The sequence below is a fragment of the Okeania sp. SIO2C2 genome (assembly GCF_010692625.1).
GTDB classification, from domain to species: domain Bacteria; phylum Cyanobacteriota; class Cyanobacteriia; order Cyanobacteriales; family Microcoleaceae; genus Okeania; species Okeania hirsuta.
In genome coordinates this window covers 25,790-83,460 of sequence record NZ_JAAHGM010000028.1, presented here as the reverse complement: position 1 = coordinate 83,460, position 57,671 = coordinate 25,790, and the positions used below count along the sequence as shown (strand labels likewise).

Sequence of the window (57,671 nt, the reverse complement as noted above, 5' to 3'; positions counted from 1 at the left end):
TATTTTTTGATTATTTACCTCATCGTCCTTTCCAGGAACGCGATCGCTGGCACAATGCTAGAGTTTATCCAAGTGGCTTACTCAATATTCTGATTTGTGGACAGAACTATCATTTAATTCATCATTTATGGCCTTCTATACCTTGGTATAATTACAAACCTGCTTATGAAGTTATGAAACCATTATTAGATGTTAAGGGTTCCCCTCAATCTTTAGGATTATTGCAAGGCAAAAATTTTTGGAGCTTTCTGTATGATGTTTTTTTAGGAATTAGGTTTCATAAGCACCAGCAAGTTCAACCCCAGAAAAAAGGGTAAATTAACATTAGAAAAAATTGAGTCTCATCAATAATTTTTTTGCAACTAATTGAATAATATTTTTGTTAGTTACTTTGATTAATTTTACCCATATTTATTTCCTTTGTTTTAGCAAATAAATTTTTAGATAGCTAGCATTTTTTTGATGATTACTTGTGGCTTCTAAATACCAGTTGGTATGGAAGCCAATCATCAAGAATAGAGAAAAATTTGAAAATCAAATAATATCTTTATAAATAAATATTATCAGAAGAATACTATAGCATTACCAGTTTTTTGATGGGCATTTAGCTGCTAGAAAAATAATTTTATCCACATCAAAATCCTTCTATTTTTCGAGGAAATATAATGAATAAAAATGTAATTATCAGATTATTTATTTTATTAATTTTCTTAGCTGGAATATTTATAGGATTATGGTTGATACTGCAAAATAGATTGCCTTCTGAACAAGCAAAAATATTAGAAGCAGTCTATAAAAAAGGTAATTATATTGAAGCAGGAATTTGGTTCATTTTTTCAGGTTCTTTTGCTATATCAGCGATTAAAAATAGCGCTATAATTAGATTACATAGAATAGTAGCAACATTCACATTTTTGCTGTTTGGCTTCTCCGATATTGTGGAAGTACAAACTGGAGCTTGGTGGCATCCTTGGTGGTTATTTGTTTGGAAAAGTTTATGTGTTTTATCTATGTTTTGTTTGCTGATATTTTTTTTAAAAATTGAATATAAATAACTGTATAGATAGAGGCGATCTGATAATTTAGGATAATTAGGAACAAAGAAGAAAAGTGATAAATTTAAGTGGAAAAATTATTTTAATTACAGGTGCATCCACTGGTATTGCTGCTACAACAGCGCAAACTCTAGCTAAGGCAGGAGCTAATGTTATTTTACATTCAGGAAGCAGATAGCGATCGCCACTCAAATTGGTCAAGATAAATGCTATATCATGTCCGGTTGAACATTTATAAATAAACGACGGAGGAGTCAGGAGTCAACTCACCCCTAACCCCTGCGGTGGATGGTAAGTCAGTAGTCAGGAGGGAAAAAAGGAGAAGATAAGGAAAAATTTTTTTTATCACTAATTATCCGGACATGATATTTTTTATTAAAAGCAGACTTAGCAGAAAAAAATGCTGCGGTAAAATTGTGGGTTTAGGCGATCGCATGGCAAGGTCGTAAGATTTTTCCATCTTCCCTTTTGCAATATATTATGTCCGTTAGAAAAAAATTTAGCAGTTCTCAGTTAAGTTGCTCGTCAGTAAATATTGAGCATTAAAAAACTAAAAACCGCTATTTATTTATTAGAGTTGTTGGGAAATAAGGTAAAATGATTCTAAACAGAAATTGGCCAGAAAAATGCTAAATATTGAACGAGCCTTAAAACAAGACAGGTTACTCAGAGCATTAACAGGATTAAACCGTAAAGCCTTTGAATCGTTGTTAAAGGCTTTTAGCCAAATGTATGAGCAAACATTGCTCTTGAAACCTCGTAGCTCGCTCTCTTGGAGGAGGCCGAAAGGCTCGTTTACTCACCACTCAACACAAATTATTTTACATTCTCTTCTATTTTAAATGTTACCCAACCTTTGACGCAGGCTGGCATCTTGTTCGATATTGACCGTAGCCAGGCACATCATTGGGCTCATCGTTTACAACCAATTTTAGAAGCTGCTCTAGGAGAAAAAAAGGCGCTACCAGAGCGTCAAATTAACAGTGTCCAAGCATTTATAGAGCGTTTCCCTGGAGTAGAACGAGTGGTAATGGATGGCACAGAACGGCCAGTCAAACGGCCTACTGACTCAGAAATACAAAAACTGAATTATTCGGGAAAAAAAAAGCGTCATACCCGTAAACATCTAGCAGCAGTGAACCAAAACAAACAAGTGCTGGTATTAAGCCAAGCAAGAGAAGGAAAGTTACATGACAAGAAATTCCATTCCCCTTGAAAAGTTGATCGGAAATATACCTGGGGAGATACCAATTGAAGTAGATACTGGCTTTCAAGGTATTCAACACCAGTATGAAAATATCCGCATACCCCATAAAAAACCAAAGGGGGGAGAATTAACTCAACAGCAAAAGATGGAAAATCGGACATTGAGTCAATCTAGAGTGATATGTGAAAATGCCTTCGCGGGTGTCAAGCGCTATGGGGCTGTCAATCAGATTTACCGTAATCATAAGGATAATTTTGATGACAAATTAATGTTAACAGCAACTGGACTATGAAACTTGTACCTGATGGCAGCATAAGTAATAAAATCACTAACCAAATTAATTAGTTTGAGTTTTCATTTTTCCCTCACCTCAGTTATTTCCCAACAACTCTATTATTAAAATATTAAATTGGGTAGATAAAAATTAATTTAATTATTAGCTTTCTCTATAGCATAGAGCGCGATCGCTAAACTCAATCGTGCTTGTTCAACTTCTGACAAATCATACCAAGAAGTCGATTGAATTGTTGCTAAAGTATTTTCTACTACATCATTATGACTACCACGCATAGAATAAGCTAGGGGACGCGCCATTACTTCCAAATCTTCCAAATCCCAGCCTGGTAAAACTTCGCTGACACAATGTACCAATTGGTCTGAAAGAGATAGAATAGACACTCTACTATTAACCTGATCGACAATACTAACAGCAATCTTGCCTAACTTGTTGAGTAAATTCTTAGGAGCAAGACCTGAAAACTTCTCGGATAAAGAATTCTGGATATCGATCGCAGAGAACAGTCTATCGGTTTGACTATAAAATTGTTTGGAGGCGGAAGTCATTTCCAGATCGGTTAGTAAATCAGACAATGGTAGTTCCTCTTCAAGAGAATCAAAATAAGTATCTGATTCTGCTGTTTCTGGATTCCAAGGATAGGCAATATCATCAAGAACTATCGAATTTAATAAATCCAATTCTACTTGGGTAGAATTGTTAGCAGAAAACTGAGAGCGGGAAGGCTGATTATTCATAATTTTATTCCTTAGTAAAAATAATTCATCTTCTATTAAAATAGAAGTAGGTAATTAGCAATATTGTTATTTCCTACTTAATCAGCTACAAAAGCAATCTAGCTAGTTCCGCAATTCTAACTTAGATTAACTAGCTAAAATCTTTTGTTGTTTCAATCACAAACTCAAAAGCTTGACCTTGAGAACTGCCAAATTTTACCAGTGTTCCGGATGTTATGGCAACCTGATCACGATGGATTCTTTGCCAATCACCAGACTGATAAATTAAAGTACCAAAACGAGAAATATCTTTTAAGAAATAAGTAGATGTAACCTGTTCCCCCGGAAAACAACGAGAAAAAATTTCAGCGTGTTTTTGGGAAACCCACCGCTCAAAGATCACCACATCATTTTCCTGAGAACGTCCAACCGCGATCGTACCAGGCCAAATAGGCCAAACCTGACTATTGTTGTCTTGAGAACGTAAAAAAGCTCTAGAAGTTGAGCTACTGAACCAAGTCGGAGAGTTAGTGGGTAGTTGAGTTACCAACTCATCGAAGACTTGAATTAATTGACCATTGAACTCTGGGTGCATATATAATACTGGTAAAGTCCAAGCTGGTTGATTAAATCTATAGAGAGTTAATAACTGTTGCCTAGCCACAGCTACTGCTTGATCTATCAACATTCCCTCTGTCAAACATTGCGCAAAAACTTGAATAAAACTCAAAGCTTCTCCATCGGCAATTTCATCTCGCATCCCTAAAACTGCTGGTACTCCATGATGAATTAATACTTCTGCTAGACTACTGCGTGGTATTGCCTGTACTTGACCAGAAGATATATCTGTAGCTGGTTGCGCTCCCCAACAAGCATTGAATACTGCCAAGGTTACTCCATTGCGAACCAGAACTTGTGCTAACTCAGTACCATTGAGAGTAGTCTCAGGTGCCAAAAATAACCAACCCCCATCTGGGCCTGGTTTACCATGACCAGCATAAAAAAATACGTTATAAATTTTTTTATCTAGATAGGAAATTAATTCTTCTGGGGTCGGTTGAATTAATGTATCGACTCTGCAAGGAACAATAGAATTAACGCTGTGTGAATTTTGGTTTTTAATCTCGCGGGGTTTCAACACCTCAGTTAGTCGAACTGCTTCTTCTTCTAGTTCTAATTTGGACAAAGTAGAAGATTGTCCTTGAAGGGCACTTTCCCCAATCACCAGCAGAATATTCAAATATGGGGAAGGTGGGAGAGGAGGTAAGGAATGAACGTCACTGGTAGTACGACTAAACAAAATTTCCCTACTTAGAGAAAAGGCAGGTAAAGAAATTCCTGGTTGCATGATTTCCCAGGGTAGGGCAATTAATTCGGGTGCGCGAATATCCAATCTTACCTGTAAGGGTACTTCTTGGCCAATAGCAATACCTTCACTTTGGTGGAGACTTTGAGCAATTTCTCCTTGAAATAGCCACTGCCATAGGCTAATACCCAAATTTTGCATCAGGCGACTGGTACGATTAATTCTGACATTGGAAGCAGTGGCAGGATAAATATTTGGAGTTGATGCTAAGACTGGTTGAGGTGTACCGATGGGAATAGCAGGAAAACTTTGGGGAGAGAATACTTCTAACCAAGCCTTCCAAGCTTGTGACAAAGTTTCTGGCCAAATTTGGTCGTTGTGGACATATCCACGGTGGATAGGAGCCTGCATCACCCAGGTAGCAAAATGATTAGCTTCTGGGATATTCAGGCGAGCGATCGCTATATTTAGGCAAGGACTTTCTGGTGGGAAAGGCATTCAATTTTTTCTAAACAACTATATATTAATGTACTTAAAGAAATCTATGCTAATTTACCTATATTATTTTACGCCTTGAGCCTTCATTCCATAACGAGACATCCATAATTTATTCATACGGAAAATCTGTTTTTTCAATGAACATCTTCAAGAATAAAAAATAAAATCAATTTTCATAGATAAATCATCAAGTTTTTCTCTCTACTCCCTACTCCCTACTCCCTACTCCCTACTCCCTCTTTTCCGGAGAAGTCTAATTAATTGTGAGAATTTCCACCCCTTCTTCTGTGACAGTCACAGTATGTTCAAATTGAGCTGAAAGTTTTTTGTCTTTGGTAATTACAGTCCAGCGATCGCCTAAAGTCTTAATATTGTGAGTCCCTTCATTCAGCATAGGTTCAACAGTAAAAACCATGCCAGGGCGTAATTTTAAACCTCGACCTCGTTGGCCATAGTGAGGAATTTGTGGCTCTGCATGAAACTGCCTACCAACTCCATGACCGACCATTTCTCGTACAACAGAAAATCCATTAGCTTCGGCATATTCCTGAATTGCTGCCCCAATATCTCCAACTTTTGCCCCTGGTTTTATTTCAGCAATCCCTCGCATCATACACTCTTGGGTTACTTTGACCAATTTTCTAGCTGAGGCTGATGGGTTCCCTACTAAAAATGTTCTGGAAGTATCGCCGTGGTAACCATCGAGAATGGGGGTAACGTCTATATTGATAATATCTCCGTCTTTGAGAATCTGTTTTGAGCTAGGAATACCATGACAAACTACTTCATTGATACTGGTACAGATAGAACCGGTAAATGGAGGATGGCCGGGAGGGGCATAACCAAGTTGGGCACTGATGGCTCCCTGTGCCTGAGTCCAATTTTCGGCTTCATCATTTAATTGTTGAGTACTAACTCCTGGTTGTACCATTGGCTCAAGATAATTGAGTAAATTTGCTGCTAATTTCCCCACTCGGCGCATTTTTTCTAATTCTCTGGTGGAAAGCAAAACAATTCCAGATGTTTTTACAGGAGCTTCACGAAATGTTTGATTGATAATGGTTAAGTTTTTCCGATTCATGGCCAGATGTGAAGATGTATTTGCTAGACTTTGCTAGCATATAGTATTGTGGGAAAGCATAGCACAACACAAATTAGTCAATTATTTGTATGCTTAATATCAGAAAAATAAGTATTAGGTGTTGAAAATGGGCGGAAAAACAGATTTAGATAGAGTTGTAGCTTATATTCCTCCAGAGTGGAAAAAAGAGTTAGAGGAATGGGCAAAAGAGGATGAACGTTCTATGTCTTGGTTGGTGGGCAAGTTAATTGAGCGAGGTTTACAAGAACATCGAAACCATCAAAATTCTGCAAAAGTAGTTAATATCCATTAGAAATCTCTGAGAAGCTAATACGTATTTAAAATGCGTATTGGCAAGTCAGAAGTCAGAAGAAATACTGGTCTACCAATATCAAGCAATATAGTTATCCTAGTTCAAATTGCTAATAAATAAAGTTCTAAAGCTAATGCTGCTGATGGGTCAAAGCCATTATAGGCATCAGTAACAACTATGTGAGTATCTGGGGGATAATGCTCTGGAATATCATCAATTGCCACCCATGAATCTCCTAAACCATTGTTATTTCTTAAAAATTTAACTACTTCTTGATGTCGAAGATATTCAAACTGATGGATAATTTCTGGGTCTAAAAAAGGCGTAAACCCAACTACTTTCTCCCTAAAGTCTGGAGAAAATAAAGACCGAACAAATTCAAAGGAAAATAATTCTCTCCATGAAGATGAGATGACAACTAATACTCCTGGATATAGTTGTACAATATCTTCAAATAGACTTAAACAAATTGGATCAAATTGAAGATAATTTTCTTTGTATATTGGAGAATCAAAGTTTTTTTCAGGAACTAGAACACCATCAATATCTAGAAATATCCACATCTTAGAAAAATACTCTTTGCTTAAAAATCATTACTTTTTTAGCATCTAAAGTCTTTTAATCGCACTTATTATTCATAACATTATTTTTTCAAATTGGCATTAGATATTTTCCTGACAAAAACACTATATGTACCATAGTGCTATAGTTTTTATCTAGTATATATAGTACATTAACCTAAGTCCTGTTAAAATTGGTATAACCAGCTTATAGACAAAAAGAGTAATGTTTTAGAGTTAGTATATTGATTCATTATTCTTTTTCCTGCAACAAATGTGGCATCTCAAAAAATATAGTTGGCATTTTTTTCTATCCCTATTCACTTTTATAATTCTCGGTTTATTCATTACTAGAGGATACACTTTTCCTGTGGGAAATCATTACACCCATGTTCCTCAAATTAAATCAATGTTGAATCCTGAACTATATACTAATGATTACTATGTTCAGGAAATGTTGAAATTTACCCCCAGATATTACTATCAATATTTAGTTTATTTTTTCAGCAAAGTTACTGGTAGTATTTCCCTCACATATTTTATTTATTATCTAATTTCCTTTATTAGTTTTATCTGGGGTTTATCTGCAATTAGTAAAATCTTTACTCCTTCCAAACTATCCGCAGCAATTTTAATTTTTTTAAGTTTAACAGCTTACACTTTAGTTGGATATTTAGAACTTTTTCCCAAAACTCCTATACCTGCAACTTTTGCTATGAGTTTAACAGTATGGGGGATTTATTTCTGTTTTCGGCAAAGATGGATAATTGGTTATTTATTTTTCGGTATCGCTTCAATATTACAGTTTTTAGTTGGTGTTTTGCCGGGAATAATGATGATACCTATTATGTTTATTGAGGCGATAAAAAGTCGGCAGTTGAAGCAAGTAATTTTGCCGTTAATTATTTTATTTGGGTTTGCAAGTTTAGTTTATTTGCCAATGGTATTAACTGGTACGACTAGCACTGATAAATTGAGTAATGAAGAATTTGTTTTCATCTACGGTTGGGTAAGAAATCCTCATCATATTATTCCTGCTTATTGGAATTGGAAAATTAGGCTGGATTTTATTTGTTTTATTTTGGGTGGATGTTTGTGTATTCACAAAGTTGATGTTGCTAAATCAGAAGATTTTTTGCATAAGTCGGAAATAGGGAAAATATTCTTCTTCAGAGCTTCTGGGAAAGGGGGGGAAGTAGGTAAGATAAAAGAGATAACAGCAAGGAAAAAAGATTTAATTTTTACTAATGTAAGATGTCTAGAGAAATGGAAGTTGTACCTAATTATTGCAGAGTCAATTTTTGCTTTGTTTTTGGGTTATATTTTTGTGGAAATTTACCCACTGGCTTTATTTGCTAAGTTGCAGTTAGCGCGAACTGTTCCTTTTGCTCAATTGATGATATTTATTGCTGTAGGTATTTTGGTCAACCAGTTATATAAACAGGGTAATTTAGGGTTTGGTTTACTATTGATAATATCTCTAATCCTGCCTGTGCCATATCAAGGAATTTGCTTTTTTATCTTATCGTTGGGATTGTTTTTTTTGGAGAAATGGAGTTACAAATTAGTAGTCTGGTTAATAGTTTTAACTGAATTGATATTTTACCTATGGCAGTCACAGACAGATTCAAGTTTTCATCATTTATTGGCAAAACTTAGTTTACTTTTGGTGTTAATATTTCCGTTTATTTTGGATGAGGTTGATTTAGCGATCGCTAGTCAATATTTGGCCGTTTATAGTTTGGCTGGAGTCACAACTTTAGTATTCATTTTGGGATTATTTGAGGCATTGCCAGGAAAATTTTTAGAGGTATTTCAACAACAGGTAAAATTCAACATAATTCCTCAAGATGAAGTGACAAAGTTAGCTTTAAGATTTAGACAAATTAGCGATAAAGACGACATAATTTTAATTCCTCCATTTGTGTCAAATTTTCAGTTTTTTTCTGAGAGGGCAGTTATTGTTGACTTTAAACATTTTCCTCAAACAGATAGCGGAATTAGGGAGTGGAAAAATCGGATGGAAGATGTTTTTGGCGTAGATTTGAATGATAAATTAGCAGTGGGTGCGATGGAAATTTTGTTTCCACAACAGACGGGAAAAGAATTAGTTAATGTGGGGAAAAAATATGGAGCTGAATATATTTTGACTAGGGTTGAATGGCATGGGGATATTGAGGGAAATATTTTAGCTAGAGAGGGAGAATGGGTGATTTTTAGAATAAATTTTCAGCAGTAGATGTGAATTTAGCAAATAATATCATGTTCGGTAGAATAGTTATAATTAGGTTCATAGTTGAGCTTGAGTAATAAGACAAGTATTTAAAGGCTAGAACAAAACTACAAACAAAAATTTTATGATAACTAATTATCCGCTTTATTCAGTAGGGGAGTAGGCGAGTAGGGGAGTGGGGGAGAAGTAAAAATAAGAATAATTAACATTAAACTGAGCTGCTAATTAGCAAAAAAGTTATTAGATCTGTGTTAATTACTTAGGGCTTGCTGATTAAATCTAAAAGCATTGACATATAAAGACTAAAGAATTTTTGGAGTCGAATTGCAGTGCAAATTTTTCACCTCTTTATGCTCATGCATGGAGCGTATTTTAGGCGCATAGTTGGGCAGAAAAATCATTCTTACAAAACGCCTGCTCCTACCTCCTATAAATTCCAATTTCTCCTGTCTTCCCCTCCTGGGAGGGGGAGGGGCGAGGGGTGGGTTGTCTCCTGTCTCCTGTCTCCTACCCCTACCACTCATACTTTTTCAGCAAACCCTACTTAATAACTGAAGTTGTCCCCAAGTATAGCGTTAATGGGTGGGAATTGCTATTAGATGTAAATTCAAGAAGAAACGCTGGAGTTAGCAGAAATGTGGGATATTTCTTCAACATTGAGAGGATAAAATTTTTATTATACTTAATCATCCGGACATGGAATAATTTATTAGTTTTAATCCAGATAACTTTTTCAGTATATTTAGGGTGAGTAAAAAGCGCGAAATTTATGATTACTCCAGATGATTTATACTAAGTTCCCTATTCCCTAAATTCAAAGATATTTTTACCTGGAACTGAAATAGGATTGTAATATTAAGGAGAAACGGTCTCAAAATTTCCCACCTTAATAGTCGCTGTCTACTATAATTTAATATGGTTTCCTACGGAATGCTGTGCAAACAGATAAGACCAACACTCATAATATATGGAACTATTAGATGAGGTTTTCAGATGATAGAACGGCAAAAAAAATCCTTCACTGAACCGTATGATACTAAATCATATTTTAAAAATTAGTATTATTACTTGGAATCAAGGTAATTTTCCCTAACCAAACCAAACCAAATATTAGCTATAATCAAATCACAGAATAAATTGTTAATTGAGATGAAAAATATATGTCAAATCTCACAGTCAAAGACTTAGAAATATTGCAAGGTAATCTTAATCAAGCAGGTTTAGATTATCAATTAGAATTAGACGAAGGAAAAATATTAGTTATAGGTCCATCAGATATTGTTTCTAGTGAAGTTGGGGTTCGCTATCATAGCTTCTCTTTATGCTTGGGTTAACCCACGCTGTCTCGGACGTTTGTTTGATTCTAGTGCTGGTTTTATTATTTCAGATTCTAATTTAAAAGTACCTGATGTTTCCTTTGTTCGTGCCCAATCTCTGAAAAAAAGCGTTCGTTAAAAACCTACGTGATGTGGGGTTTTAAATCTCTTTAAAGTTTGGACTTTCTTCCTTTCAATAAACTAAACAACCTCAAAACCGAGAAATATTCAACTGCCGTAACATCGAATTTTTCTTCTGGTGATGCGCCTGCATCCGGTGCAACACATCACACAAAAATTGCATCGCCTTATCAATATACGGCCCCTTATTCAACATCACAGATTCTGCCCGACTACCCATCGCTGCATCCGTAACCTCTGGGCGAGAAGCCATACCACCCTTTGCCAACGACTCCAAAACCTGAGTTGCCCAAATCACAGGCACATGGGCAGCCTCGCAAAACCATAATATTTCCTCCTGTACTTCTGACAAACGTTCAAACCCAACTTCCACGCCTAAGTCACCCCGTGCCACCATCACTCCTACCCGTGGATAACGTAAAGCAGTTAACAATAATCTTGGTAGTTGGTTAAAAGCCTTTTGAGTCTCAATTTTCAGAATAATCCCCAACTCGCCAGCCTTCATTTTTTCCAACTTCCCAATTAACTCCTCAATATCAGTAGGGCGCTGTACAAATGAAATCGCTACCAGATCCCCATATTCGGCAACAAATTCTAAATCTTGTAAATCCTTTTCTGTCAATGCTGGCAAGTTGAGGTCTGTATCTGGCAGGTTGATACCTTTTTCACTCTTGAGTTTGGCTTTACCTTTCTTTGCCAAAGTAATTTCAACCAGAAATTGACCGCTCTCTACATTACGAATCACTCCACCAATAACACCATCATCAAAGAAAATTCTGTCTCCGACTCGTACATCTCGGAAAATTTCCGGCACATCACACCCCACCATTGCAGGTTCATTTTCAGTGGATGGTTTACCGAGAATGTCGCCCTGTTTCACAACTAAAGTGTCTCCTAGGGAAAGGTGGAAATGTTTGCCTTTAATTTTGCCAGTTCTTAATTTTGGGCCGGCCAAGTCGAAAGAAACGCGACATGACTTTCCTAGGTCTGTTTCTGCTTGTCGCAAATTTTGAATCATTTTTATCCATGCTTCACGGTGGTCATGGGCGCAATTGATCCGCATGATGTTCATATCTTTGGCTAATAATTCGTGAATTATCTTGGGGTCATCAGCAGCTTCACTGGGCATTGTCACCATGATGCGAGCGTTTCTGAATTGTGGTTGGGGCCCCAATAGGTTAAGAGTATGTTCTGTTAAGATGGCATTTCCGAGTTCGTGGGTTATGGATGTTTCGGTTTGTAATTCTGGTGGCATAGAACGATTATCTATTTTATGGAGTGCATCTAAGACAGCACGCAAGGAGGCCATAACATGGGCTTCCATACGCCCGAGGGAACTTAGCCCCAAGATACTCAGGTCATATTGTAAGTCTCGAATGTCGTGACGTCGTACTGCTAGATAATGAATTAGGTTTTGGGCACTTTTGCGATTGCCAGGATAGATTTTTTTTAGGTTTTCGGCTTCTTGTAGTTCTAGGGCGATCGCTTGTGACCATAGTTGTTTTAATGCTTGGAGCGATCGCTCTATTCTTTCTCTATGAATAGTAGAGGCATCCTGTTGAGGTATTTGTAATTTCATTTTTATCTATATTAAATTCTCTATACCTTCGTTATATCAAAATTTGCCCCTGAGATTTTATCCACAAAGTTAAGTTTGTTTTAGATTAATTAGATTAAATAGATATATAGTTTACCAACCCACTCACTCAAAATGCCATCCCCATTTCCCGGAATGGACCCCTATCTAGAGGGTTATCTTTGGCCTGATCTCCACAATGCTCTGGCGAACAAGATTCGACAGCGACTCACTCCTCAATTACGTCCTCGCTACGCTGCACGACTAGAAGTCTACGTTGTTGAGGATAGCTTTCCAGAAAGCGAAGTGGGCATTCTCTATCCAGATATAGAAATTATGCAACTTCGACAACCAAAAATAACAAATATTCCTCTCGGTACATCTGGAGCAACTGCACTTACTCCATCTCTATCCTTACCTATTTTTCAATCTGTTCCGGTTCGCTTGAGTAATGTGGAGATTTGAGATACTGCTCAAAATGTTTTGGTGACTTGCATTGAAGTCCTTTCCCCAGTCAACAAGCGCGAACCTGGTCTAACAAATTATCGCCAGAAACGAAGACGACTTTATGAAGCGGGGGTACATCTGGTGGAAATAGATTTTTTGCGTCGAGGTACTCGCCCTTTTTATCATCCTCAAATGCCATATGTTGCTTATGGTGTTGCTTTGACTCGTTCCCACGCTAAATTTCTAGATATTTGGCCTTTAACTTTGCAAGATTTATTGCCAACTATTTCTATTCCATTGCGATCGCCCGATCCAGATGTTGTCCTCAACTTATCTGCTGCTTTTAATCAGATTTATGATGAGGCAGCTTATGATTTATCTATAAACTACAGCGAAGCACTACCCCCACCTATTTTGTCTAAGCTAGAAAAGCAGTGGATTGAAAATTTGCTCTATGGTAATTGATATAACCTTCCATCCCTTGATAATTCCTCTAAAATCTTAAAACCCCAACGTTGGAGATGAATAAATAGTCAATTAACTGCAAATTTATATTTGTTGGGTTGATCCTATGGATAAGCTGGCGCTAACGGTTCCTCAACCCAACCTACAATAGTTCAACATTTTCTGGGGGTGGAGCGATCGCCTAATAATTCCTCTAAAATCTCAAAACCCCAACGTTGGAGATGAATAAATAGTCAATTAACTGCAAATTTATATTTGTTGGGTTTCTTGACTCAACCCAACCTAAAAGAGTTCAACATTTTCCTCTCTCTGTTCTACAACTTCACAAATCTGTTTATCCACATAATCATCATCCACATTTTTAGTAATTAATTCTGCCAAAATTCCTAAAGATATTAACTGTACAGACAGAATAATACACAAAATTCCAAATAAAAATAAAGGGCGAGTACCTATAGGTCGAATTTCCATCAACCAAAGTATAACTAAATAACCTAAAGATGTCATTCCTATAGCACCGAATAATAATCCTAAACTCCCAAATAAATGACCAGGTTTATGTAAATAATGAGTAGTTGCTAAAACAGTTAATAAATCAAGAAATCCACGGGTATAACGTTCTAAACCATATTTAGATTTTCCCTGTTTCCGTCGATGATGCCGCACTGTTACTTCAGAAATTTTAAATCCCAAACTATGGGCTAACACTGGAATATATCGATGTAATTCTCCATAAACTTTTATGCAGTCTAAGACTTCTTTTTTATAAGCTTTTAAGCCACAATTAAAATCGTGTAATTTTACTCCAGTTAAAATTGATGTTACTCCATTAAATAATTTTGATGGTAATGTTTTGGAAAAAGGGTCGTTACGATGTTTTCGCCATCCAGAAACTAGATCGTATCCTGACTCTAACTTTTCCAAAAATTTAGGTACTTCTGATGGGTCATCTTGTAAGTCTGCGTCTAGAGTAAAGATAATATTTCCTGTAGCTTTTTTAAATCCAGCAGATAAGGCGGAAGATTTACCAAAGTTTCTTCTTAATCTAATTCCTTTGATTTTATGGGGATGTTTTTTGATTAATTTATTAATTTCTATCCAAGACGAGTCGTTACTACCATCATCCACAAAAATTATTTCATAACTATTAATTTCAGCTAAATTCATTACATCCAAAATTCGCTCAAACAAGGGTTTGATTGTGGCTTTTTCGTTATAAACTGGAATGACAAAACTGAGGTATTTACTATTCAAGGTTAAATTTTAATTCTCAAAACTATATTGATTGGTTAGATCTACCGAATCTAGGCAATTTTTTAATTTAACATAAGTTGTTAAAGGGTAAGCATTCATGGAAGTTAAAAGTCAAAAGCGAGTGTGTAATTCTGAGGTCTCCTCAGAATGTAAGACACACTCAAGACAGTCAAAAGTCAAAAGTAAGATTTTATCGGCTTAAAACTTTGGTTATACAGTAATTTTAGGCAGTTATTTCGCATCTCAAGTTGCTTAAAGCTATCCCATATTGACGATTTTTTAATTTTACATAAGCTGTTAAAACATTGTTGATTAAGCATTGGATATTTTGTTGATTTTCTTGAGTTTTCAATGGGTAAATTTTGATTTTAATATATGCTTTCGAGGAAGATAATTCATATTCAGCTCCTCATAATTTTGCTACATCGGCAGGAGGAAAGTTTGATATTCCAAAACCTTTGACAACATTTTGTTGATTGAGAATAGCAAGACATTTCATTTAATTCCCAGAATCACAAAATTGAGGTATTTAATATTCTCAGCTCCTCATAATTTTGCTACATCAGCAGTAGGAAAATTTGACATTGCAAAACCTTTGACCACATTTTGTTGATTGAGAATAGCAATACATTTCTCAGCTCCTCATAATTTTGCTACATCAGCAGGAGGAAAATCTGACATTCCAAAACCTTTGACCACATTTTGTTGATTGAGAATAGCAAGACATTTCATTTAATTCCATCACAAAACTTAGGTATTTAATATTCTTAGCTCCTCATAATTTTGCTACATCAGCAGTAGGAAAATTTGACATTCCAAAACCTTTGACCACATTTTCTTGATTGAGAATAGCAAGACATTTTATTTCATTCCCAGAATCACAAAATTGAGGTATTTAAGATTCTAGGTTCAATTCTAATTATCAAAACTATGTTGATTGGTTAAAGCTATCCAATCTTGACGATTTTTCAATTTTACATAAGCTGTTAAAACATCGTTGCTTGAGCCTTGAATATTTTGTTGATTTTCTTGAGTTTTCAATGGGTAAATTTTGATTTGAATATATGCTTTCGAGGAAGATAATTCATATTCAGCTCCTCATAATTCTGCTACATCGTCAGGAGGAAAATTTGATATTCCAAAACCTTTGACCACATTTTGTTGATTGAGAATAGCAAGACATTTCATTTAATTCCATCACAAAACTTAGGTATTTAATATTCTTAGCTCCTCATAATTTTGCTACATCAGCAGTAGGAAAATTTGACATTCCAAAACCTTTGACCACATTTTCTTGATTGAGAATAGCAAGACATTTTATTTCATTCCCAGAATCACAAAATTGAGGTATTTAAGATTCTAGGTTCAATTCTAATTATCAAAACTATGTTGATTGGTTAAAGCTATCCAATCTTGACGATTTTTCAATTTTACATAAGCTGTTAAAACATCGTTGGTTGAGGCTTGAATATATCCTTTCCAGCCGGATGATTCATATTCAGTTCCTAATAATTCTGCCACATCAGCACGAGGAAAACCTGACATTCCAAAACCTTTGACCACATTTTCTTGATTCAGAATAGCAATACATTTAATCTGAACATTCTCGTTACTTTTGACTTTGAACTGTCTTGAGTGTGTCTTACATTCTGAGGAGACCTCAGAATTGCACACTCGCTTTTGACTTTTAACTTGACTTACCCATCCATTTACTCTAGCTGTAGTAGAAGAAAATTCAGTCACAGTGTCAAAATATCCCTGTAAATTTTCTGGTGGTTTTGCTGTTAATAAATCTGAGTTAATTTTTTTATCCAAATTTGCACAAAAATTATCCTTTTTTATATTTCGATTAAAAGGTACTAAACCATCAGCTTTTAAAGCATCTACTAAACCTAAAAAAGCAGCAGGTCGGTTGCCTACTTTTTCTTTAATTAAAACCGGGTCATAAATGCCAAGTTGTAAGGATAATCCTACTAAAGGTTGATAAGTTGCGCGATGAGCAATTTCTCTAAAAGTTTCCGTACCTACTCGATACATTAATATAGTTAAAACAGTCAAAACTGCCACCAATGGCATAACAAAATACCACTGTTTTTTGAGAGTAAGTTGCTGTTGTTGGAGCCATAAGAAAATTAGGATAATTAGACTTAACCAAAATAGAGAAGGTAGAGTAGCATAACGAGAAGCGATCGCTTGTTCGACTCCAAATCCAGAACGACTAACTGCTGCCATTAAAGCAGTGCCTAAAGTATAAGTTATTATTGATAACCAGGGTAACCAGTCTTGAGGATAAGATGAAAATAACCAATAAGTAAAAAATATTCCTGTCAAAATTAATCCGAACCAACCTATTGTTGAAGCTACGGGGATATTATGAGTAAAAATTGCTCCTAGATAAACAGGAATATAAGCAATTATATTAATTAAATTTAGTTTAGACAAAGAGGGATGATGAGAGGGCGTTGTGTAAGTGAGGAAATAAATTCCTATTACTAAAATCGAAAAAATAATATAAGAGATAGTAAATCTTTTCGGCAACTTAAATAAAATAGCAACGGCACACAATATCGGCCAAATTCCCAAAGTTGTACTATAACTAATACATCCTAAAAATCCCCAAATTATACTGGCAATAGCAAATCTATTTTGTTGAGATTCGACCAATCTATTTACACAAAAAATTGAGGCAATAACAAATAAATTAGCAATTACCCAATGTACCCCACTATATCCACGCATCCAATTATGAGCAGCAGCAGGAGTAAAGTTAAAAATGGAGATAAATAGAATTAATAATAAAAGTATTGTCCGATATTTTTTCAGTGTATTAGGTACTAATGCTATTAAGAAAGTTCCCTGAATACAAGCAAGGAAAAATGTAGCCAGACATAATCCAATATTTGACCCTTTAGTAACAAAAATATTTACAGCATAAATTATGGCAGGAATTAAAACAAAGTGTTCGTTTGCCCGAAACATCCAATCAAAAATATTCGTGGAAAATCCATCTATAGAATATATATTTTGAATCATCCACCAATAGTCAAAATTTAGCAATTCTCCTGCTTTAGATATCATAAAAAGTATATATAAAGCGGGGAGTAAAATAACTATGCTGGTGATAATTAGAAAAGTAACTTCTGACTTTTTTTTGATTAACATAAACTGAAGAGCAATACACGAATTCGGGCACGGATGGCTAGACACGAATTCGGGCACGGATGACTAGACAGGGATTTTGCCACGGATATACGGATTAATTTTAAAACAGGTATCTTGATCATTTTTACCTTTTTTTCAATATTTACTTCTTGACTCCTAGATAGCTAAATTATTCTTCACTTTTTCTCTTATTCCTACTCCCTAATCCCTAGACTAATTAATTTTAAAATAGCTGTCTCCATCATTTTTTCTTTTTTTTCAATATTTAGGGTTTAGGGTTTGCTGAAAAAGTCTTTTGGTAAGGGTAGGAGCCAAATATCAGAATCCAGAAGTCAGGAGTAATGGGAATTATAAAAGAGGTAGTCAGAAGAATCGTCCCTTGATTTTCTGGCTAACTCTTGCCCAAAATGCGCTCCTTTTTGAGCGATTGGAGCTGAAAACCAAGGTATTTCAGACCTAAAAAGGCTAAAACCTTTATCTGTAAATGCTTTGAGATTTAATCAGCAAGCCCTACTTATATAGCCATTTCAGTTTAGATTGAGACGAGTGTTTCTTGCTGTGAAATGGTTTCATTCTTATTTGAAATGACTATAATATCAAGTGTGAAAAAATAATGCTATAAAAAGGTGCATCTTGATCGGATTTTTTTCAATATTTACTCCTTTAGTAATAGACATCTCCAAGAATAAAAAATAAAATTAATTATCGTACTCTTATTCATCAATTATTTCTCTCTATTCCCTACTCCCTACTCCCTACTCCCTATTCCCTAAACGTAAGCATTCAGCTATTAGCAGTCAGCTATCAGCAATTAGTAATTATTCATTACTTCTGAGGTTTAGGAAGGGGACTTTAATAGTAACTTTTATTCTGTCTCAATTTCTCAATTATTTTTACCTTCCTCAAAATTAATAGCTGATAGCTAATAGCTGACGGCTGAATCCTTACCCCTAAACTAATAAATAGCAATAGGATTAGCTGGTGAACCTGTTCCACCTTTCATTTTTAGAGGTGCAAAAACAAACATAAATTCGTAAACTTTATCTTCTATTAACTGACTAACATCCAAGTTTTCAATATTAGTAATACCATTTTTAACCATCCATTCAATATGACAGTCAAAAGGTCGATTTATATCTTCACCAGGAGCAGCTTCAGTTCCCCAAGTATCTGAACCTACCATCGCTATTTTTAAGGTAGATAAATTACGACAACTAGTAATACCAGGTCCTGGTTCTCCAGAATTAAATATTTGACTATTTTTGACTTTTTGTTCGGGACTCAGACTATCCCAGTCTTTCCCCCAATACTTACCATGACCAGTATAGAAAATAACTACATCCCCTTGTTTTATTCGAGATATTTTTTCTTTTTTTATTGCTCCTTTAATATCATTAATTGTAATAATTCCTGGGTCATTTTTACTCTTACCTTGAGGAACTGGTAAACGTTCAACTCCTCGATAATTAGCAATATCTAATAACACTCCCCTAGTCACATATCCCAACTCTCCAATCTTTTCTACTCCTAATTTATTTAACCCGTAGGATGTTCCAAAATCTTCTAAAAAGTTACCATTATAAAAATAATTTCCTTGAGAAGTATTCACACCAATATGACCTAAACCATCAAATTGAGTGCCAACCTGACCTAACTCAGCCATCACATATTCATCATTAGCGATCAGGCTATTTTCTTCGGGAAATTTATAAGTTGGTAGACCGGGAATTATTAATTTCCAATTACGTTGGGAAAATACCGGAGCATCACTTTGATAAACTTTGCCCAGGGTAGCTACCTTACCTTTTTTGACTAATTTTAGGGATTCTAAAACTTTTTTATTATTAATCCAATTAACTGAACCTACTTCATCATTTTTTCCAAAAATTGAAGGACTCCATCTCTGTCTTAAAGGGAGATCATCAGCTATACTTGAGGATGAAAAACTACAGATAGTTAATAGGATAAAAATAAGTATTATTGTAAATTTGAAGTAGTTAGGAATTTTCATTTTTTTTAGGGAATAGGGAATAGAAATTAATTTTCAAGTAAGCATTCAGATATTAGCAGTTAGGTCTCAGCAATAAAAATGAATGAAGCAAGCATTTGCTTAACTTCTACTTCATTTTCAACCAGAGAACTGAAGCACAATAATGAGGAACTTGAGTTGTCAACTAAAGGTAATAAGACTAATAGCTGCTCTTTTCAAATTTAGCTTACTATCCACACAAAGTGCTGTAATTCAAGGAACATTAAATAAATAAGAAATAAGGTCTTAAGCTTCCAATTTTTAAGGGGATAGAAAAAATAAAATTCCCTATTTCCAGCCTTCTATTTAACCAGGAAGTACTGATAACTGATAACTGAGAACTGATAACTGAAATTGCCTCACATAAATTTTAAGATTGCCTCAATTAAAGTTTTCGGTTCATTTTGGAAAAACATATGACAGCCCGGAAATTCATGTAAAGCAAAAGTACCAATAGTATGCTCTTTCCATGCAGATAACTGTTGTAAATTTACTATTGCGTCATTTATACCTCTAAAAGCAACAATAGGAAATTCAAAAGGTGCTTCAGGAGAATAAATATACTTTTCATTGAGGGTAAAGTCTGCTCGTAAAATAGGTAAAAATAATTCCATCAGGTCTCGGTTTTCCAGGACTGCTTCAGGAGTACCACCGTATTCACGCAACGTCGAAATTAAAGTCTGGTTAGATGCTTGATGAAGTGGGTCATCAATAGGAATTTGAGGAGCGCGACGACCAGAAACAAACATATATTTAGGAGTTGAAAGTTTTTGTCTTCGTAGTTTACTGGCAACTTCAAAACAAATTAACCCACCCAAACTATGGCCGAAAAATACAAAGGGATATTCTTTAACAAAGGGTTGTAAAGCTTGGGTTAGGGAAGAAACTAGGTCATCCCATTTAGTAATTAAAGCTTCTTTTATCCGAGTTTCTCTTCCTGGTAATTGTATGGCACAAACCTCAATATTAGATGGTAAATGTTTTCCCCAGAGGCGAAATAAGGAAGCACCAGATGCAGAAGAGTGAAAACAAAATAGACGCAAGTTAGGTTGAGGACAAGGTTGAAAAATTTTTATCCAGGGAGAAGGAGTAATAGTAGAATTCATTGGCAAATCTATTAGTTGAAAATTGGTATAACAAAAAACTGTGAGTGTTAAGGAGTAATTTTTTCAACACTTTCCCCACTCATGGGTTTGAGATACAAAAATTATAACGTTATAGTTTTTGTTTACTATATATATAGCCTGTTTGATTTAGTCTTGTGTTTATGACTCTGTGGAAAATATTTTTATCTAGGGAGAAAGAGCAATAGTAGAATTCATTAGATAAATTTATGCTCTGGAAATAGGTATAACAAAAAACCATGAAAGTTGAAGAGTAAGTTTTTTCATACTTACTCCACCCGTAGGTATCAGATACAAAACTGCAACGTTGTAGTTTTTGCCTAAAACCATGAAAGTTGAGGGGTAAGTTTTTTCATACTTACCCCACCCGTAGGTTTCAGATACAAAACTGCAACGTTGTAGTTTTTGCCTACTATATATAGCCTGTTTAAGTGAGTTTTGTGTTTATAACTCTGTTGGAAATATTTTTATCCAAGGAGAGGGAGTCATAGTTGAATTCATTAGACAAATTTATGACCTGAAAATAGGTATAACAAAAAACCATGAAAGTTGAGGAGCAAGTTTTTTCATACTTACCCCACCCGTAGGTTTCAGATACAAAACTGCAACGTTGTAGTTTTTGCCTACTATATATAGCCTGTTTGATTTAGTCTTGTGTTTATAACTCTGTTGGAAATATTTTTATCCAAGGAGAGGGAGTCAGACAGAATCCGAAAAACAAAAAAGAGCTTATGATTAATCGCTCAAAGCAGCTAACTGCTTTAACATTTGCCTCAAACCATCTCGCCAATAAGGAGAATGTTTTCCCAAAACTTGGGAAATTTTCCCACTATTCAAAACTGAAAAAGCAGGTCGTTTTGCTGGAGTTGGATATTCAGCAGTAGTTATGGGAACTACTCGTTTTACCTCTAAAGGAAAACCCAGTTGTTTTGCTTCCTCAAAAATAGTCATGGCAAAATCGTACCAACTAATAGCTCCACTATTTGTGTAGTGATAAGTTCCATAGGTTTCTGAATTAAGATGAGGAATAATTTGAGCGATCGCTTCTGCTAAGTCTCCTGTCCAAGTTGGACAACCAACCTGGTCATAAACTACTCTCAATTCTTCCCTATCTTTACCTACCCGCAGCATGGTTTTGACAAAGTTACCTTTTCCATAAACTCCATAGACCCAAGCAGTTCTAATAATAATATGATTAGCGTCTGTTTCCCGAATGGCCTTTTCTCCCGCTAATTTAGATTTGCCGTAAATACCAAGGGGGTTGGTAGGGTCGGTTTCTGTATAGGGTGTGCTTTGACTCCCATCAAAAACGTAGTCGGTGGAAATGTGGATTAAGATTGCCCCCAATTTTTTTGCTTCGGTTGCCATAATTCCAGGGGCAATACTATTTACCGCATTGGCTAATTCTGTTTCATTTTCAGATTTGTCAACTGCCGTATAAGCAGCAGCATTGACAATAATTTCTGGTTTAACTTGGTTAATTATTTGAGAGATGGCATTGGGGTCTGCCAGGTCTAAGTTTTCTCGCCCCACTGCGGTTACTTCCCCAATATTTGTCAGGAGGGGTTGTAGTTGATGGCCAAGTTGTCCGTTAATGCCTGTTAATAAGATTTTCATTTGTGATTTTCCAATAATATATTAGATTTAATTTTTGTTTTTCTATTTGGCACTACTCCAATCTTCTATCAAAAATTTTGAAAGAGGACTCCCGTTATAATCGCACTGATTTAACGGTGAGATGAATTTCAAAGTGGTAAGTTAATTGAGGGTTTGCAAATCAATCCAGCATCAGTTATAGTAATTAATAGCCGTGGGGCACACGGTTAAATAAAAAGCTTGTGGAGATGGTCTGACGGGGGTACAACTCAACTTGTTTGATTTGTTGCCTAGTTAAGAATCTGCGAAGCAAGAATCTCCAGTTATAATCTTTGATTTAACGGTGAGAGTGTCAATAATTCTTTGAATGTTTCTTGTCCTCCTGCTTTTAATGCTGTAATTATTCGAGATTTCAGATAGGGATTTTTTTCTATTTCTTGAATTGCTTGGTTAGCAATTTCTAAGTTATTGCTGGGATTTGAGGAATAGTCTGTTTTAGATAGTTGTTCTAATAATTATTGAATTTCTTTTGCTACCTCTTGTAAGGTTTGTCGTCAGCATTCAGCAGTCAGCCATCAGCTATCAGCTATTACTTTTAGTTTAGGATAAAAGCTTTATTAATTGTCTTACTACAAAAGTTGGCTCCCTTGTCCTTAAAGTCTATATTAATTTAAACACTGTTCCATAAGAGAGAGTATTGTTGCTGATAGCTGACAGCTAATAGCTGAATGCTTACGGTTTGTCTTTGTTCAGGTGAATAATTATTCTGCTCAATATTCGCTGTATATATTGTTGCTTCTCCTCCAACAATACTGGCGATTTTACTGTCTCCGCTAATTTGAATATCGCGATTATTTTCGGTCATTTGAAAATTCTCCGTTTGACTATTAACAAAAATATTTGTTCCATTTATTTTATATTCTGTTGTTGTTCGTTGAACAATTTTTTCTGAGTTTCTCTCTAAGTATTCTGCCAGGTCATTAAATCTGATTTTTATTGCTTCATATTTATTTTTCTCCTCTGTTTGTTTAACTATCTGTTCTAAAGTCGAAAATATTTTTCTAAAATAATTAGCTGATACTTCTTGAATAGGGATAATCAATTTTTCTCGACCAGATATTTCTGTTAAGGGTGGTAATAAGACTAAACAAGGTAATTGTTCGGGAAGGATATCTAGTTGTCTAGCTATATCGTAAGATTTATTTCTATTAAATGGTTTTGTTTTAAATAACCATCTACTTAAAGAAAATTTTTCATACAACTCTGAATAAAGAATTGACTGCCAATATTTTATGAGTGAGTCAAGGTTAGGCAGAGGTTTTTCTAATATATAGATTTTATTCCAGTCTCCTGTTAATTTTTCAATTTCATCAAGGTTATCTCCGATATAATTTAATATTTCTCTATCACTATCTGCATATAGAAAAATTACATTAAGTATTTCTGATGAACTATTATTGATATTTTCAGTTGCTACAATGTCAGCGAATATAAAAGACTTGTTAAGAGAGAAAGACAAAGAATCAAATCTATATGAAGAATATCTCAAATATTCCTTATATGTGCTTGTTACCTCTATTATTGCTACTTTGTTACTTTCACTATTATTTTGATTAGTCATAAAAATTACCTCAAGTTAAAGTCTACTAACCAAAGATAATAAAATTTTCTTACATCACAACGTCTAGCAAAATTTATATTCATAATTTTCATCTTTTGATTCTGCTTTTAAGTGAGTAGGTGGGGTAAATTTTATCCTCTGTGAAAAATCACTTCAGCTAGAAAGTTAGCCGAAATATTCTGAATTCTCTGTTCTGAGTTTTGAGTATTTTACAGCTTGAGAATTTGCCGATTTTCATTCTTCCTTTAAGTTAGCAGATAGACAAAATTTCACTCTCTGTGAAAAATCACTTCAGCTAGAAAGTTAGCCGAAATATTCTGAATTCTCTGTTCTGAGTTTTGAGTATTTTACAGCTTGAGAATTTGCCGATTTTCATTCTTCCTTTAAGTTAGCAGATAGACAAAATTTCACTCTCTGTGAAAAATCACTTCAGCTAGAAAGTTGACAGAAATATTCTCAATTCTCAATTCTGAGTTTTGAGTATTTTACAGCTTGAGAATTTGCCGATGAAGAAAATATTTCATTTAGTATTCAAACCTCTGGGTGAGCGCCAGAGGTACTGATAACTGATAACTGATAACTGATAACTGATAACTGAAATAACTCCTTCTTAAAACAAATCAGCATCTTTTAACGTTGTACCAGCTTCATCTTTTTTAGATAATTTCACCTCAATTCCTTCCAGAGGCCAAATAATACCAATTTCTGGGTCATTCCAAATAATTGAACGCTCATATTGGGGTGCATAATAATCAGTAGTCTTATACAAAACATCCGCAATTTCAGACACTACTAAAAAACCATGAGCAAAACCAGGAGGCACCCAAAGTTGTCTTTTATTTTCTGCACTTAAAAGATAACCTACCCATTTACCAAAATTAGGAGAATTTTTCCGAATATCCACAGCAACATCAAATATTTCTCCCACAACTGCTCGTAATAATTTACCTTGAGCTTGTTGAATTTGATAATGTAAACCTCGAAGTACACCTTTGCTGGAACGAGAGTGATTATCTTGCACAAATTCCAGATTTACTCCTGTTTTTTCTGAAAAATTGCCCTGATTAAAACTCTCCATAAAAAAGCCACGCTCGTCTCCAAAAACTTTTGGTTCTATCAGCAATACTTCTGGGATTTCTGTTTGAATTACATTCATTTATATGACCTCAATTTATTTAATAGGTAGTAGGTTTTAGGTCTTAGGTCTTAGGTGTTAGATTTTAAAGTTAATATATAGCAACCTCCAAAGCGCTTAGGACATATCAAAAGCTTAAAATTCAGACAACGCAAGATTTTCCTTCTCTCCTAGATAACTAAACGCCTTCTTCATTCTGCTATAAGTTCACAATTAAAAATTCCATGGATATCTAACTTTATCTTGTCTGTTTTGTCAACCTTTTTTACCTTATACTAAGGGTGAAAAAAGAATGCTTAACTTAGATAAAGTTTCAATTATTAAGTAATGAACACAAACTCATGAAACTTTTTTGATAATTAGCACCCCAGTTATTGTTAATTATTCTGATGTTTACTACTCCCCCACTCCCCCACTCCTTCCATATCCGTATATCCGTGCCATAATCCGTGTGAGCCACTTCCTACTTTTTCTTTCCCCAAGCTTCTAATTCTCCTATCCACAGAGAAAAAACTAATTTATGGAAATTTAGCGTTCGAGCAATTCTCAGTAAAAAGGAGAATAAAGTTGGCTGATAATATTTGAGTCGATCAAATATATATTCCACACTCATAGAATTATTGGTTGGCTTTGATTCTACATCAGAAAATCCACTTTTTTCCAAAGCTAATTTTATCGTATCAAGGGAGAAATAAGTCAAGTGTTCTGTTGGTTTATAGTGATACCATAAAGATCCTAATAATTTATGCCAAAACCCTCCCAAATTAGGAGTAGTAATAAAAATCCATCCTCCCGGTTTCAAAAGTTGATAAGCTCCTGTTAGTTGAGCAATAGGGTCTGTTGTATGTTCAATCATATCTTGCAACATAATCAAATCAAAAGAATTAGGTTCAAAATTATGATTAAATAAATCTCCTTGACAGACAGATAAACCTCTACTTTTAGCAAAATTTACTGCATATTCTGATACTTCTAAACCTTGAGGATTATCCCATCCTAAATCTTTTGCTTGCTCTAAACAATCACCTAAAGCACAACCCACATCTAATAATAAGCCTTGACCAGAAAGTTTTGTTTCAGCCTTTAATAAACGTTTGCGAAAAGTCTGGCTATTAATTTTCATCCCTTGGAAATAATTAGAATATCCTCCTTTAGGAAAATCGTTATTATAATAATCTTCCTGATAAATTGCAGTGGGATTTTTTGGTGGATTGTTATCCCATACCATACCACATTCAGAGCATTTTGCTAATAGATAATCATCCCCTGCTTTGTAGTAGTTAAATTTATCTGTATGACATAAGGGACAATGATTTTTTTGCATAATATTTGATTAAAATTACTTCTGTTAAAATTACATCTAGATAAATATATTGCCAGGGATTAAAATCCCTGGCTCAAAGCTTAAGTCCTCTTTAGAGGACTCCATATTTTCAGTCCCTTTTAAGGGACTTCAGCTATGATCCCTGAAATTTATTTCATGGCTATTTTAGAGGTTCTTGTTATCTTTTCAACTCTCTTCTACCCTAACTTTTACTTCATCATTTAATTTGACAAATTCTTGTTTGTCAGAGTTATAAACCCAAGCTTTAATTATATTTTCTCCCATGGGTAAAGATTTAGCTGAAAATGTTACTTTCCATCTCACTTTACTATAAAGTTTTGACTTCATAATTTTAACAATATCATTACTCTCTAAGTTGACAATGGCGTTGGCAAAAAAAACTTGATTCTCACCAGAAGAAAGTAATACTAAGTTAGGTTGTTTTTTTCTATGTGGTATAATTGCCCAACCTCCTAAATTTAGAGTTTCGTCACCTTGAATAATTAGAGGTTTTGCAGTTGTTTGAGGATTATCTAAATAACCATAATTTTGTTTTGGTTGTTTGATAAATTCCAGATTTTGAGGAAATTTTCGCCATCCTAATTTTTCCATAATTTCTGCACCTTGTCTGACTAACCAAGTTTTACCATTCATTAATACTAAACAACTATCTGGAGATTCTCTGATAAATTCTGAATCTGCTAAATAGTTAATTATTTCTAGACATTCTTTCCGACTTTCTATGTAGGGAAAACTTAATTTTACATTCCTCACAACATACACTGAGTTAATTATCATAATTCCTGTCATTGCCACAGCTAAAATTTTATATATTGATAAATATTTTTGTTGCTCCTGTACAAACAAAGCTAGGAGATAAATTAGAGAGATAATTAATAATATTGATGTGGTTGTATATCGGGAAGAAATCATTGCATTTTCGATTCCATATTCTGCTCTACCTACAGAAATAGATAGAGCAGAAATTAGAGAAAATGTACCTATTGTTAACCAAGGAATAGTTGCTTTGAGAGGAAAGTCGGAAGTAGGTATGGAGGTTGCATCCAAGGTCTGTACAGATTCGGGAATAGAGAATATTTCTCCTCTAGATTCCCAATTCATTGTTTCCCCTACAGAATTTCTGATTCCTAATTCTTGATTCTCTTGTTTAAACCAAAGCTTCTTGAGAAAGTAATATGTGAAAAATAAGAAACCAGAGAATAATATTAATCCTGTTAAAATTGCAGGGATGGGAAGTCTCACTAAAGGTAAACCTAGAACTGCTAAAAAGTAGTTTATGATCAAAAATGGTTGTTCTGTAAATAAAAATGGTTTTGGTTCCCGAATCGGATTAAAGTTAATTGCGTAGATAATACATGAAATTATAAACAGGAAAATCCAGATAGTTAGTCTACTAATTTTTTGTTTGGCTTTCCCTTCTATAGATAATATTGATGGAATTAAAACTACCCAAGAAAGTAATCCTTGGATTAAGGTAAAACTTCCGATTAAACAAGATATTGCCGCTAGAAATATTCTGGTTTTTGCTGACAAATTTTCTAAGGCGTGAATCAAATATACTGCCATTATTAGACATAAGTTTGTCAGAAACCAAAATAGGGTAAATCCCCATAACCAGTTCTGATGTTGTACTAGGGAAAACAAGAATAAACAACTTAAAATATTTGCTATGTGTAGGATATTTTGGTTTTGATTATGAAATTGAATTTCGGCTATTTTGCAAATAGCAAAAAATGTGATGATGACAAAAATTACGCTACAAATTATTTCAGCTTGAGTGTTCCATTTAGTGGCAAATGCTAAGGCGGTAATGATTAATTTTGGTATTAATATTCTGTGATGTCCGTGTACTGTGAAAAAGTCAAAAAATGTGGCGTTTCCTTCAGCAACTCGCTCAAAGATAGGGGTTAATCTCCATTGGTCCCAGTAGGGAACGTTGACACTAAAATTAGCAAGAAACCAAAGGAGTAATAAGACTGGGAAAATATAGAGAGTTAGTAATAATATTTTGGTTTGGGAAAATATTTTTCGCATTATTGGGAAGTGGCGATCGGCAATATTATAGGTGTAGGTTGGGTTGAGGAACGTAGCTTGCTTCCCGTAAGGGTAACCCAACTACTGACACTTATACAATAAAACAAACCACATCTGTATCTCTTTTCTCTATTCGTTTAATGTTGGGTTTCACTACCGTTCAACCCAACCTACAATCAGACTGATGGCACTGCTAGCCCGGAAGCCTTATTTGAGGCTAATATCATGTCCGGATAAGAGCGTGATAAAAAAACTTTCTCCTTCTTTTCTTATTTCTTCCCTCCTGGATTCTGAATTCTGACTCCTGACTCCTGAGTAGTTTATTTATAAATGTTCAACCCGACATGATATAACACACTGGCAAAACCACAAAATTGATTGGTTTTCCCATGCGACGCTCCCCTTCAGGAGAGCGCGGGTCAAGAGCCAACTTTGAGATAATTAAGGTTTAAAGCCTCTTAAGGAGAAACAAAAGCAGAGGTACTGATAACTGATAACTGAAATTACCTCCCCATTCAATTTAATTTCAAATTCTATTTCTTCACTATTTCCAGCTTGAATATACAAGTTACCGAATAATTAATAATTAATAATTAATAGTTAATAATTAATTATTAAACAATTCAGGTTTAAAGTCTCACCTTGGATAGGGGATAGAATCAAAAAAATTCCTTAAGCATCAATCCCCTTCTTAAAAGAAGGGGTAATTACTAATTAGGGCTTGCTGAACAGTACGTCGATCTATACATCTTAATATGTATAGGTTAGAGCATAAAATAAGTTAATTGATAACAAATACGATACAGACTTTTCAATTGGGCTTCACTAGGCATTAATCAATACTACTCAGACATTTGAACTTGCCAGTAAATCTGAGAAAATTAGTCATCTTTTAGATGACTTCAGCTATTAGCCAAGAATTTTAATCCTTGGCATCTTTGCATCTTTCATTTTCTCCTGACCAAAAAATAAGGTCTCAAGCCTCCGCTTTTAAGTGGATAAAAAAAATCAACTTCTTCTGTATTTCAAGCCTATTGCTTTCCTGCGGAATGCTGCGCAAACAGCATGAGGTACTGATAACTGATAACTGATAACTGATAACTGAAATGTCTCCTAACTCCTGAATTCTAATTAACATTAGTCAAACTCTTAAACTTGCCAGTAAATCTGTTAAAGAACAACTCTAAAACCGTCCGCTTACCAACATTAATATTTGAGTTAATTGCCATACCATTCTGCAAACCAATTTCCAGATCGTTCTCATTATCCAGAACAAATGTTTGCCGTTCTAAATCAATTGTAGTTTCAAAAGAAAAATAAGGTCTTCCTGCTTCTTGGTCTGGAGGAATAGCATCATCACTAATAGAAATAACTTCCCCAGTTACTGTACCAAATTCATTAGCAGGTAGAGCCTCAACTTGTACCTCTACAGGTACACATTCCACATCTTTTAAACCTAATTTTTCTCGATTTTCTTTCAGTTCCGGACAAGCACATTTTTTACCTGGTTCACATTCAATAACTTCTCCACCAGCTAATTCTTGGTCGTGATAAGGTTCTAATTTTTTCCGTTTATCATTTAAAGCTTTTAATACTAAAGCAATATCTTTATTCTGAATATAAACTACCGCTTCTAAACCTTCATCATCATCCAATACTGTCAGTAACGGTTGAGTTTGTTGTGCCTCATAAGACGCATCTTCACATCTTTCAGGTTTAATATCCCCAGGTTTCAAGACATCATTAATTACATACTGACAAATAGGGTCAGTTTTTATATCTAGAGAAGACTCTTCTTTACTAACAGGTTTTAAATCAAAAATTACTCCAGAAACTGGTGCTTTTAAAACTTGATTATCGCGAGTTTCTTCTAACTTTTCAATCTGAGCACTAACTTCAGTTAGTCTCTTATTGTTGTCTAGTTGTAAGCGAGTAAATTGAGAATCTATTCGAGCAATTTCCCTTCCTTCATTTTCAGCAATTCTGGCATAAAGTTCCCTTGCCCAACCATCTCTAGTATTTTTTAACTGTTCTTTAGTTCTATTAATAGCCACATTTAAACGCTGTTGTTCTAACCTAGCGCGTTGTATTTCTGCTTGACGAGCTTTGACTTCTCCTTCTCTAGCATTAATATCTGATAGCCGAGAATTTATTTCTCCTTCACGAGTATTTATTTCTCCTTCCAATATATTAATATCAGACCTGCGAGAATTTATTTCCCCTTCTCTAGCATTAATGTCTGATAGGCGAGAATTTACTTCTCCCAATCTAGTATTTATTTCTCCTGCTCTTGCTTGAATTTGGTCTTGTTGCCTTAAAAGTTCACTTTCGCCTCGGAAAACTTCTTGTTCCTGACGTTTTTTTTGTAGTTCAGCGATCGCTCCTTCTTCTACTAAAGGAGATATTTGTCCTAAAATTTCTTGGTTAGATCCTAATACTTGTTCTGACTTACTTAACTGTCCTTTAGCCAGTTCTAATTGTTCTTGAGAATATTGTAGTTGTTCCTGAGTATTTTTCAGTTGTTCGTTAGCAAACTTCAGTTGTTTCTCTGTATTATTTAATTGTTCATAAGCATAAGTTAGCTGTTGCTTACTATTATTTAATTGTTGTTTGGCAAACTGTAATTGTTGCTTGGCATATTGCAATTGGTCTTGAGCTACTCTTAATTGTTCTCTAGCTGCTTCTTCATCTTCTTCTGCTTGTTGAAGTTGTTTTTCTAGCTCTGTAATTTGCAATTCTACAGCAGCTACACGAGAATTATATTCAGCTTTGTAGTTTACATATAATCCTTGCAAACTAGAGTCAACATTAACAAAACCACCTCTATTTAGATAAAGCTCATTAATCAGAGCGCGGTATGTTTGATTTTCTGATATTCTAGTTTGTCGCTCTTGAGCTAATTTTTGTAAATCTGGAGGTAAAGCTGTAGGAACTTTACCATTGAGTACCTCTTTATAAAACTGATTTTCTCTTTTTAGAGTGTCTCTTAATTCTTTAGCAGAACCTAAATCTGCACTAGGAGCAGTAGGACTAAAAGTTAGTAATGGTTGATTTTTTTCCACGCGATCGCCATTTTCTACATGGAGTCTAACTACATTGCCACTGGTAGGAGCTTGGACATCTATGGAACCATCTTTAAGTTCTAATTGTCCTGTAGCTGGTACTGCTTGGTCTATCTCTGCAAAGTAAGCCCAAATTATTGCTGAACTGGTAATTATCATAATCATCCACAAAAATAGTCTAGATAATATAGCTGGTTTCTCTAGAATGACTGGTTGTTCGTTTAATGATGTAGATTGAGTATTCATTTTGTTTTTAATTTTTTAGTAGGCAGTAGGCAGTAGGCAGTAAGCAGTAGGAAAGAATCAGGAAAAATGGAAGTCATAGAGAAGGTGGTCATTAATTAGGGAATAGGGAGTAGGGAGTAGGGAGTCAGAATAAATGGCTTCAATATCATTTTTTAGGTCGTATAGCAGAAAGCAGAAAGAAAAATCTAGCCTTGTCTGAATTTTAAGCTTTTGATATGTCCGTGCCATTTGCTTCGACTGATATATTAACTATTCTTACTAATTATTTATCATTCTTTCCAGATTCTTTTTCCTCCTATTTACTTTTGATAATTGAGAATAATTGCTCAATTTTCTTTAATTTTTGATTTAAAAATTGTTGTTAAATTTCCTTCCTCCTTCATTCTCCTGCCATAATTATTGTTTCATTTAATTCTTACTTCCGATTATTTCCAGATTTTTATTCCTCCTTTCTTAACTTTGAGTAATTTAGGTAATCCAGCAATTATTTTCTAGTTTTCTTCATTAAATAATTATTGTTATCAAAATAACTTCTGAATTCTGAATTCTGACTCCTAACTTTTGATTTCAATTTTGACTTTTGATTTTTAACTTTTTAATTCCTGACTTTTTAATTCCTAATTTTTGACTTCACTTTTGACTTCACTTTTGACTTCACTTTTGACTTTTGACTTTTGACTTTTGAATTTTTACTGTTGAGATTCTTGTTGTTGATAGAGACAGAAATAACGACCTTTAACCGCCATTAATTCACCATGAGTTCCCTGTTCCACCACCGAACCTTTATCCATCATAATAATAGTATTAGCATTTTTCACTGTTGTTAAACGGTGAGTAATAAAGAACACAGTTGTATCAGCAAAAGCCTCAGCTAAATTCTCACAAACTTGACGTTCCGAACTGTAATCTAATGCACTAGTTGCCTCATCTAAAATCAACAATCTCGGATTTTGTAAAACCGTCCTAGCAATAGCAATTCTTTGCCTTTGCCCCCCTGATAAAGAAGCACCTCTTTCACCCACCATAGTGTTATAACCACTAGGCAAATTCATAATAAAATCATGAGCAACTGCTACTTTAGCCGCCCTGACAATTTCATCAGTAGTAGCATCAGGATTTGTCAAAGCAATATTATCTTGAACCGTACCATTAAATAAGAGAGTATCTTGTAAAACCACCCCAATTTGACGACGTAAAGAATATAATTCTACTTTTTGAATATCATATCCATCAATAAAAATTCGACCAGAAAGAGGTGGATATAAACGCTGCAATAACTTCATCAACGTACTCTTTCCAGAACCACTCAAACCAACAATTCCCACAAAATAACCAGCAGGAAATTCCAAATTTACATTAGCCAACTGTAAAGGTCCGCTTTGAGTAAATCGGAAAGAAATCTCCTCAAATTTAACACCCCCACTCATCGGTGGCATATCAATATTATTCCGGTCTTCCTCATCCACTTCAGCCTCCGTATCCAAAACATCTCGAAGTCGTTCAATAGACATTCCCACCTCTTGGAAACTCTGCCAAACACTCACAAAACGCAGCAACGAACCTGTCACATTACCAGCAATAATTCGGAAGGCAATTAATCCCCCCACCGATAACTGACCATCAATTACCAAATAAGCACCAACCCATAAAAGTGCCAGTCCGGAAAGTTTATTTAAAAAAGTACTAATAGAACTAGAAGTAGTCTGAGTCAAAACAGTATTAAAACTAGCAGTCATAAACTTCGCATAACGCGCCGACCATTCCCAACGAGACCGAAGTTCCAAATTCTGAGCTTTAACAGTTTGAACACCATTTAAAACCTCTACTAAATAAGATTGAGAATCAGCATAACGCTCCGCCTTTTTCCTTAGAAGTCTTCTAACAATTGGCGAATTAATAATAATAATCCCAGTAAAGAAAGGCACCCCTGCCAAAGCTACCGCCGTCATTAACGGGTTAAGAGCCAACATCACAGCAATATAAATTACTGAAAATACCGAATCTAAAACCACAGTTAAAGCAGTACCTGTCAGGAAATTCCTAATATTAGCCAATTCTCCAATCCTACCCGTCAAATCACCCACCCGACGATTATCAAAATAATTGAGTGGAAGACGGAGTAAATGGTCAATAACCTCCGAGCTAAGTTTGACATCTATCCGGTTAGTAGTATCCACAAATAAGAAGGTTCTTAAACCTCCTAATAAAGCTTCAAATAGAGCTACTAATAACATCAAAATACCCAGAACATCCAGAGCCTCAATATTACGTTGCCCCATGACTTTATCAATAATAATCATGGTCATCAGAGGGTTGACCAAACCAAATACCTGTACAAAAAACGAAGAAATCAACACCTCAATAAAAACCGTCCGATGCTCCATCAAAGAAGGAACAAACCACCAAAAACTAAACTGTTCCTTCTGTTCTGATTTTGGTGCCTGGAGTAATAGAACTTGTCCAGACTCTCCCCAGATTTCCGCAAACTGGCCTGGTTTGAGGCGAGTTAACCCGAATTCTGGACTGCCAAGAACTATCTCTTGTTCTGTAATGCTGTACAGTACGGCAAAATGGTCTTGCCATTGAATTAAAGCTGGTGCCTTCAGACGATTAACTGCTGCTGCGGGAACCTGTACCAGTTGACCTGTTAATCCCATCATCTGAGCGATCGCTCCACAAGCTTGCAGAGACACCCTACCTGCAGTCCGAATCTGATTGTCCAATACCCGGCGAATCACATCTCGGCGAAATTTCAGCTTCAGATGTTTAGCCAGCATCTGAAAACAAGCCAAAGCAGCAGGAACTTCTCCCTTACCCCGGAAAATGGGATATTTTATAGATTGAGTATCTTGAGCAACTGTTGGTTCTGGTGGACGTGCTGGTGCTTGGGGAACCATGGATACATCTAAAGGCACAAGCTCAGTTTTTTGTGCCCCATTTTCCACCGTAGTCTCCTCAACTTCACTCCCTTTTTGTTCTGGGAATCCTAAAATTCTTGCTCCTCTGGGTCCCTCAATTTTTAAAGACCTACCCACTCCATCTAAAACCACTGGACTACCCGGAGCAAAATCTCCTACTACCCCACTACTGATTAGCCAGATTTTTTCCGATTCTAAGATAGATGATAGTTCCTTAGTCTTTACATCTCCTTTTGGTAGGTTTACTACCACAGTTTTTTCGACAACATTTCTAGCAAGTTCTTTCAAGTTCCCACTAACTTCAGCCCTTCTAGCAAATTCTTGACTGAGTAGTTCAAATACTTCACTCACTGCTGGACGTTCTAAAAAGGCTGCCCCAAATTCTGGCTCTGCTTCTAATATTGCCAAGAAGTCTGCGGCTGGTAAAGTCACGGCAATTAAATCTGTTGAAGCGAGTGCCGTTTCACAAGGTGTCCCTCGTAACAACCCAGCCCAACCAAGGATTTCTCCAGGCCCTGCTAACTGTAAACTGACATGACGTTGCGATCGCTGGTCGTAACCTAATATTCGTGCCTGACCTTGATAGATAATTGCTACTTGGGTCGGCATTTTTTCTCTTTCAAATAGTGGTTGGCCACTACGGTAACCTAGTAATTGACACTTTCCCACTAATTGAGTTTTCAGTGCATTTTCTGAAAGTCGATTAAATGGTGGTTTGTCTGCCAGAAATTCTTGTACTTGGGATCTTGATATTGTTGAGGAAGTAGCCATCGAGTCTATAAATTTATTTCACTCTAGTTGGGCAATACCGAAATAATTTAAATCGGGTGGTAGATCGTAGGTTGTAGGTCGTAGTGAACTAACACAGCTAAAACTGTGCAATAGATTTTTATTTCTGGGGTTGCACATTATGGAATGATATTGCCAAAAATTAGTTTAGACTTTGACTAAAAATAACCATTAATTAATCATTCTAGCAATTGATTAATCCACAATCCAATTCAATCAAAAATATCAAATCATTCGTCGCTGTGCAACGTCTAATTTTGTAGCAATGAGTAATTATCATAATTTTTCTACTACTCTTTATTGCTTGATTTAAAAACCAATCGACACCTGTTTAATTTACTGTGGGCAATTCACCTCCCGTTAAATCGGAGATTATAACGGGAGACCCCTTGCCAAATCTAGTTGGGTTAAAATCTTCTCATCAACCAGTTTTGCTTGGAAGAGTAGGTTATTGGTTATTCACCTAAGAAATAATTGTTAATTGTTAATTATTGAAACCTACTACATAACACTTTTCTTGTATGTTATTTACCTAGCACCTCACAACACACTACCTAAAACCTTCTTCAAACTTTTACGTCTGAACGTAGTGGCTTGAGGGTACCAATTTTTCCTATTTGTTCTCTGATCCAATTTTCAAATAGTTCATCTATTAGAGCGCGACGCATTGAGTCATCAAGCTGTGCAGGGATAAATTTTTCTAATCTAATAATTACTGTCCATTCCGTCAATGGACGTGGTGCCCAGATTTGACCTGGTTTACTTACTGATAAAATTTTGCCTATAGCAGGGTGTGGTTGACTCAGAGGCACTGGCCCTAATAATCCTCCCGAGCGCCCTTCTGGACCTTCAGAGTGTTGACGAGCTGCATCCGCAAAGGTTTGTTCTTCTTCTACTATGCGAAAATACAGTTCGTGGGCTAGACCAGGATTTTTTGTCCTAATCAGAGAGTATACTACCTGGTCTAAACTGCTCTTACGAGTCAGAAAATATCTTTCTACTTGATTACTCCAAGTTTCTTGTTTAAATTTTTCTAGTAATATTGGTCTAATTGCCATTTCTACCAATTGTTCTTGGGTCATGTCTTGGTTTTTGAGCCATGCTTGTTTGGTTTCGGGGGTATTTAACTGATATTGGCTCTCAAATTTTTCTACCGCTGTAGTTTTTTGTGCTTCTGTGCAAGTCAAGTTAGCGATCGCTTGGTCAATTATCACTCCTCGTAAAAAATGAGGCATTAACTGATAACGTTTTAATAACGATGGGATATCTTGAGCTTGCAATAATTTATCGCCGATTTGAAACAGTCCTGTCATTTTTCATATCTCCAACTGACTTGCACTATCCCTTTTAATTTAGTCTTCTGTTAAAAGTAGTGGCAGATTAAGTTACCATATTATTATTATTTCTTTATATTGATTCGTCTTTAATTTAAAAATACAAAGAAATAGGTGATTTTGCCCTGTGACGCATTGTCCTTTGGAGCTGTTCCCCTGTTATTGGTATCTACACTAAAGTCATAGGACTACGAATATGGGTCAAAATATATGCTTATTAATCCATTGTTTCACCAACTGCTTTTAACTTGGGTATAATTCGGATGAATATGCTAGTCAAAATATTTATATTATACTTTACTTCATAATAACATCATTATTATTACTACTGTCTACAATAGCTATAGTTAAATAATGATTATATAGTTAGATAGTTAAGACTATAGTAATCTTTTTCTCCTGCATTTAAAATTTTTATTGTGCTTTATCCATCTAGGTTTTACTGTTTTTTTTATTTATTGCATTGGCTATTTACCTCTTCTGTATTAGCATCATTATAACCCCCATTTTTAGGATCGAAAATACCATTTAATTCAGGCTTTTTAAGGTTTTAATTTCGTTTAATTCAGGCTGTTTAAAAATTGACTCGAGCTACGGTCTTAACCTCAACTTTATGTACTAACCAGAACTGAAATTCTTAGAATCCTTTTAGTTTAGTAACACAAACAAGAGAGTTAATTTTTGTTGTTCTTTCATTGCTATAGCAGAAGGAAGAAGGAAGGACTAAAGGTATGTTTACTTCTCCCCCACTCCCTCACTCCCTCACTCCCACACTCCCCCACTTCCCTGCTCAAGAATAGATTTCCAACTAAATGTCGCGAGGGGTCTCCGGTTATAGTCGTTAGGGTTAACGGAAGGGGAATCGCGACCCGCAAAAAAACTAGTAGCGTTCTTTAGTTAACAAGGTAGCTTAAGTGTGCTATGGTATAATCACTTAGGAGTGGCGGTAATACGCACCTGACTGCTGAACCTAGACAACTCAAGATATGTGGTTCAACTGGTGAAGTTCTGGTAATTCCGTATTTGAGGTAAAATTCCCTGAAGGAAATAGGGTGAGTACAGAACTTTTAGTACAAGACAGCGGTGGGTCTCATCGTTGCTGCCTGTGGAGGGGTAGACATTAGTCAGCCTGGGAAGCAGGAAGTTCTATTTGTGAGGAGGAGAAGCTCCCGTTATAATCGGGCGATTTAGCGGAAGAAAACGTCACAATTTAGGGTTAGAGGCCATCTTATGCCTAATTTGGTTGCCATAATCCTAGGGTAAGTCTCAGCTAGTTGCTAATTCTACACTTAGGTTCATATATTCTTTCTCGGTATGAACGATTAATTCCGGTAATTCTAGTTCTTTTACTAAAGCTGGTATTTGTCTTCCTCTGGATGTTTCACTATATCTGATTACTGGTGTTACTCCTACTAATATAGACTGGACTACTGAGACTAATTCAGTATTTATCAAGGCATCTAAATATACATCAGTTAGTTCTAGGCATTGTGAAAAATCTGCTCTTGATTTGAGGTTCTTAATCGCTATTATTCGTTTTTCGTTTAGGCCAAATTGCCGACATAGCGATCGCATCTGTTTCCATAGCAGTATCTCTTCATAATTTTCTGGCCGGAGATTATTAGGCCACAATACTAGAACAATACTAGAATTGAGTTTGGTACGGCTGTGATAATTTTTTTTAATCAAAATAATTGGGTCGCGCAACCCCGCCTTTTAAGGCGAAATATTTTTGGAGCGTGGCTTAAATCTCCGTTACAAAAATAACTTCTGACTTGTGACTTCTGACTTGTGACTTCGTTAACCAGGTCTGTCTCTGTTCTGGGTGGAGTTGATTGGTCTTTGGGCTAGAAATAAATACTACTGTTTCAGGGTTAGCGCCACAACTAGTGGAAGATGGCGGAAATAACTGACCAGTTAAAAAATCCTAAAACAATTACAAATCAAAAATGATTGACTTTTAAATGCATGACTTTTAACTTCCGCGTAGCGGCACTAGCACGGGTTGGCCTGAGTGTGATGATTGGGGGGGAAAGTGAGGGGTAGGCTAGAATCGGGCAAAGTCATTGAGGAGTTAACATCGGATGCTTCACAGAATGTTTTTCGCCGACAATACAATAATCTAAATTACTAAATTACGAATATCTGTAGCTATGGTTGAGTGTGTAGTTATTTGAATTGTTACGAGTCGATATAGAGTTAGATGGCACAAGGGGTTTGGTGTATCAGTAGGATTAGTAGGGATGAGTCAAAGATCTAGTTCATCAGTACGGATAGTATTTACCGACTCAGATAAATTTTTGAGCAGTTTTCTGGACAAATATGATTTTTGACAGCATAGACCCAGAATATCATTTATTATTTAAAAAAAATATAACACTATTTCAAAGTTATGTCTATCTAAATTTTCGAGGATTGAAATAACAGTAAAAGTATCCTGTTGAAGGCTTAATTTATCCAGTAATATTCCCAGACTAATTTTGTGGTTCATCCCTTATTTCTGAAAAATAACAACCAAATTGAGACTCATTAAACTCTAAAAAAATTCCCTTACTTCCAAGACATTTTGCCAAGTATTCGGAAGTAAAAAATCACAACAAGAAAAAACAGTTAAATCAAGATCGTCGGCAATAAAAGCAGCAATACTTTGCCTAACTGTGGAGTTACTATTACTAAAAACATTCCCTTTCAGATACACAATTAAATCTTGAACATACTCACAATATTTTTCCAATTCCCCAACTTCCTGAAAATTTAGAGGTCTAGCAAATAAAAAATTCAGAAAATCAGTAAAAATCCATTTTGGCAAAACAGCTCGACGATAATTTATTGGTAACTGAAAAGCAAAGTGATAAAGCAGAAATGCTAAAAGACTTTGCCAGAGATTAGTTGTAGAAAAATTTCCCTGTACATTAACAACAAAGTCTTGTTCGGAAGCAGTTAAAACTTCATTTTTTATCCCACTATTGAGTAGAAGTTTATAAATTTCACCTATTTCAGCTTGATAAAAATATTTCAATTGTTCATTTGATAAACCTAACAACTTTTCAGCGAGTTGACGACGTAATTGGCGAAGATTATTTAAAACCGACTTATCACCAGGATAGCGACGATATTGTTCCACCAAATTTGGCAGTTGAGAAAAGTCTTGTTTGAGCAAAATACCTAATTTTTTTCTAGCAGTTTCCTTCACCTCTGGAGTCAAAAAACTATAAACAGGATTCTCCAATATTTTCTGATAAAACCTTTGATAATCTTGAGGATTTTTCCCAGAAGTAAGATTAATTTGAGTTTGTTGGCGGGGATGAATACGAAGTTGAGATAAAGACTTATCCACAAATCCAATTTTATAATTTCCCATAATCCTGAACCACATATCTATATCTAAAACTTGAGTCAAACTAGAGTCAAAAAGTCCGATTTTTTCAAAGACTGCTTTAGGAATTAATACTGTCGTTGGTTCCCCAATTTTATTCAGGCGATATTTCATTAAACTAGGGTCTAATAATAAATATTTTCCTGACTGAATAGTTTTCAAACTTGACCAATCCTTGTGTAAATCTTGAGTACCACGATAAGCAGCTACACAAGTAGAATTATTTTCTGCACCAGGTTCTAAAATTACGCGACGGCGAGAAAATACTAAGCCTATTTCCGAATCTTCTTCTGCTATTTTGACAAGTTCTTCAATACAGCTTTTTTCGAGCAAATCATCCTGGAACAAGAATTTAATATATTTGCCTCTAGCTTGGGAAATACAGAAGTTTAAATTTCCCACTAAACCATAATTTTGATGGCAAATAATCCGAAATTCTATTTGTGGATTTTCCGATTGTAATGATTTGGCTATTTCCAGGGTTTTGTCAGTGGAATTATCATCAGAAATTATGATTTCTAGGTTGGAGTAAGTTTGGGAAAGGGCACTATTAATTGCAGCTCTGATAAAATTTTCTCCGTTGTAAGTAGGGATGCAAATACTAACAAGTGGAGATTTCTTACTTGGAGAGGACTGAGATAATTTTGTCGCTGGAATATTAGTAAAGTTTTCCGTAATTTGAGCAATATATTGGAGGCGAGTCTTGATTTTTTTACCCATAGTTTCAGGGCCGAGTAATGACTTAATATCTTCAGCAGCTTTTAATCCAATTTTTTGAGCTTTGTCAGAATTATTCAACACATATTTCATCAAATTGGCGCAATGTTCGATGTTAGGATTTGCCCAAATATCCCCTTGTTTATATGGTCCGTAATTATCAGCGATCGCTACTTTTTCATATTCGACTAAAAAGCTATTTCCTACATTCATAAATTCAGTATTTGATGAATAGCCAGTGGCAATAACTGGTTTGCCATAAAACATTGCTTCTGCCATTGTTAAACCAAAGCCTTCGGCGCGATGTAGAGATACATAACAATTGCAATGGTAAAGCAAGGCATTGATTTTTTCTTTGGATAAATATCCATCTATATGTTTAATATTTGGGGAGTCTCCGATACTATTTATTAGTCGTGATTTATCTCTAGGAAATTTTTGAGAATTGGATGATTTTATTAGGAGCAAAACATCTGGGTTTGAGTTTCCGAATGCTTTTTTAAATGCGGCGATGGTGGCGAGTGGATTTTTTCGTTCGAGGCGACTAAAAAAGTCAAAGATAAATAGAAAGATAAATTTTTCTGTTGGTAAACCTAGTTCTTTTCTACTAATTTTCGGAATAGGCAGAGAAATGCTGGGCATCATTTTTATTACAGGAATAGATGACACCATTGAAATAGATTCGGCACAATAATTACTGTAGGTCCAAATCTCGTGAAATGGTGTAAATGCTGTTATCCATTCTGGAGGAAATTTCGGAAGTTCCCACGCCCAAAAACCGATGTTATATTTATTGGTGAAATATTGTCTGACAGTTGGTTTTTTGAGAAAGGTTTTGACTTCATTGGCGTTGACTTGAAATAGATTGATTGGATGTGGATTTTCTTGGGTAAAATTTTGGTAGGTTTTGTCGGAGTTTCTATGGGGAGTGCTGATAATTTTGTTGATAACAAAGGGAATGTTTGTGGTTTCTACTGATCGAAGTGTTGCTCTTACTCCTTCTCCTATTCCTAACTCTCCTTTCACAAAACCTGCAATATTAATTCCCAATTTTTGAGGAGTTGTTGGAGTTGATAAAAGTTCGTTTATCTCTGTAAGTTTTTCTGGTTTTGCGGACATTTCTTCTTTCCTTCTCACTGATGCTTTTTCCTGGTATAAAATTTGAGTTTTGTCTGAGAGTTGTTCGGATTTTTGAGTAGATGTTGGGATGTTGAGAGAATTTAGTTCTTGATTTATCTCTCCTCCTTTTCCCTGGTGTAAAAATTGAGTTTCATCTGAAAGTTGTTGAGGTTTTTGAGTAGATGTTGTGAGATTGAAAGAATTTAGTCCTTGATTTATCTCTTCTCCTTTTCTTTGGTGTAAAAATTCAGTTTTGTCTGAGAGTTGTTGAGATGTTTGAGTAGATGTTGGGAGATTGAGAGAATTTACTTGTTCCTTCTCATCTCCTGGTTCTTGTTGCTGAAAAAATTCAGTTTTATCTGAGAGTTGTTGAGATGTTTGGGTAGATGTTGGGAGATTGATAGAAATTTCTTTTTTGCTTCTCACTCCTCCTTTTCCCTGGTGTAAAAATTGAGTTTCATCTGAAAGTTGTTGAGATGTTTGGGTAGATGTTGGGAGATTGAGAGAATTTACTTCTTTCCTTTTCCCTCCTAGTTCTTGTTGCTGTAAAAATTCAGTTTTGTCTGAGAGTTGTTGAGATTTTGGGGTAGATGTTGGGATGTTGAGAGAACTTACTTCTTGATTTATCCCTTCTACTTCTTGCTGCTGAAAAAATTCAGTTTTATCTGAGAGTTGTTGAGATGTTTGGGTAGATGTTGGGAGATTGATAGAAATTTCTTTTTTGCTTCTCACTCCTAGTTCTTGTTGCTGTAAAAATTCAGTTTTGTCTGAGAGTTGTTGAGATTTTTGAGTAGATTTTGGGATGTTGAGGAAATTTACTTCTTGATTTATCCCTTCTACTTCTTGCTGCTGAAAAAATTCAGTTTCATCTGAGAGTTGTTGAGATTTTGGGGTAGATGTTGAGAGGTTGATAGAAATTTCTTTTTTGCTTCTCACTAGTTCTTGAGATTTTGGGGTAGATGTTGGGATGTTGAGAGAATTTACTTCTTGATTTATCCCTTCTACTTCTTGTTGCTGAAAAAATTGAGTTTCATCTGAAAGTTCTTGAGATTTTTGAGTAGATTTTGGGAGATTGAGAGAAATTTCTTCTTTCCTTTTCCCTCCTAGTTCTTGTTGCTGTAAAAATTCAGTTTTGTCTGAGAGTTGTTGAGATTTTTGAGTAGATTTTGGGAGATTGAAAGAATTTACTCCTTGATTTATACCTCCTCCTTTTCCCTGGTGCAAAAATTGAGTTTCATCTGAAAGTTCTTGAGATTTTTGAGTAGATTTTGGGATGTTGAAAGAATTTACTTCTTCCTTCTTACCTCCTCTTCCTTCCCTCCACAAAATTCTCTCGAATGTTTTGAGATAATCCCGATTTTGTCTAAGAATTTTTCGGAGATTTTCCGCATCATATTTTAAGAGTGCTTCACAAAAAGCTGGAGAGATTTTTTTCTCCGTTAATAAATGGAGTGATGAATAATTAGTGTAGAAATTGAGGTGAAATTTCTGAGCAATAATTTGGAGAGATTTAACTGTATATATAGATATGTGTTGACCTTCATCCGTAGCGTAGTACCACCACTGATTAGGTTTAGGATTGTTTGGCGGTAATATTTCTGTGCTGAAGAGAATATTTTGGGAGTAATTTAAAATTTCTCGAATATCAGAAATAGGATTAACTAAATGTTCTAGTAACTCAAAAGCAGTAACTAACTCATATTTTTGGTTTTGAGCAGCTTTAAAGTTTTGAGAGAAGAGATTTTCACAGTATTTGTCTTGCCAATCAAACTTGTATTTAATATCCCGCATCAATCTGACAAATAAACCATATCCCCCACCGAAGTCGAGAAATTTTTCCTCTGGGTCAAAAAGTCGATCGATAATATTCTTTGTAATTTGAGATAACATCAGATTTCTAAAGATTAAACCCTCATCACTAGAGGCGATCGCTTGAGAATAAGCTTCACTTAACCAGTAAGGATATTCTGTTTGGATAAAGTTGCAGTTTTGACATTGAAAGTAGTCGATTTTATATTTTTTGTTGAGGATATGAGCTTCAGAAAATTTTAAAGAAATAGATTCACATATTTTGCATTTCATCATCTTTTTGTATCTAGGTTTATTCATTGTCTTAATATTTATATTGGTTAAGTCTAACAGATTTTACTATCTATCTATATATAAGCGATCGCTTATCTATCTGTCTCAGTAAAAGAGGAGTTATATAGAAGAAGTTTTCATCATTTTACTTGTATGAGGGCAACTAAGTATATCCACATTATTTTCCGAGGATAATTGATTTTTTGGTCTCTGTGAGAGTTAGGGTTTAAATATATATGTCATCTGACTTTTGACTGTAGAAAAAATCAAAATATCGCTAAATTTTCCAATATATATATAGATGTATAGAGAGTACTTGGATTTGGTAGTTAATTTTTTATAGTGGAGCTGAAAGTATCTCATTCCTACTCAAGTTTTTCTGTTGAAAATTTGAGTTCTCTCAGAATTTGAATGGCTGTGAGTTGTTGATTTTCCCTAGATTATTTTCCGAGGATAATTGATTTTTTTATCTTGGTGAGAGCGAGGGTTTAAATATATCTGTCATCTGACTCTTGACTGTAGAAAAAATCAAAATATCGCTAAATTTTCCAATATATATATAGAGAGTAGTTAGATTTGGTAGTGAATTTTCTATAGTAGAGCTGAAAGTATCTCATTCCTACTCAAATTTTTCTGGTTAAAAGTTGAGTTATCTCATAATTTGAATGACTGTGAGTTGTTGATTTTCTCTAGATGAATTTCAGAGGGTAACTTATTTGAACCTATCCCACTATTTTTAACAAGCTTATTTGTTTAAGTAAAATATTTTTGAAAAGCTTGATTTTTCGTTTTTAACTCTCAAAATATTTAGGGTTTTTAGCAAAAATCTTATTACTGGGATAGGTTCTTTTTTTTGTCTTGCTGAAAGTCAGAGATTAAATATATAGCAACAGTCGCCATTACTATATTTGATATATCAAAAGCTTAAAACTCAGACAACACCAGATCTTTCCTTCTTTTTTCTTCCTTCTTCCTTCTTCCTTCTTCCTTCTTTCTTCTGCTATACGAAATTACTCTCAAACAGTCGGTCAATAATTATAGTGATAAACTAACTGTGTTATTTTGAGCAGTTTAAATTACAGAACATGACTGAGACTAGATTTAATTCTTTAGAAAATTCCATTCACCAAGAACTTCTAAAATTTATACCCGCTGATGCTAAACTTATTATCGAATTTGGCTGTGGTAATGGCACAATAGCTTCTCAATATAAACAGATTAATCCTCACTGTTATTATATTGCCATTGAATCTAATCCAGACTTTGCTAAAAATTCTGTCTTACAAGTAGATAAAATTTTAGTAGGAAATCTACAGCAAGATATTTCTACTCTAAATATTCAACCAGAAACAGTAGACTGTCTGATTTATGGTTTAGATTTAATGGCGATCGCTGACCCGACTGCGGTTTTGAAATATCATCAAAGTTGGTTAAAAAATGATGGTCAAGTTTTGGCTATTGTACAAAATGTACAGCATTGGTGCAGAATTTTTAATTTGCTTAAAGGTGCTTGGGAAAATTCGGAAATAATTCGTCATTGGTTTACTCTGGAAAGTCTCAAGTCATGTTTCGCTAACGCAGGTTTACAAGTATATGAAATACAAACTCGTGGTGAAAAGGGAGAGGAGTTTCAACAGTTTCTCCAAGTAACTGAAGGTCTGGTTGATGCTTTGGGTTTGGATTCAAAAAAGTTCGCTACTCAGACCGCTGCTGAATATTTCATTGCACGCGCTACCAAATCTCCTATCCCTCCCCGGAGATTATTAATTCAAACAATAATTATGGACCCGAAAGTTTGTGGTACTGTCAGAGTTTTGGAACCAGACCGCTTTAGCGCTACTATTCCTGGGGTGAGAACTTTTTCTGCTACGAAAACTGCTGACTTAAATATAGGGTTGCCTCAAGAAGAAAAGGTGTTTATCTGGCAACGCACAATTTTAAATTATCCGTCTGACTTTTATAAACTTAGGTCTTTGCTGGAAAAGGGTTATTTGATTGTGGCTGAAATTGATGATAATCCGTTGCGTCGTCCTGAATATGCTGAAAATAATTATCTTAGCTATCGTGGTTGTCACTGTGTACAAACTTCTACCCCATCCCTAGCTAATTTTTTACGTCAATATAACCCCAACGTTGTAGTTTTTCACAATCAACTGCCTAGAATAGTACCCCTATATGAGCGCACACTTTTCCATAATAAATATCTTACCATATTTTTCGGAGCTGTCAACAGGGAAGCAGACTGGAAAGAAATTATGCCGATAATCAATCAAGTATTGTCAGATTATCAAGATAAAATTAGATTTAAAGTCATCCACGATAAGTTATTTTTTGAAAGTTTAAATACAACCAATAAAGAATTTTATCCATTTTGCAGTTATGATAAATATCTAGAGATTCTTGGCAGTTGTGATCTTGGTTTATTACCTTTAAATGACAACCCAATTAATCAAATGAAATCAGACTTAAAATTTGTTGAATGTGCAGGTTATGGAGTAGCTGTGCTTGCTAGTCCAATAGTTTATCAAGATTCAATTATTGATTGTAAAACTGGTTTCATTTATCATTCTGTTTCAGATTTTGCTAGAAAATTTAGAAAATTAATAACTGATGAAAATCTCAGAAAAAGAATAGCAATTAACGCTTATGATTGGGTGAAAAATAATCGTTTACTTTCTCAAAATTATCGTCAGCGCCGGGATTGGTATCTGCAAATGCGAGATGAATTAGCGCGTTTAAATGAACAGTTAAAAAATCGTGTTCCAGAATTATTTGATTATTAAAAACTTGAAGTATTATTTTTGAATGACCCAGGATACAAAAAGGGGAGTGGGGGATTGGGGGAGTGGGGGAGTATAGTCATTCTGAATAAGACTGGGACAGTAAGAAGCACAATAATCTCGAATAATATCATCAATCGATTTATATTTTCCTTCGTACATTCTGTTCTTCTTTAATGCACCAAAGTCGTGTTCTATATCATTTAAATCTGGAGAGTATTTAGGGAGAAATATAACTTCATGTCCTTGGTCATTGACTAATTCCCTAATCACCGTTTTTCTGTGAATTGGTGCATTGTCCATTATCAGGACTGATTTTCCCTCAAGTGATGGTAATAAATATTTTTCTAGCCATCCCTCTTTTCCCACAGCATTTAAGCTTCCTTCAAAAACCATTGGAGCTATTTATACTTTCTTTCTTTTTCTTCTTCCTGCTACCAAGTTTTCTCTTTTTTTCCTCTTGCCTTGTTTCTCCCCTCTGACTTTCTTCCCTCTGTTTGACCAAGCTTGCTAGACATTCTTGAACTGACTCAAATCCACTCTCGTCAATATATACAAGGCTTTCTATCCCATAATTTTTTATCAATTCTCTGAGTAATTTATAGTACCTTATTCTTTCAAGTCTATTTCTTTCTCGATACCTTAATTCTTTTTTTTTGCGTGATTTTCATAACTTGCAACGCATAACCAATTGAACTAATATTAACTCCAAACTTAACAGCGCGAGCGCTTTGGGTTAAATCTGGATTTTCTTTCACATCTTTTTCTAATGCCTGCCAATCTAGTTTTCGCCGACGTCTTGTGACTTTTGTCGGCTTTAAATCCACTCTTGCTAGCCATCGATATATTGTAGAACGTCCCACTTTATAGATTCTGGCAGCCGATAAAATACTTCCTCCCTGTTCAATATAATCAATGACTCTTGTTCGTAAATCTACACTGTAAGACATTCTTGAAATTATTTATTCTGGTTTATATTTTACTCTTTATATTGTATCACTCTTATTCGGAATGACTATAATACCAATTTGAAAAAAGAATGTGATGAATAATAAGTGCAATAAAAAGATTTTGCCGGAAATGTCCCTTTGACAAAAAAGAGAATTTACGACCTAAAAACTGGTATTGAAGCAATTCATGATGACTCCTGACTCCTGAGGACTGACTCCTAAGAAATAGCCTAACTATTTGTAGTAAATATTTATCAAATTGGTATAAGGGAGTAGGGAGCATTTTTCTACCTTTTTCCCTGTTCTATTTCTGAATTTCCTGACTTCTGACTCCCATGCCAAAAACACATACCGCGTCAAAGATACCATAAGGGTTCTACAAAATTAAATACAGCAATTGTCACAGGTGTAATCGTCTGAATTATTTAGTTATCAAAAAAAATAGTATAGTTTATTAGTCTATGTTTGTTTTCTAAAAAAATTAAATTATTAAAAACATAGTGTTCCAGAACTATTTAATACCAGTTTTATATGAGGTTGCATAGAATTTGAAATTCATTAAATCGATCTATATCTATCTAAACTTACCTACGGTCAATTATGTTTGAAATATTATTCTATGCAGCTTAATTTCAATTTGGTATAACAGATCAAAATTGACGTATGATTTTTGAATAAGTAGTTGAGCTGCCAAAAAAGTTAGTATTAGTAGATTTTTCTACTCCCTACTCCCTACTCCCTACTCCCTAATCTAAATAAAAATGCGAATATTATTTACAATTGCTCATTTTTTTAACCCTGAAGGTAGCGGAAAACATGGTTCTTTACGCAAAGACCCGCAAACACGACGCATAGCATTAACTACCTGTTTAACTGCATTGCGTGCCTTATATGCTAAATCTCAGTACATAATTGATATTAGTAGACATCAAGCAATTCCAGCCAATCAAAATCATGGCCATGATTTTGATATTATTGTTTGTACCACTAAAGGTCTTCATTTATTATCTCAAATTCCTTTGCCCTCAAATTTTCTGATGCACCACAGCACTAACGTAGAACCTATGTTACTAGGTTTTGAATGTCAGGAAGTAATGAAATCATGTCTTGGGAAATACGATTATTATTGTTACTTAGAAGATGATTTAATACTACATGATCCATGGTTATTTGTGAAGTTAAATTGGTTTAATCACCACACAGGAAATGGTAATTTACTTCAACCAAATCGTTATGAAATTTCTCCTTTAGGAGCTATTCCCAAAGCTTATATAGATGGAGATTTAAAACCAGAAATAACAGCTAAATTTCAAAATATTCGAGAACAATATCAGCTTAAGGGAAAAATCATGGAAAAGGTAATTGCCTTTCATAGAACTCTTAACCCCCACTCTGGTTGCTATTTTTTGAATGCCGAACAGATGAAAAAATGGGCTAGTCAACCTTATTTTTTAGACCGAGATACCAGCTTTATTGGTCCGTTAGAAAGTGCTGCTACTTTAGGAATTATGCGGACTTTTAAAATTTATAAACCTGCTGCTGCTGATGCAAGTTTTCTAGAAATTCAGCATTTTGGCACTACATTTTTGAGTTTAATTGATAACCAAATAACATTGCTTCAAGAACAAGCTCCAGCTAAGGAAAAAACTCAGAGTGAAGGTAGAAATAAAGTAGAAAAACAAGTCAAAACAGAAACTAATCCAGAAAAAAATGAGGAGTGATTAAAAATCAATCACAGCCTCATAATTTTGCTTAATGCTAATAGATTATATTAGATAATAAAGATGTCAGATTGAAGTAGGTTAGGAGTACCATTGAGGCGAGCAATGGTAATAATAGGATTACTATCATCATTTTCCAGATTACCGTTAGGATCGTACTTTAACAGACCTGAACCAGCTAGTTCTGGGTCATCTGATGTGTCATTTGGATCTGTTTTTGGGTTTCGTTCATAGATAATAGTAGGACCGCTAGTTCGAGCAAAGCTATCTTCATAGTTATCACCTGGACCAACACCAGCAAAATCATTAATGCCAATAATTGAGTTTTTGCTGGAATTTTCCAAATTAAATCCATTCAAGTCTAGAAGTATCCGGTCATCAGAAGGATCGAAGTCTACGATCACACTATTTTCAGTGACACCCTCCTCAACGGCAAAATAAGCAAAGCTATCGTTACCTTGACCACCAATTAAGGAGTCCCCTGTACCATTAAGGCCAGCTGCAATATAGTCATCACCAGCACCAGCAAGAATGGTATCAGTTCCTCCACGGCCAAATATAACATCATCCCCTGCACCAGCACTAATACTATCTCCTAATGAGTCATCTGCAGTACCACCCACAATGGAATCATCACCTGCTCCAGTAATTAAGGTATCTCCTCCATCACCACCACTTAAAGTGTTACTACCTTGAGTATCTTCTATGAAGAATGGTGCTGTACCTCCACCCTGAAATGCTATTACTGTATCGTTACCTTGTGTATTCCCAATTAACTGATCGCTTGTTCCACCAAACTGAATAAAGTCATTACCCGTACCACCATCAAAGAAGTTTGCCACACCAGCGTTGGTACTACCCAAAAGGATATCATTACCTGAACTACCAATCAGAGTAACTTCAATACTACCACCACCCGAAGCATTGGTACTGATGCTTGTAGCATCAATGGTATCGTCACCCTCGCCCCCATCCACACGACTAAAGATACCACTGAGACAATCATTTCCCTGACCACCAATCATAGTATCTGATAAAAAGCCTGATGCTAGAGTATCATCACCGGCACCACCATCTAATCTGTTTTGACCAGCAAAACCGGGAACAGTAACTGCTATACCATTAGTACTAAATTTATCTTCATTTTCTTCGATCAAACCAGTGATAATTAAGTCATCACCTTCACCACCAACCAAGGTATCTCTTGAAGCTTGGCCCCTGATAGTATCGTTGCCAGCTCCGCCATCTAAGGAATTTCTACCATCACCAAATGGCCCGACTGCACCTTGAATACAGTCATTACCTTCACCACCTATTAGAGTAGACCTTTCTATCGAAGTTAAAGCTATAGCTGTGCTATTAACAGGGGTACCTACAGATTCCTGATTTAGCTGAACTATTACATCATTGCCACGATCTCCACTTACACGGACTTGGCTACCCAAAGAATATAATGTGTCATTATCTCTACCGCCGTAGATAGTATCGCGATCGCCAAAAGCAACAACTAAATCTTCTTGTCGGTTTGCAGAAATAAAGTTTTGGCCTTGACCTGTGTCACCTGTAAATGTAGGTAAGGTGTCAAAATCAAGTGCCTCTACTACTTCCGGAGCAAAGACACTAATAGTGTCATTATCCCTGCCACCATAAAGACTATCTCTTGTGCCGATAAGTAGGATATCATTACCTTGATTGGCAGAGTACCAGTTATCTCCAATCAGGCCACGGAGAAAGTCATCTCCCTGACCTCCATAAAGGCTAGTACGGGAAACAGCTACTAAGGTATCATTTTCATCATCTCCAAATCCGAAACCAGCAGCAGCTTGGAATTCCAGGGAGTCACTCCCTGCACCACCTTCGAGAGTATCTGGTTGACCAGAGTTGTTAATACCAGAAGGACCCCTAGATACCAGTGTATCGTTTCCATCTCCACCTCTAGCTAGACTGCCACCTAGGGTCGAAGTAAAGATCGTGTCGTCTCCACCAATAGCATTAATCGTATCAGGTGCTATATTACCAGAATCCTCCTGATCGAAGCGATCGTCTCCATCAGTTAGCGTTACCATACCGTTTCACTCCTCTACATGGTTTATATCTAAAATATGGACAATTGTTTTGTTTGGCTCAACTACCAACAAATACCAGTAATTTTATATTCGGCTGTAGTTTAACCTGTTTATCTGGAATAAGTCTAGCCTTTTAACTACAAAAATTATCAGCCAAAATTTGGCCTACTATGTGCCTATGGGTTTACCATTATTGACTTTTAAGTACAATCTAGTATTTATACTAAGGCAGCATATTTTTAATGATTGATTATAGTGTTAACATTACCGGAGGACGTGGATTGTTGATTTTAGGTTCCCATATAGTATGGTTGATTTTTAAGGTATCTAGAGTTTAGATGAGGTTAGAGGTTGTTTTTTTTCTATACCTACATCTTTGATTTGTAAGGTGCGGTTAGCAACTTGATGAATTAGTTCTAAATGTTTTGTTAATAAGTTGGAAAGAGCGTATCGCTCTAAAACTGTTTTGCGGGCCTTGGCACGTATTTCTGCCATGCGAGTTGGATGATTCAACACTTCATCAATGCGGTCAGCTATTTGTTTGGGGGAGAAGAAGTCTACTAATAGGCCATTTTTACCATCCTCAATAACTTCCCTCACAGGAGGTGTATCTGATCCTACAATTAGACAACCAGTGGATAGAGACTCAATCATAGACCATGACAGAACAAAGGGTCTGGTTAAGTAGACATGAACATCAGATGCTTGAATGACTTTTAAGTATAGACCATAGGGCAATGAACCAACGAAGTGAACTCGTGATAAGTCCAAGGGTATTTTTTCTAACATTTCTTGTTTGTAAGTTTTACCATTGGGCAAAGATTTACCGTAGCAAACTCTTTCAGAACCGACTATTACTACATGGCAGTTTGGCCTCCTTTCTTGGAGATAGGCGATCGCTTCTATAAATTCTGGGAATCCCCGATAGGGTTCCATGCCTCTTGCTACATAAGTTACAAGTTCATCAACGCCGGACAGGTCTAAATTAGGTAGTACTAATTTTGCCTCTGGATTGGGTTTAAAATAATCAGTATCTACCCCATCGTGGAGTACAGATAGTTTACTTTGGAGTTCTGTGGGAAATTGCGATCGCTGCCAATATGTGGGGGATAATCCCCAATCACAGGTGTACAAGTCTATGAGTATGGGAGCATTTTTTACTCTTATTCTGGCCATATCATCTACTGTTAAGGGTTCTGCGGGGTCGAAGTCAGCATCAGAACCATGGGAATGATAGAACCATTCAAAGTAGCAAAGAAGTGGAGTGTTAGGAAATGCTTCTTTGACAAATAAGGTCGGTCCCCAGCCAGAATGGCCACAAATTATATCTGGCACAAACCCCTGAGCTTTGAGTTGTTCTGCAGTTCTAAATACGGCTTGTCCATAAATTACTGCACTTTCTAGGGGACGAACATAGTGATGGGTTTCTGGACGTGGTTCGCGACTTGGTTTGAATAATGCTTTGTGAACTCCTGGTATTTTCCACTCTGGACGTTCGTTTTTTGTGCCAAATACAACTTGATTATTAGGATTTGCTCCTAAGGCAGTAATAATATGACGATATTGAGCAGGAAAATTTGGGTGCAGGAAGAGATATTTCATAAGTTCTAAATTTGTATTATTAATGATTATTTTTTAATGTTTGAATGTAAGCATTTCCTGGGGACTGCTGCGCAAACAGCTATTAGCAGTCAGCTATCAGCAATTAGTAATTATTCATTACTTCTAGGGTTTAGTCAGGGAACGTATGGCAGTAACTTTTTATTTTTTCTCAATTTCAAAGGTTGCTTTTACCTTGCCTAAAATTCATAGCTGATAGTTAATAGCTGACGGCTTTTTGCTTACGTTTAAATAGGGTTTGCTGATTAAATCTTAAAGAATTGACTGATATTGGCTTTAGTCTTTTTATGATGTAAAAAAGTGCCTGGTATTACGTCCAAAACCCTCAAAATTTTAGCATAAAAGGCAGAATAATTGCAGAAAAATAACTCTGACAAATATATTTGACTACCTCCTAATTAAATTCTATTCTCCGTTCCTCCTAACTACTCCCCCACTTCCCTACTCCTCCACTCCCCTACTCCTTAAAAAGACTTTTTCAGCAAACCCTAAATAATGTCTGGTGCCTGGCATATCCAAATACAATCTCTAGGAACTGAATTAGTATCTTGATGAATAATTTTGTATTTGAGATGGGATAGAAATTTCTCCATTATTGTATTAGTCATTACTGAGTGAGCGGTTCCGTTTCGTTTTCCCATAAGATTGTTATCCCAATCTTTGAGAAATCTTTGCCAACCTAGATCGCTGAGGGTATTTGTGTGGTGAAATATGCAAATTTTTTCTCCTCGTAATTTGGCGGGTATTTTGGTTAGGTAGTTAAAAATATCTCTGGGTTCTAAATGCACCATTGTGTCGTAACAAAAACAAACATCTGCTGTTTTTGAATCAATTTCATTTAATGTTATTCCATCAAGTTTTAGGTATTTGACTTTGGCTTCGCCGAGTCGATTTTTAGTAGCATTTAACATAGAATTGGAGATATCAGCACATATTAATTTTTGGCAATGTTTGAGCAACAATTCTGCTGTACGTCCTCCACCAATGCCTATTTCTAGTACTGTATGTTTTTCATTGATATATGGTGCTATAAATTTTTGTTCTATTAATTTTTCATATTCTGCTAATGAGTTGGCTGCCCCTGCTGCTTTACCTATCCATTCGTCACCTATATGAGTTAATTCGGGATAATCTTCATGCCATTTTTTTGCATATTCTTCCCAAGAATTTTCATAATCAATAGTCATTTTTATTTGTTTACTTGTGAGTTTTTTTAGTTAAAATATCAATTCTATTTTAGCCAGGGTTGTTTCATTCTCAACTGTACAGTTTTATGTATTGACAAAACTACGTTATTTCAAGGTTTAGGACATTTATCTTTCGCTGTCTGAAAATCAATAAATTAATTGGCAAAATCTAGAATGAAATGACCCTGTATTTTAGTTGTGAAAAAATATCTTTGAATTTAGGAAATAGGGAATAAGGATAAAATTTTCAGAGTTTTTATATGTCCTGATATTTTTGACAAATCATTTGGGATTACTATATTAATAAATAGACTAAATCAAATGTCAAGTATACTGTTTTGTGATTGTTTTAACTAGCTATCAGCGATTAGCCTAGATAAGTAGAACATGGTAAATTATGGGCGCTATGTATCAAATTGTAAATTGGATCAAAAGTTTATATTCAATGGCTTTAGAAGTTTTTTGATTAAATGTGCAACGTCTTTTTTTTAGCTTGCTCTACTATTTAATATTTATTAATGATATTTTTATTGCTTATTGCGGTATTTACAGTTGTCTGCTTATATATTATGTATTGGCAGCAGATTATGCCTCCTTTACCCTTCTTCTAGATATTTTTTAGATATTTTTGAAAAAATCAAAAATCAAAAACCTGAAATTAGTTAATTATTTATCTGTAACCGGACTAAGCGCAGGAATTGCTTTGTTGGCTGTTCCATCTAATGCGCAGAGTATTCCCATTCCTAACCTATTTCCTACTGGAGTTGATAGTTCTGGTACGATTCTTGGAGATGGTGTTGCCGATCCTCACTACAATATTATTGTAGGAACGGTAAGTTCTGGTACCGTTGTGAATCAGGCTAATATTCCTCCGGTTTGGTTTCCTAACAATTCAAATTCTCGCTGGATTTGGGAAACGGCAACTGGTCAACCCATCAAGGTTACTCGTACTTTTAGGACATATTTCGACCTTACTGGATTAGATCCTAACACCGCCTCAATTTCAGGTGAATGGGCTGTGGACGATCAAGGGCTTGATATCCTAATTAACGGAATATCGACTGGACAGACGAGTTCTGGCTTTACTAATCTAGATACTTTCATTATTAATAGCGGATTTGTTTCCGGCGTAAATACCCTAGACTTTATAGCATTTGACTTTGGGGTCATCTCTGGGTTCCGAGTTGATTCAATCAGTGGTAACGCAGATTTGATAGGACGTAACGCAAGGCTTATAGCAGAGACTGAACCTATACCCGAACCATCTTCACTCTTATTTGCTTCCGGCTTAAATACCCTAGACTTTATACCATCTGACTTTGGGGTCATCTCTGGGTTCCGAGTTGATTCAATCAGTGGTAATGCAGAGCTTATAGCAGAGACTGAACCTATACCCGAACCATCTTCACTCTTAAGTTTATTAGTAGTAGGTTTATTAGGTACAGTTTCCCTTAAGAGAACTCCAGAAAAATAATGATCCAATTAATCTCTGGGGTAACCAATTATTTCCACAAACCACTTTGGTAAGTCATACCATTTATCTGTAACAATGCGCTTAATAATTATTGCTCAGACCTTATTAAACTGACTATTTTCATCTTTATATTAAGCGCAAATTTATGGATAAATGGTATCAGGAGTAGCGTGTCAAGCTTTAAATGTTGCTTTAAGAAAATAGTACGATGCCGATTTTTCAAAGTTTTTAGTGAGACCATCTTTCAAAAGTTGAATGCTTACAAATTAATTCTCATATATTCAGCTAATTTTTGATTATAGGGTTGGAAATATTCTACTAATTCCTGATATATTTCTGCACTAGGTTGTGAGTAATTGCCAGAATTATATTGAAGATATTCTTCTGAAAAATGTGCAGGTAGTTCTAAGAATTGAAATACTTTGTTCATTGTTTCTTGAGGGTGACTGAATAAGTCTTCACTTTTGAGAATAAGAAATTGTTCTTTGGGAAAAATATTCATCCAATTTTGCAGTTGTTCAATATATTTGCTCTGGCTAGATATGTATAATGTTGATGGTTAAAACTGTAATATGTTCCTGTTTGAATGATTTTTTCTACTTCTCCTTTTAGGCGATTTTGTTCGGCAGCGATCGCTTCTTTCAAAGTTAATTTTTCAGTTCCTAATCTAACTTCGTGATCATAATGAGATATTGCTCTTTCTGCTGGGTTTCTCAACAATATAATTAATTTTATCTGAGGATATATATCAAAAATTCGTTGGGGTACGAGAGGATGAAATAAATAGTAAGGGCTTGATTCTCCTGTAATTATTCCTGGTTCTAATTCGGGAAATTGGGATTGATACCATTGTAAATCTTTGTCAAAATTTAAGTCAAAGTAATGAATTTCATGTTGTAAGGATGCTGCAATTAAAGGATGTTGTACTAAATAGTTATATAAGGAATTAGTACCACATTTCTGCGCTCCAATTATCAAAAAATGGGGTTTGTTGCTGTTAAGATTTTCTGTGGATAGGATGGTGATATTTTTTGTTCAAGTTGGTACCAATATATTCATTTAGTTTTTGGCTAGAAAGAATATTAGTCTAGCTAAATATTTAAGATTTATTATTTATTATTTTAGTGAGACCATTTTTCAAAAGTTGAATGCTTACAAATTAATTCTCATATATTCAGCTAATTTTTGATTATAGGGTTGGAAATATTCTACTAATTCCTGATATATTTCTGCACTAGGTTGTGAGTAATTGCCAGAATTATATTGAAGATATTCTTCTGAAAAATGTGCAGGTAGTTCTAAGAATTGAAATACTTTGTTCATTGTTTCTTGAGGGTGACTGAATAAGTCTTCACTTTTGAGAATAAGAAATTGTTCTTTGGGAAAAATATTCATCCAATTTTGCAGTTGTTCAATATATTTGCTCTGGCTAGATATGTATAATGTTGATGGTTAAAACTGTAATATGTTCCTGTTTGAATGATTTTTTCTACTTCTCCTTTTAGGCGATTTTGTTCGGCAGCGATCGCTTCTTTCAAAGTTAATTTTTCAGTTCCTAATCTAACTTCGTGATCATAATGAGATATTGCTCTTTCTGCTGGGTTTCTCAACAATATAATTAATTTTATCTGAGGATATATATCAAAAATTCGTTGGGGTACGAGAGGATGAAATAAATAGTAAGGGCTTGATTCTCCTGTAATTATTCCTGGTTCTAATTC

General features: G+C 35.2%; 38 protein-coding genes and 4 pseudogenes (1 of these 42 cut by a window edge). 12 read left to right on the top strand and 30 right to left on the bottom strand.

Translation table 11 applies throughout. The features are described 5' to 3' along the window. The 4 genes and pseudogenes from crtR to F6K18_RS21195 form a co-directional block, all read left to right on the top strand. Positions 1–317, top strand: partial view of a beta-carotene hydroxylase gene (crtR, locus tag F6K18_RS21215; protein ID WP_287523751.1) — the end only. Its footprint begins 586 nt before the window's first position; only the last 317 of its 903 coding nucleotides appear in the window; its start codon lies beyond the left edge, outside the window; its stop codon occupies positions 315–317. 348 nt (positions 318–665) lie between these two features. After that, positions 666–1,055, top strand: coding sequence for a hypothetical protein (locus F6K18_RS21210; protein WP_287523748.1), 390 nt, complete (start codon positions 666–668; stop codon positions 1,053–1,055). Positions 1,056–1,110: 55 nt separating this feature from the next. Then, positions 1,111–1,233 (top strand): SDR family NAD(P)-dependent oxidoreductase, encoded by a 123-nt coding sequence (locus F6K18_RS21205; protein ID WP_287523745.1) that lies wholly within the window; start codon positions 1,111–1,113, stop codon positions 1,231–1,233. Positions 1,234–2,085: 852 nt separating this feature from the next. After that, a pseudogene (locus F6K18_RS21195) lies at positions 2,086–2,554 on the top strand (transposase family protein). A gap of 137 nt (positions 2,555–2,691) precedes the next feature. Here F6K18_RS21195 and F6K18_RS21190 read toward each other — a convergent pair. The 3 genes from F6K18_RS21190 to map form a co-directional block, all read right to left on the bottom strand. Further along, positions 2,692–3,294: a hypothetical protein gene (locus F6K18_RS21190; RefSeq protein ID WP_287523737.1), complete on the bottom strand. Its 603-nt coding sequence runs from the start codon at positions 3,292–3,294 to the stop codon at positions 2,692–2,694. A gap of 130 nt (positions 3,295–3,424) precedes the next feature. Further along, positions 3,425–5,077, bottom strand: a complete 1,653-nt coding sequence (locus F6K18_RS21185) for a CHAT domain-containing protein (protein ID WP_287523734.1) — start codon at positions 5,075–5,077, stop codon at positions 3,425–3,427. Between the two features lie 253 nt (positions 5,078–5,330). Then, a complete protein-coding gene (map, locus tag F6K18_RS21180) occupies positions 5,331–6,158 on the bottom strand; it encodes a type I methionyl aminopeptidase (protein WP_287523733.1) in 828 nt (275 codons plus the stop codon). A gap of 127 nt (positions 6,159–6,285) precedes the next feature. On the opposite strand from map, the gene F6K18_RS21175 reads away from it, so the two are divergent. Then, entirely contained in the window at positions 6,286–6,471 is a 186-nt protein-coding gene (locus F6K18_RS21175; protein WP_287523730.1) for a CopG family transcriptional regulator, read from the top strand. A 101-nt stretch (positions 6,472–6,572) separates the two neighbouring features. Here F6K18_RS21175 and F6K18_RS21170 read toward each other — a convergent pair whose 3' ends face one another. Continuing rightward, positions 6,573–7,034: an HAD domain-containing protein gene (locus F6K18_RS21170; protein WP_287523727.1), complete on the bottom strand. Its 462-nt coding sequence runs from the start codon at positions 7,032–7,034 to the stop codon at positions 6,573–6,575. A 271-nt stretch (positions 7,035–7,305) separates the two neighbouring features. On the opposite strand from F6K18_RS21170, the gene F6K18_RS21165 reads away from it, so the two are divergent. Further along, entirely contained in the window at positions 7,306–9,270 is a 1,965-nt protein-coding gene (locus F6K18_RS21165; protein ID WP_287523725.1) for a DUF6798 domain-containing protein, read from the top strand. 296 nt (positions 9,271–9,566) lie between these two features. Here F6K18_RS21165 and F6K18_RS21160 read toward each other — a convergent pair whose 3' ends face one another. After that, positions 9,567–9,788 (bottom strand): hypothetical protein, encoded by a 222-nt coding sequence (locus F6K18_RS21160; protein ID WP_287523724.1) that lies wholly within the window; start codon positions 9,786–9,788, stop codon positions 9,567–9,569. A gap of 636 nt (positions 9,789–10,424) precedes the next feature. Here F6K18_RS21160 and F6K18_RS21155 point away from each other — a divergent pair. Next, positions 10,425–10,598: a hypothetical protein gene (locus F6K18_RS21155; protein WP_287523721.1), complete on the top strand. Its 174-nt coding sequence runs from the start codon at positions 10,425–10,427 to the stop codon at positions 10,596–10,598. Between the two features lie 193 nt (positions 10,599–10,791). On the opposite strand, the gene F6K18_RS21145 is transcribed toward F6K18_RS21155, so the two are convergent. Then, positions 10,792–12,300 carry a pyruvate kinase gene (locus F6K18_RS21145; protein WP_287523719.1) on the bottom strand — a complete coding sequence of 503 codons (1,509 nt, stop codon included), beginning with the start codon at positions 12,298–12,300 and terminating at the stop codon, positions 10,792–10,794. A gap of 132 nt (positions 12,301–12,432) precedes the next feature. Here F6K18_RS21145 and F6K18_RS21140 point away from each other — a divergent pair. Beyond that, a pseudogene (locus F6K18_RS21140) lies at positions 12,433–13,209 on the top strand (DUF4058 family protein). Between the two features lie 282 nt (positions 13,210–13,491). Here the strand turns inward: F6K18_RS21140 and F6K18_RS21135 are convergent. The 4 genes from F6K18_RS21135 to F6K18_RS21120 form a co-directional block, all read right to left on the bottom strand. Continuing rightward, entirely contained in the window at positions 13,492–14,463 is a 972-nt protein-coding gene (locus F6K18_RS21135) for a glycosyltransferase family 2 protein (protein WP_287523716.1), read from the bottom strand. Between the two features lie 223 nt (positions 14,464–14,686). Next, a complete protein-coding gene (locus F6K18_RS21130; RefSeq protein WP_287523713.1) occupies positions 14,687–14,815 on the bottom strand; it encodes a hypothetical protein in 129 nt (42 codons plus the stop codon). 563 nt (positions 14,816–15,378) lie between these two features. After that, entirely contained in the window at positions 15,379–15,504 is a 126-nt protein-coding gene (locus F6K18_RS21125) for a hypothetical protein (protein WP_287523710.1), read from the bottom strand. Between the two features lie 330 nt (positions 15,505–15,834). Beyond that, positions 15,835–17,541, bottom strand: coding sequence for a hypothetical protein (locus F6K18_RS21120; protein WP_287523707.1), 1,707 nt, complete (start codon positions 17,539–17,541; stop codon positions 15,835–15,837). A 379-nt stretch (positions 17,542–17,920) separates the two neighbouring features. Here F6K18_RS21120 and F6K18_RS21115 point away from each other — a divergent pair, with 379 nt between their 5' ends. Continuing rightward, positions 17,921–18,085, top strand: a complete 165-nt coding sequence (locus F6K18_RS21115; protein ID WP_287523704.1) for a hypothetical protein — start codon at positions 17,921–17,923, stop codon at positions 18,083–18,085. 495 nt (positions 18,086–18,580) lie between these two features. Here the strand turns inward: F6K18_RS21115 and F6K18_RS21110 are convergent, their stop codons facing one another. From F6K18_RS21110 to F6K18_RS21055, 12 genes are all read right to left on the bottom strand, one after another. After that, positions 18,581–19,636 (bottom strand): cyclase family protein, encoded by a 1,056-nt coding sequence (locus F6K18_RS21110; RefSeq protein WP_287523701.1) that lies wholly within the window; start codon positions 19,634–19,636, stop codon positions 18,581–18,583. Positions 19,637–20,013: 377 nt separating this feature from the next. Beyond that, the gene (locus tag F6K18_RS21105) at positions 20,014–20,760 is read right to left on the bottom strand and encodes a thioesterase II family protein (protein WP_287523698.1); all 747 of its coding nucleotides are present in this window, start codon (positions 20,758–20,760) and stop codon (positions 20,014–20,016) included. Positions 20,761–21,513: 753 nt separating this feature from the next. Further along, positions 21,514–22,395, bottom strand: a complete 882-nt coding sequence (gene rfbD, locus F6K18_RS21100; protein ID WP_287523696.1) for a dTDP-4-dehydrorhamnose reductase — start codon at positions 22,393–22,395, stop codon at positions 21,514–21,516. A gap of 649 nt (positions 22,396–23,044) precedes the next feature. Next, complete coding sequence (locus F6K18_RS21095; RefSeq protein WP_287523694.1) at positions 23,045–23,995, bottom strand: hypothetical protein; 951 nt, start codon at positions 23,993–23,995, stop codon at positions 23,045–23,047. 610 nt (positions 23,996–24,605) lie between these two features. Then, the gene (gene rfbC, locus F6K18_RS21090; protein ID WP_287523692.1) at positions 24,606–25,151 is read right to left on the bottom strand and encodes a dTDP-4-dehydrorhamnose 3,5-epimerase; all 546 of its coding nucleotides are present in this window, start codon (positions 25,149–25,151) and stop codon (positions 24,606–24,608) included. 442 nt (positions 25,152–25,593) lie between these two features. Next, complete coding sequence (locus F6K18_RS21085) at positions 25,594–26,454, bottom strand: class I SAM-dependent methyltransferase (protein WP_287523690.1); 861 nt, start codon at positions 26,452–26,454, stop codon at positions 25,594–25,596. A 186-nt stretch (positions 26,455–26,640) separates the two neighbouring features. Then, on the bottom strand, positions 26,641–28,590 hold the full coding sequence (locus F6K18_RS21080) for a hypothetical protein (RefSeq protein WP_287523688.1): 1,950 nt from the start codon (positions 28,588–28,590) through the stop codon (positions 26,641–26,643). A 1,046-nt stretch (positions 28,591–29,636) separates the two neighbouring features. Continuing rightward, the gene (locus F6K18_RS21075; RefSeq protein ID WP_287523686.1) at positions 29,637–31,817 is read right to left on the bottom strand and encodes a biotin/lipoyl-binding protein; all 2,181 of its coding nucleotides are present in this window, start codon (positions 31,815–31,817) and stop codon (positions 29,637–29,639) included. A gap of 689 nt (positions 31,818–32,506) precedes the next feature. Further along, a complete protein-coding gene (locus F6K18_RS21070; RefSeq protein ID WP_287523683.1) occupies positions 32,507–35,506 on the bottom strand; it encodes a peptidase domain-containing ABC transporter in 3,000 nt (999 codons plus the stop codon). Positions 35,507–36,090: 584 nt separating this feature from the next. Continuing rightward, complete coding sequence (locus F6K18_RS21065) at positions 36,091–36,837, bottom strand: peptidylprolyl isomerase (RefSeq protein WP_287523681.1); 747 nt, start codon at positions 36,835–36,837, stop codon at positions 36,091–36,093. A gap of 1,287 nt (positions 36,838–38,124) precedes the next feature. Further along, positions 38,125–38,547 (bottom strand): hypothetical protein, encoded by a 423-nt coding sequence (locus F6K18_RS21060; RefSeq protein ID WP_287523680.1) that lies wholly within the window; start codon positions 38,545–38,547, stop codon positions 38,125–38,127. A gap of 847 nt (positions 38,548–39,394) precedes the next feature. Beyond that, positions 39,395–44,155, bottom strand: coding sequence for a glycosyltransferase (locus tag F6K18_RS21055; protein ID WP_287523678.1), 4,761 nt, complete (start codon positions 44,153–44,155; stop codon positions 39,395–39,397). Between the two features lie 1,082 nt (positions 44,156–45,237). Between F6K18_RS21055 and F6K18_RS21050 the strand changes: the two genes are divergently transcribed. Further along, on the top strand, positions 45,238–46,935 hold the full coding sequence (locus F6K18_RS21050; RefSeq protein ID WP_287523676.1) for a methyltransferase domain-containing protein: 1,698 nt from the start codon (positions 45,238–45,240) through the stop codon (positions 46,933–46,935). A 105-nt stretch (positions 46,936–47,040) separates the two neighbouring features. On the opposite strand, the pseudogene F6K18_RS21045 reads toward F6K18_RS21050, so the two are convergent. Then, positions 47,041–47,882 (bottom strand): annotated as a pseudogene (locus F6K18_RS21045) (IS630 family transposase); the annotation flags it as partial. 761 nt (positions 47,883–48,643) lie between these two features. Here F6K18_RS21045 and F6K18_RS21040 point away from each other — a divergent pair. Next, entirely contained in the window at positions 48,644–49,603 is a 960-nt protein-coding gene (locus F6K18_RS21040) for a calcium-binding protein (RefSeq protein WP_287523674.1), read from the top strand. A 50-nt stretch (positions 49,604–49,653) separates the two neighbouring features. On the opposite strand, the gene F6K18_RS21035 is transcribed toward F6K18_RS21040, so the two are convergent. From F6K18_RS21035 to F6K18_RS21025, 3 genes are all read right to left on the bottom strand, one after another. After that, entirely contained in the window at positions 49,654–51,669 is a 2,016-nt protein-coding gene (locus F6K18_RS21035; protein ID WP_287523673.1) for a calcium-binding protein, read from the bottom strand. A gap of 327 nt (positions 51,670–51,996) precedes the next feature. After that, positions 51,997–53,271 carry a glycosyltransferase family 4 protein gene (locus F6K18_RS21030; protein WP_287523672.1) on the bottom strand — a complete coding sequence of 425 codons (1,275 nt, stop codon included), beginning with the start codon at positions 53,269–53,271 and terminating at the stop codon, positions 51,997–51,999. 506 nt (positions 53,272–53,777) lie between these two features. Beyond that, positions 53,778–54,476, bottom strand: a complete 699-nt coding sequence (locus F6K18_RS21025; protein ID WP_287523669.1) for a class I SAM-dependent methyltransferase — start codon at positions 54,474–54,476, stop codon at positions 53,778–53,780. Between the two features lie 628 nt (positions 54,477–55,104). Between F6K18_RS21025 and F6K18_RS21020 the strand changes: the two genes are divergently transcribed. Then, the gene (locus tag F6K18_RS21020; protein WP_287523667.1) at positions 55,105–55,950 is read left to right on the top strand and encodes a PEP-CTERM sorting domain-containing protein; all 846 of its coding nucleotides are present in this window, start codon (positions 55,105–55,107) and stop codon (positions 55,948–55,950) included. Between the two features lie 259 nt (positions 55,951–56,209). Here F6K18_RS21020 and F6K18_RS21015 read toward each other — a convergent pair whose 3' ends face one another. The 4 genes and pseudogenes from F6K18_RS21015 to F6K18_RS21000 form a co-directional block, all read right to left on the bottom strand. Beyond that, entirely contained in the window at positions 56,210–56,452 is a 243-nt protein-coding gene (locus tag F6K18_RS21015) for a sulfotransferase domain-containing protein (protein ID WP_287523661.1), read from the bottom strand. Continuing rightward, positions 56,449–56,928 carry a sulfotransferase domain-containing protein gene (locus tag F6K18_RS21010; protein WP_287523664.1) on the bottom strand — a complete coding sequence of 160 codons (480 nt, stop codon included), beginning with the start codon at positions 56,926–56,928 and terminating at the stop codon, positions 56,449–56,451. The genes F6K18_RS21015 and F6K18_RS21010 overlap by 4 nt, the downstream gene beginning before the upstream one ends. 174 nt (positions 56,929–57,102) lie before the next feature. Continuing rightward, positions 57,103–57,345 carry a sulfotransferase domain-containing protein gene (locus F6K18_RS21005; RefSeq protein ID WP_287523661.1) on the bottom strand — a complete coding sequence of 81 codons (243 nt, stop codon included), beginning with the start codon at positions 57,343–57,345 and terminating at the stop codon, positions 57,103–57,105. Further along, positions 57,342–57,671: pseudogene (locus F6K18_RS21000) on the bottom strand (sulfotransferase); the annotation flags it as partial. The pseudogene F6K18_RS21000 and the gene F6K18_RS21005, both read right to left, overlap by 4 nt.

Excerpts from the sequence above, each read along its gene's own strand:
- F6K18_RS21210 (WP_287523748.1), top strand. The coding sequence starts at position 666 with ATGAATAAAAATGTAATTATCAGATTATTTATTTTATTAATTTTCTTA.
- F6K18_RS21190 (WP_287523737.1), bottom strand. The coding sequence starts at position 3,294 with ATGAATAATCAGCCTTCCCGCTCTCAGTTTTCTGCTAACAATTCTACC.
- F6K18_RS21185 (WP_287523734.1), bottom strand. The coding sequence starts at position 5,077 with ATGCCTTTCCCACCAGAAAGTCCTTGCCTAAATATAGCGATCGCTCGC.
- map (WP_287523733.1), bottom strand. The coding sequence starts at position 6,158 with ATGAATCGGAAAAACTTAACCATTATCAATCAAACATTTCGTGAAGCT.
- F6K18_RS21175 (WP_287523730.1), top strand. The coding sequence starts at position 6,286 with ATGGGCGGAAAAACAGATTTAGATAGAGTTGTAGCTTATATTCCTCCA.
- F6K18_RS21170 (WP_287523727.1), bottom strand. The coding sequence starts at position 7,034 with ATGTGGATATTTCTAGATATTGATGGTGTTCTAGTTCCTGAAAAAAAC.
- F6K18_RS21165 (WP_287523725.1), top strand. The coding sequence starts at position 7,306 with ATGTGGCATCTCAAAAAATATAGTTGGCATTTTTTTCTATCCCTATTC.
- F6K18_RS21160 (WP_287523724.1), bottom strand. The coding sequence starts at position 9,788 with ATGAGTGGTAGGGGTAGGAGACAGGAGACAGGAGACAACCCACCCCTC.
- F6K18_RS21155 (WP_287523721.1), top strand. The coding sequence starts at position 10,425 with ATGTCAAATCTCACAGTCAAAGACTTAGAAATATTGCAAGGTAATCTT.
- F6K18_RS21145 (WP_287523719.1), bottom strand. The coding sequence starts at position 12,300 with ATGAAATTACAAATACCTCAACAGGATGCCTCTACTATTCATAGAGAA.
- F6K18_RS21120 (WP_287523707.1), bottom strand. The coding sequence starts at position 17,541 with ATGATATCTAAAGCAGGAGAATTGCTAAATTTTGACTATTGGTGGATG.
- F6K18_RS21110 (WP_287523701.1), bottom strand. The coding sequence starts at position 19,636 with ATGAAAATTCCTAACTACTTCAAATTTACAATAATACTTATTTTTATC.
- F6K18_RS21105 (WP_287523698.1), bottom strand. The coding sequence starts at position 20,760 with ATGAATTCTACTATTACTCCTTCTCCCTGGATAAAAATTTTTCAACCT.
- rfbD (WP_287523696.1), bottom strand. The coding sequence starts at position 22,395 with ATGAAAATCTTATTAACAGGCATTAACGGACAACTTGGCCATCAACTA.
- F6K18_RS21095 (WP_287523694.1), bottom strand. The coding sequence starts at position 23,995 with ATGACTAATCAAAATAATAGTGAAAGTAACAAAGTAGCAATAATAGAG.
- rfbC (WP_287523692.1), bottom strand. The coding sequence starts at position 25,151 with ATGAATGTAATTCAAACAGAAATCCCAGAAGTATTGCTGATAGAACCA.
- F6K18_RS21085 (WP_287523690.1), bottom strand. The coding sequence starts at position 26,454 with ATGCAAAAAAATCATTGTCCCTTATGTCATACAGATAAATTTAACTAC.
- F6K18_RS21075 (WP_287523686.1), bottom strand. The coding sequence starts at position 31,817 with ATGAATACTCAATCTACATCATTAAACGAACAACCAGTCATTCTAGAG.
- F6K18_RS21070 (WP_287523683.1), bottom strand. The coding sequence starts at position 35,506 with ATGGCTACTTCCTCAACAATATCAAGATCCCAAGTACAAGAATTTCTG.
- F6K18_RS21065 (WP_287523681.1), bottom strand. The coding sequence starts at position 36,837 with ATGACAGGACTGTTTCAAATCGGCGATAAATTATTGCAAGCTCAAGAT.
- F6K18_RS21055 (WP_287523678.1), bottom strand. The coding sequence starts at position 44,155 with ATGATGAAATGCAAAATATGTGAATCTATTTCTTTAAAATTTTCTGAA.
- F6K18_RS21050 (WP_287523676.1), top strand. The coding sequence starts at position 45,238 with ATGACTGAGACTAGATTTAATTCTTTAGAAAATTCCATTCACCAAGAA.
- F6K18_RS21040 (WP_287523674.1), top strand. The coding sequence starts at position 48,644 with ATGCGAATATTATTTACAATTGCTCATTTTTTTAACCCTGAAGGTAGC.
- F6K18_RS21035 (WP_287523673.1), bottom strand. The coding sequence starts at position 51,669 with ATGGTAACGCTAACTGATGGAGACGATCGCTTCGATCAGGAGGATTCT.
- F6K18_RS21030 (WP_287523672.1), bottom strand. The coding sequence starts at position 53,271 with ATGAAATATCTCTTCCTGCACCCAAATTTTCCTGCTCAATATCGTCAT.
- F6K18_RS21025 (WP_287523669.1), bottom strand. The coding sequence starts at position 54,476 with ATGACTATTGATTATGAAAATTCTTGGGAAGAATATGCAAAAAAATGG.
- F6K18_RS21015 (WP_287523661.1), bottom strand. The coding sequence starts at position 56,452 with ATGAATATTTTTCCCAAAGAACAATTTCTTATTCTCAAAAGTGAAGAC.
- F6K18_RS21005 (WP_287523661.1), bottom strand. The coding sequence starts at position 57,345 with ATGAATATTTTTCCCAAAGAACAATTTCTTATTCTCAAAAGTGAAGAC.